50 protein-coding genes and 1 pseudogene (2 of these 51 cut by a window edge) are annotated in these 57,671 nt (G+C 47.6%); 18 read left to right on the forward strand and 33 right to left on the reverse strand.

The annotated features are described in order from the left end of the window. The 3 genes from Q1A40_RS14310 to Q1A40_RS14320 form a co-directional block, all read left to right on the forward strand. Positions 1-654 carry the 3' portion of a GntR family transcriptional regulator gene (locus Q1A40_RS14310; RefSeq protein ID WP_300001185.1) on the forward strand. It extends 81 nt beyond the left edge of the window, so only the last 654 of its 735 coding nucleotides appear in the window; its start codon lies off the left edge, out of view; it ends in the stop codon at positions 652-654. 130 nt (positions 655-784) lie between these two features. Beyond that, positions 785-2,395: a PTS transporter subunit EIIC gene (locus Q1A40_RS14315; RefSeq protein WP_300001186.1), complete on the forward strand. Its 1,611-nt coding sequence runs from the start codon at positions 785-787 to the stop codon at positions 2,393-2,395. A 9-nt stretch (positions 2,396-2,404) separates the two neighbouring features. Then, positions 2,405-3,733: a 6-phospho-alpha-glucosidase gene (locus Q1A40_RS14320; RefSeq protein ID WP_300001188.1), complete on the forward strand. Its 1,329-nt coding sequence runs from the start codon at positions 2,405-2,407 to the stop codon at positions 3,731-3,733. A 1,061-nt stretch (positions 3,734-4,794) separates the two neighbouring features. On the opposite strand, the gene kch is transcribed toward Q1A40_RS14320, so the two are convergent. The 17 genes from kch to Q1A40_RS14405 all read right to left on the reverse strand — a co-directional run bounded on the left by kch (position 4,795) and on the right by Q1A40_RS14405 (position 21,931). Next, a complete protein-coding gene (kch, locus tag Q1A40_RS14325) occupies positions 4,795-5,961 on the reverse strand; it encodes a voltage-gated potassium channel protein (RefSeq protein ID WP_300001288.1) in 1,167 nt (388 codons plus the stop codon). A 225-nt stretch (positions 5,962-6,186) separates the two neighbouring features. Further along, positions 6,187-7,440: an ammonium transporter gene (locus tag Q1A40_RS14330; RefSeq protein WP_300001190.1), complete on the reverse strand. Its 1,254-nt coding sequence runs from the start codon at positions 7,438-7,440 to the stop codon at positions 6,187-6,189. 38 nt (positions 7,441-7,478) lie between these two features. After that, the gene (gene yut, locus Q1A40_RS14335; protein ID WP_300001192.1) at positions 7,479-8,462 is read right to left on the reverse strand and encodes an urea transporter; all 984 of its coding nucleotides are present in this window, start codon (positions 8,460-8,462) and stop codon (positions 7,479-7,481) included. A gap of 97 nt (positions 8,463-8,559) precedes the next feature. After that, positions 8,560-9,528 (reverse strand): urease accessory protein UreD, encoded by a 969-nt coding sequence (locus Q1A40_RS14340; RefSeq protein ID WP_300001194.1) that lies wholly within the window; start codon positions 9,526-9,528, stop codon positions 8,560-8,562. Continuing rightward, positions 9,525-10,190, reverse strand: a complete 666-nt coding sequence (gene ureG, locus Q1A40_RS14345; RefSeq protein WP_300001195.1) for an urease accessory protein UreG — start codon at positions 10,188-10,190, stop codon at positions 9,525-9,527. The genes Q1A40_RS14340 and ureG overlap by 4 nt, the downstream gene beginning before the upstream one ends. 84 nt (positions 10,191-10,274) lie before the next feature. Continuing rightward, positions 10,275-10,961, reverse strand: a complete 687-nt coding sequence (locus tag Q1A40_RS14350) for an urease accessory protein UreF (RefSeq protein ID WP_300001196.1) — start codon at positions 10,959-10,961, stop codon at positions 10,275-10,277. Between the two features lie 21 nt (positions 10,962-10,982). Beyond that, entirely contained in the window at positions 10,983-11,684 is a 702-nt protein-coding gene (gene ureE / locus Q1A40_RS14355; RefSeq protein ID WP_300001198.1) for an urease accessory protein UreE, read from the reverse strand. 89 nt (positions 11,685-11,773) lie between these two features. After that, the gene (locus Q1A40_RS14360; RefSeq protein WP_300001200.1) at positions 11,774-13,492 is read right to left on the reverse strand and encodes an urease subunit alpha; all 1,719 of its coding nucleotides are present in this window, start codon (positions 13,490-13,492) and stop codon (positions 11,774-11,776) included. Between the two features lie 76 nt (positions 13,493-13,568). Continuing rightward, on the reverse strand, positions 13,569-14,009 hold the full coding sequence (gene ureB, locus Q1A40_RS14365; RefSeq protein ID WP_300001202.1) for an urease subunit beta: 441 nt from the start codon (positions 14,007-14,009) through the stop codon (positions 13,569-13,571). 53 nt (positions 14,010-14,062) lie between these two features. Next, positions 14,063-14,365, reverse strand: a complete 303-nt coding sequence (locus tag Q1A40_RS14370) for an urease subunit gamma (RefSeq protein ID WP_259050738.1) — start codon at positions 14,363-14,365, stop codon at positions 14,063-14,065. Positions 14,366-14,463: 98 nt separating this feature from the next. Next, the gene (locus Q1A40_RS14375; protein ID WP_300001205.1) at positions 14,464-15,117 is read right to left on the reverse strand and encodes an ATP-binding cassette domain-containing protein; all 654 of its coding nucleotides are present in this window, start codon (positions 15,115-15,117) and stop codon (positions 14,464-14,466) included. Then, positions 15,101-15,916: an ATP-binding cassette domain-containing protein gene (locus Q1A40_RS14380; protein ID WP_300001207.1), complete on the reverse strand. Its 816-nt coding sequence runs from the start codon at positions 15,914-15,916 to the stop codon at positions 15,101-15,103. Before Q1A40_RS14380 ends, Q1A40_RS14375 begins: the two co-directional genes overlap by 17 nt. After that, positions 15,916-16,722, reverse strand: a complete 807-nt coding sequence (locus Q1A40_RS14385; RefSeq protein WP_300001209.1) for an ABC transporter permease — start codon at positions 16,720-16,722, stop codon at positions 15,916-15,918. Before Q1A40_RS14385 ends, Q1A40_RS14380 begins: the two co-directional genes overlap by 1 nt. Further along, positions 16,719-17,687: an ABC transporter permease gene (locus Q1A40_RS14390; protein WP_300001211.1), complete on the reverse strand. Its 969-nt coding sequence runs from the start codon at positions 17,685-17,687 to the stop codon at positions 16,719-16,721. Before Q1A40_RS14390 ends, Q1A40_RS14385 begins: the two co-directional genes overlap by 4 nt. After that, positions 17,687-19,264: an ABC transporter substrate-binding protein gene (locus tag Q1A40_RS14395; RefSeq protein ID WP_300001213.1), complete on the reverse strand. Its 1,578-nt coding sequence runs from the start codon at positions 19,262-19,264 to the stop codon at positions 17,687-17,689. The genes Q1A40_RS14390 and Q1A40_RS14395 overlap by 1 nt, the downstream gene beginning before the upstream one ends. 605 nt (positions 19,265-19,869) lie before the next feature. After that, complete coding sequence (gene avtA, locus Q1A40_RS14400; RefSeq protein ID WP_300001215.1) at positions 19,870-21,123, reverse strand: valine--pyruvate transaminase; 1,254 nt, start codon at positions 21,121-21,123, stop codon at positions 19,870-19,872. A gap of 139 nt (positions 21,124-21,262) precedes the next feature. Beyond that, positions 21,263-21,931, reverse strand: a complete 669-nt coding sequence (locus Q1A40_RS14405) for a hypothetical protein (RefSeq protein ID WP_300001217.1) — start codon at positions 21,929-21,931, stop codon at positions 21,263-21,265. Positions 21,932-22,298: 367 nt separating this feature from the next. Between Q1A40_RS14405 and Q1A40_RS14410 the strand changes: the two genes are divergently transcribed. The 6 genes from Q1A40_RS14410 (at position 22,299) to Q1A40_RS14435 (ending at position 28,962) form a co-directional block, all read left to right on the forward strand. Beyond that, a complete protein-coding gene (locus tag Q1A40_RS14410) occupies positions 22,299-23,120 on the forward strand; it encodes a protein bax (RefSeq protein WP_300001219.1) in 822 nt (273 codons plus the stop codon). Positions 23,121-23,307: 187 nt separating this feature from the next. Continuing rightward, entirely contained in the window at positions 23,308-24,219 is a 912-nt protein-coding gene (gene glyQ, locus Q1A40_RS14415) for a glycine--tRNA ligase subunit alpha (protein ID WP_300001221.1), read from the forward strand. Between the two features lie 9 nt (positions 24,220-24,228). Beyond that, positions 24,229-26,298 (forward strand): glycine--tRNA ligase subunit beta, encoded by a 2,070-nt coding sequence (gene glyS / locus Q1A40_RS14420; RefSeq protein ID WP_300001222.1) that lies wholly within the window; start codon positions 24,229-24,231, stop codon positions 26,296-26,298. A gap of 256 nt (positions 26,299-26,554) precedes the next feature. Beyond that, entirely contained in the window at positions 26,555-27,301 is a 747-nt protein-coding gene (locus Q1A40_RS14425) for a hypothetical protein (RefSeq protein WP_300001223.1), read from the forward strand. A gap of 383 nt (positions 27,302-27,684) precedes the next feature. Then, positions 27,685-28,095 (forward strand): NUDIX domain-containing protein, encoded by a 411-nt coding sequence (locus Q1A40_RS14430; protein ID WP_300001225.1) that lies wholly within the window; start codon positions 27,685-27,687, stop codon positions 28,093-28,095. Between the two features lie 156 nt (positions 28,096-28,251). Then, the gene (locus Q1A40_RS14435) at positions 28,252-28,962 is read left to right on the forward strand and encodes a DUF3053 domain-containing protein (protein WP_300001227.1); all 711 of its coding nucleotides are present in this window, start codon (positions 28,252-28,254) and stop codon (positions 28,960-28,962) included. A 65-nt stretch (positions 28,963-29,027) separates the two neighbouring features. Here the strand turns inward: Q1A40_RS14435 and ghrB are convergent, their stop codons facing one another. The 7 genes from ghrB to eptB form a co-directional block, all read right to left on the reverse strand. Continuing rightward, positions 29,028-30,002, reverse strand: a complete 975-nt coding sequence (gene ghrB, locus Q1A40_RS14440; RefSeq protein ID WP_300001229.1) for a glyoxylate/hydroxypyruvate reductase GhrB — start codon at positions 30,000-30,002, stop codon at positions 29,028-29,030. 454 nt (positions 30,003-30,456) lie between these two features. After that, entirely contained in the window at positions 30,457-31,464 is a 1,008-nt protein-coding gene (gene dppF / locus Q1A40_RS14445; RefSeq protein WP_300001231.1) for a dipeptide ABC transporter ATP-binding subunit DppF, read from the reverse strand. Continuing rightward, positions 31,461-32,444, reverse strand: a complete 984-nt coding sequence (gene dppD, locus Q1A40_RS14450) for a dipeptide ABC transporter ATP-binding protein (RefSeq protein ID WP_300001233.1) — start codon at positions 32,442-32,444, stop codon at positions 31,461-31,463. The genes dppF and dppD overlap by 4 nt, the downstream gene beginning before the upstream one ends. An 11-nt stretch (positions 32,445-32,455) precedes the next feature. Beyond that, positions 32,456-33,358, reverse strand: coding sequence for a dipeptide ABC transporter permease DppC (gene dppC, locus Q1A40_RS14455; protein WP_300001235.1), 903 nt, complete (start codon positions 33,356-33,358; stop codon positions 32,456-32,458). Positions 33,359-33,366: 8 nt separating this feature from the next. Continuing rightward, positions 33,367-34,386, reverse strand: coding sequence for a dipeptide ABC transporter permease DppB (dppB, locus tag Q1A40_RS14460; protein ID WP_300001237.1), 1,020 nt, complete (start codon positions 34,384-34,386; stop codon positions 33,367-33,369). A 189-nt stretch (positions 34,387-34,575) separates the two neighbouring features. After that, entirely contained in the window at positions 34,576-36,186 is a 1,611-nt protein-coding gene (dppA, locus tag Q1A40_RS14465; protein WP_300001238.1) for a dipeptide ABC transporter periplasmic-binding protein DppA, read from the reverse strand. Between the two features lie 624 nt (positions 36,187-36,810). Beyond that, complete coding sequence (eptB, locus tag Q1A40_RS14470) at positions 36,811-38,490, reverse strand: kdo(2)-lipid A phosphoethanolamine 7''-transferase (RefSeq protein ID WP_300001239.1); 1,680 nt, start codon at positions 38,488-38,490, stop codon at positions 36,811-36,813. A 240-nt stretch (positions 38,491-38,730) separates the two neighbouring features. Between eptB and Q1A40_RS14475 the strand changes: the two genes are divergently transcribed. The 5 genes from Q1A40_RS14475 to Q1A40_RS14495 all read left to right on the forward strand — a co-directional run bounded on the left by Q1A40_RS14475 (position 38,731) and on the right by Q1A40_RS14495 (position 43,927). Then, on the forward strand, positions 38,731-39,294 hold the full coding sequence (locus tag Q1A40_RS14475) for a DNA-3-methyladenine glycosylase I (protein WP_300001241.1): 564 nt from the start codon (positions 38,731-38,733) through the stop codon (positions 39,292-39,294). Then, positions 39,291-39,728, forward strand: coding sequence for an N-acetyltransferase (locus Q1A40_RS14480; protein ID WP_300001243.1), 438 nt, complete (start codon positions 39,291-39,293; stop codon positions 39,726-39,728). The genes Q1A40_RS14475 and Q1A40_RS14480 overlap by 4 nt, the downstream gene beginning before the upstream one ends. A 113-nt stretch (positions 39,729-39,841) precedes the next feature. Continuing rightward, positions 39,842-40,504 (forward strand): OmpA family lipoprotein, encoded by a 663-nt coding sequence (locus Q1A40_RS14485; RefSeq protein WP_300001245.1) that lies wholly within the window; start codon positions 39,842-39,844, stop codon positions 40,502-40,504. A gap of 238 nt (positions 40,505-40,742) precedes the next feature. Continuing rightward, the gene (locus Q1A40_RS14490; RefSeq protein WP_300001247.1) at positions 40,743-42,230 is read left to right on the forward strand and encodes an EAL domain-containing protein; all 1,488 of its coding nucleotides are present in this window, start codon (positions 40,743-40,745) and stop codon (positions 42,228-42,230) included. Between the two features lie 224 nt (positions 42,231-42,454). Further along, entirely contained in the window at positions 42,455-43,927 is a 1,473-nt protein-coding gene (locus Q1A40_RS14495) for a pitrilysin family protein (RefSeq protein WP_300001249.1), read from the forward strand. A gap of 110 nt (positions 43,928-44,037) precedes the next feature. Here the strand turns inward: Q1A40_RS14495 and Q1A40_RS14500 are convergent, their stop codons facing one another. Further along, a complete protein-coding gene (locus Q1A40_RS14500; protein ID WP_300001251.1) occupies positions 44,038-44,970 on the reverse strand; it encodes a sugar kinase in 933 nt (310 codons plus the stop codon). Positions 44,971-45,211: 241 nt separating this feature from the next. Here Q1A40_RS14500 and pdeH point away from each other — a divergent pair, with 241 nt between their 5' ends. After that, complete coding sequence (gene pdeH, locus Q1A40_RS14505; RefSeq protein WP_300001252.1) at positions 45,212-45,985, forward strand: cyclic-guanylate-specific phosphodiesterase; 774 nt, start codon at positions 45,212-45,214, stop codon at positions 45,983-45,985. 67 nt (positions 45,986-46,052) lie between these two features. Here pdeH and yhjD read toward each other — a convergent pair. Next, positions 46,053-46,931: pseudogene (yhjD, locus tag Q1A40_RS14510) on the reverse strand (inner membrane protein YhjD); the annotation flags it as partial. 213 nt (positions 46,932-47,144) lie between these two features. Next, positions 47,145-48,044, reverse strand: coding sequence for a LysR family transcriptional regulator (locus Q1A40_RS14515; protein ID WP_300001254.1), 900 nt, complete (start codon positions 48,042-48,044; stop codon positions 47,145-47,147). Between the two features lie 119 nt (positions 48,045-48,163). Here Q1A40_RS14515 and Q1A40_RS14520 point away from each other — a divergent pair, with 119 nt between their 5' ends. Next, positions 48,164-48,922, forward strand: coding sequence for an SDR family oxidoreductase (locus Q1A40_RS14520; protein ID WP_300001256.1), 759 nt, complete (start codon positions 48,164-48,166; stop codon positions 48,920-48,922). A 209-nt stretch (positions 48,923-49,131) separates the two neighbouring features. On the opposite strand, the gene yieH is transcribed toward Q1A40_RS14520, so the two are convergent. Next, the gene (gene yieH, locus Q1A40_RS14525; RefSeq protein ID WP_300001258.1) at positions 49,132-49,800 is read right to left on the reverse strand and encodes a 6-phosphogluconate phosphatase; all 669 of its coding nucleotides are present in this window, start codon (positions 49,798-49,800) and stop codon (positions 49,132-49,134) included. Positions 49,801-49,908: 108 nt separating this feature from the next. Then, positions 49,909-50,898, reverse strand: coding sequence for a LacI family DNA-binding transcriptional regulator (locus Q1A40_RS14530; protein ID WP_300001260.1), 990 nt, complete (start codon positions 50,896-50,898; stop codon positions 49,909-49,911). Between the two features lie 215 nt (positions 50,899-51,113). Between Q1A40_RS14530 and Q1A40_RS14535 the strand changes: the two genes are divergently transcribed. Then, positions 51,114-52,025: an alpha/beta hydrolase gene (locus tag Q1A40_RS14535; protein WP_300001262.1), complete on the forward strand. Its 912-nt coding sequence runs from the start codon at positions 51,114-51,116 to the stop codon at positions 52,023-52,025. A 141-nt stretch (positions 52,026-52,166) separates the two neighbouring features. Here Q1A40_RS14535 and codA read toward each other — a convergent pair whose 3' ends face one another. Then, positions 52,167-53,405, reverse strand: coding sequence for a cytosine deaminase (gene codA, locus Q1A40_RS14540; protein WP_300001264.1), 1,239 nt, complete (start codon positions 53,403-53,405; stop codon positions 52,167-52,169). Between the two features lie 730 nt (positions 53,406-54,135). On the opposite strand from codA, the gene Q1A40_RS14545 reads away from it, so the two are divergent. Further along, positions 54,136-54,630: a DUF6708 domain-containing protein gene (locus tag Q1A40_RS14545; RefSeq protein ID WP_300001265.1), complete on the forward strand. Its 495-nt coding sequence runs from the start codon at positions 54,136-54,138 to the stop codon at positions 54,628-54,630. Positions 54,631-54,930: 300 nt separating this feature from the next. Here Q1A40_RS14545 and Q1A40_RS14550 read toward each other — a convergent pair whose 3' ends face one another. From Q1A40_RS14550 to Q1A40_RS14560, 3 genes are all read right to left on the reverse strand, one after another. Then, positions 54,931-55,398, reverse strand: coding sequence for a GNAT family N-acetyltransferase (locus tag Q1A40_RS14550; protein ID WP_300001267.1), 468 nt, complete (start codon positions 55,396-55,398; stop codon positions 54,931-54,933). Positions 55,399-55,520: 122 nt separating this feature from the next. Continuing rightward, on the reverse strand, positions 55,521-56,672 hold the full coding sequence (locus tag Q1A40_RS14555) for a Gfo/Idh/MocA family oxidoreductase (RefSeq protein WP_300001268.1): 1,152 nt from the start codon (positions 56,670-56,672) through the stop codon (positions 55,521-55,523). Further along, on the reverse strand, positions 56,665-57,671 hold the 3' portion of the coding sequence (locus Q1A40_RS14560) for a sugar phosphate isomerase/epimerase (RefSeq protein ID WP_300001270.1). It continues 67 nt past the right edge of the window; 1,007 of the gene's 1,074 nt are visible here — the last part of the coding sequence; the start codon falls outside the window, past its right edge; its stop codon occupies positions 56,665-56,667. The genes Q1A40_RS14555 and Q1A40_RS14560 overlap by 8 nt, the downstream gene beginning before the upstream one ends.

The raw sequence follows: 57,671 nt of genomic DNA on the forward strand, positions 1-57,671 counted from the left end.
CGCCCTGGCGATGCATTGCCTTCAGAATACGAACTTTGCCAGCAGTTCAGTATCTCCCGTATGACAGCACGGAAAGCGGTGGATTACTTGGTACGCCAGGGGAAGGTAGAACGTAGACGCGGGCAAGGAACCTTCGTGATCCAAGCAAAAAAAAACGTCCTGGTATCTTTACCTCTCGATCGTCATCTTTCTTCCAGTGAAGTCATCTGTGGGCTGGATGTTTCTGTCAGTAACCGTTTGATTTGCTTGCTTCGGCAACAGGCCGCTGCAGATATCGCAGAGAAACTCCGTATTGAACCTGGTAGTGACGTGTGGTTTATGAAACGTCTGCGGCTGGTGGGGGATGTGCCCTTTGTCTTTGAGCAGTCGTGGATGATTACCGAGTTTTTCGCCGATCTGCATGAAGATGACCTGAACAGTTCAAAATATGCCTATATCAGCCGCAAAGGCTTTAGCGTAGAGTGTTCAGAAAAAGAGATCCGGGCGGAAATCCCCTCACATGAAGTGCGGGATATGCTGGGGTTAAAGCGAGACGAACCGGTGTTGCACGCTACCTCTCTGGCCACTCTTGTTGGGGGTAAAATATTTGAATTTTCAGATATTTACTATAATCAACAGCATTACCGTTTCACTCTGACGGCCTCCCGTACTTAAAACAGCAAACTTGGTTGTTTTGTGATCACTCTCTTGCTTCCTTTTCACTGGGCTAGACAACTATACATCTACTGTGATTGTATTTACGCACAATTAAAACAGCCTCAGCCCTTTGCTGGAGGGAGATACAATGAGTCGTGCTGGTGAGTTTCTACAAGATTTAGGTAAGGCATTGATGATGCCTATTTCTGTTATTGCCGCAGCAGGGATATTCCTCGGGCTTGCTGCTGCCTTACAGAATCCGGCGATTGTCGGGGAAAGTGTCATACATGCTGAAATTATGCAGAGATGTATTGGGTTTATACGAAAAGTTGCCGGTTCCCTATTTGCCAACCTGCCACTATTGTTTGCCATTGCCGCAGCTATTGGCCTTGCCCGTGATGAGAAACCCACGGCAGCTATGGCGGCCGTGATTGGTTTTATCACTTTTCATGTCGGTGTGAATTTCAGTTTACTATCGCAAGGGGTGACGCCAGACACTATCTCGGTAGCAGCGTTGGTTGCGAAAGGTTATAGCCAGACGGAAGCGGTGATGTACTCAGCCGAGTTTACTCATACGTTGGGGATTTTTACCTATCAAATGAGCGTACTGGGCGGGGTCATTGCTGGTCTGATGACGGTCATGCTACATAATCGTTTTTATACCATTAAGCTCCCATCGGCCATCGCCTACTTTGGTGGCCGACGTTTTGTTCCTATTATTACCGTCATTGTTTTACCTGTTACAGGTGTGTTGGTGTCATTAATCTGGCCGGTGATCGCCAATGGTATCATTCACCTTGGTAAATACATCGGGGAATCAGGGCCATGGGGCACATTTGTCTATGCCTTTACTGAACGTGCGCTTATTCCCACCGGTCTGCACCATATTCTCAATGAAACAGTCCGTTTTACCCCGGTTGGCGGCATGGTTCACATCAATAATGAGAGTGTGATTGGAGCATTATCCATTTTCAATTTTGCCTTGGCCCATCCTGGTGAACTCGCTGACAACGTTGTACGTGAGGCGACACGCTTCCTGGCGCAGGGAAAAATTCCGGTTATGATGTTTGGTCTTCCTGCCGCAGCTTTGGCTATCTGGCATTGTGCCAAGCCTGAGCACAAGCAGCGCGTCAAGGCGTTAATGATAGCGGGCGCGTTAGCTTCCTTTACCACTGGCATCACGGAACCGCTAGAGTTCAGCTTTATCTTTGTCTCGCCGGTACTGTTTTTATTCCATGCCATCATGACTGGTCTGTCGTTTGCTGTTGCTCAAATCTTTCAGGTGATGATTGGCAATATTCAGGGCGGATTTATCGATTTTGTTGTCTTCGGCGTACTTGGTGGGGAGAAAACACATTGGTGGGTCAGCCTGATAATGGGCTGTATTTGGGCTCCTGTTTATTACTTTTCCTTCCGGTGGATTATTTTACGCCTGAACGTCAAAACGCCAGGACGGGAAGATGAAGAAACCGCCATTACGCTTTCCAGCTCAGAAGCAAACCAGGATGAAGGTCAATCGGCACAAATTATTGCCGGCCTGGGTGGCAAAGAGAATATCCAACATGTTGACTGCTGTTTCACCCGTCTACGGGTAAAAATCAAAGACATAAAAAAAATTAATGAAATTATCCTGAAACAAAGCGGCGCTAGCGGAATTATCCGCGCGACCGAAACTGACTTACAGGTGATTTATGGTCCGCAGGTGGAAAGCATCACCGTAGCGGTTAAGCAAAGTTTACTGGTTCAACAGGCGCAATAAGAGAGAATCATGATGAAAACATCTTTTAATATTGTATTAGTGGGTGGCGGCTCTACATGGACGCCGGGTTTATTAAAAGCATTATGTAAACTCAAAGTACGTCTACCGCTAAAAAAACTGGTGATGTTTGATGTTAATAGCGAGCGCCAGGCCGTTATCGGCGAATATGCCAAAGTCTTATTCAGTGAAGAGTATCCTGAACTGGAGTTTACTTATACCAATGATAAAGACGTCGCTTTTACGGATATGGATTTTATCTTCTGCCAGATGCGTACCGGCGGATATGCCATGCGTGAAAAGGATGAAAAAATCCCATTAGAACTGGGCGTGATTGGGCAGGAAACTTGCGGTGCTGGCGGGTTCGCTTATGGTATGCGTTCTATCCGTGACATGATTGAGTTGGTGGAAAATGTCCGGGCACGTTCCCCTCAAGCCTGGATATTGAACTACACCAATCCAGCGGCTATCGTGGCAGATGCCTTGAACAAAAAATTCCCGAATGATAAACAGATCCTGAATATCTGCGATCAGCCGGTTAATTTACTGCGTTCTTATGGGCGATTGTTAAACCGCGATCCGGCAACCTTTGATCCGGTATATTTCGGGCTTAACCACTTTGGCTGGTTTAAACATCTGTATGACGAAACGGGGCACGACCTGGCACCGGAACTGAAATCATTTATCATAGAAAATGGCTTTAAGCCGGTGGATGCAGAGCAACGCGATAAATCTTGGCTGGATACCTATGCTGCGGTTGCCGATATGCTGCGCGACTTCCCGGATTACTTGCCCAATACCTATTTGCAATATTATCTCTACCCAGAATACAAGCTGTCGAAACTGGATGCTAATTACACGCGAGCCAATGAGGTTATTGATGGGCGTGAAAAGCGTGTCTTTGATGAATGCCGTACCGCGGCGAAAGAGGGCACTACGAAGAATGTGCATGTGGTGCATAACGATGCGCACGGTGACATGATTGTTGAGTTGGCAGAGGCGATAGCGTTTAATCTGAAGAAAAAATTTATCGTTATGGTGCCTAATAACGGTTTGGTAGAAAACCTGGATGACGATGTGATGGTCGAAGTTACCGCCGAAATTGGCAGCAACGGACCAAGAGCCTTCGGTGTGGGCAAAATCCCAACCTTTTACAAAGGGCTTATTGAGCAGCAATTTGCCTATGAACGCTTAACGGTAGAAGCCTGGTTTGAAGGTTCCTATACTAAAGCTTTGCAAGCGCTGACGCTAAACCGCACTATTGTGGATGCCAAGAAAGCACGCCAGGTGCTCGATGCACTGATTGAAGCTAATAAAAACTACTGGCCTGAGTTGCGTTGATCGAACAGCAAGATTTGCCCTTGATGGGTATGGCTTGCTGTAACGAACCGACATAGAAAACCGCCCGGCTAGCAATCAACGGCGGTTTTCAATTCACGTTAGGTGATTCTCACCAAACCTTAAACCAGGATTAAATATTGTCTTCCTACCCACCCTAAAGAAAGGGTTTTACGGCACACCTGATAAAGAATAATAACTATGACTGAAGAAAAGGAAAATGCTCAGGTGTTGAACGGTTTCAATGATGACCTCTCGAACTGAAATTGCTATCCACTCTGCGTAAGTACGTAAGTACGTAATCAGTGATGGTGAGATCGAGTCTGAATAACCGAAGGTTTTGCCTGGCAAACAAAAATATCGATCGGGGTGATCCTGCGTCACGGCAAAATTCTCCAAGCCAATAAATGAGACTTCTTATTACTTGTATTAGTTGCGACTTGAGCTGACACTGAACCTTGAAAGGTTGAGAGTTACCGGTTTTGATATGGGTGTCGAATCCTTATACAAAACACAAGGTAACTCTCATGCATCATACGGCTTTCTTGAATAAATCGAACTTTTTCTGAGTTGAAGAATCAGGTCACGCACACCCTGACAACGCAGACGGTCCTGTGACAAAGCCAGAAATTCAGAATCACCAACTGATACATCATTAACAAAACACTTTATATGCAGAAAGCCTTGTCACATCTGCACGACGCAGGGAAAGAATCAAGGGTGAACATATCGCGTGGCTTTTACCTCTGATGCATGTTTATATCAACATCTGGGACATTATACGCTCACGCGACTGGTAGATATTTTGAAGGGCGAGTTAAAGGTATTAAATTTTTTAATATAAACAATTGATTATCTCTTTGGTGTAGCTTCTCATCATTGGCCTAGAACCCCATATTGCTCTCTCATCAGCTACGTTTATATCCCTCATACTTCAAGTTGCTTGGGTGTTGCCTGCATCCAGCCCGCTGATTCACAGAGTTTATCTATACTTATCGACGGGCTGAGCTGGGAGCCTACAAGCAACTCGAATTATTTTGGATATATACTTTATCAAAATAAACTTATGGCTGTTTATCCTCGTGCCCAAAGAATAACTGGGTCACCAATTCATTATTGATAGTTTCCCCATCCAGCGTTCTGACCAGCAGCTCGCTGCCTAATAATGGAAGTGAGAACACCATATCCGGGTTTACGCGTTTCATTTTTTTCAGGTTCTGCGTGTCGTTAACCAGTGCCAGGGTTTTGGTATCTTCGCCTGCCACTTCTTTCGCCGCCAGAATAACAAAAGCATTGTCAGCATCATTAGTGGCTAACGCGATAATGCTTTTAGCTTTATCGGCACCGGCAAGTTTTAAGGTGGCGGTTGCGGACGGATCGCCTTCAACGATATCGGTTTTAGGTGGGTAATTATGGACGGTGCCTGGGCTAAATACCACGGTAACATCGTCCCCACGTGCACGCAGGGAGTTATAAACAGTGACGGATAAAGGATTCGCACCCACGACAATATAGTGATTCTTTCTGTCCATGTTATAAACCCTGCCTTTAACTATGCGCTTAACATTATTACTGATCATTGGGCCAGCAATAGAAGAGATGGATGCGGCAAAAACGGTAATCCCGGAAACGATGACCGTCAATGTGAACATACGTGCTTCGGTACTGTGTGGAATGATATCGCCAAAACCGACTGTCGACATACAGACGATTGCAAAGTAAAAAGCAGTCTGTAAATCAGTAACATGAGGAGTGAACTGATCGCCCAAATAGAGCGTTCCCAGCATGCTATAGACAATAAGCCAGGAAATACTGATGATGGCGAAGTAGGTACCGCTGGCAAGGCTGTGATAATAAAATTGCCGCCAGTAATAGATCATCGCTATCAGTACGGCTGATGAGTAGGCAATCTTATGGTTGTTTTCATGAATAATGAAAATATCCAGGATAATAATAGTAAATAACAATATTACCGTGAAAAACCAGGCGACTCTATTTCTGGTTGGCAGTAACACTGCCATAAATATCATAAACAGACCAATAAAAAGGTGCGGGATTTCAAAGTAGTTAAGAAAACTAAGCGTATCTTTCCAGGAGGTGAAGTCATTTTTCAGGCTGGGCAGGTGATTCATTATATTTGTGATAACCGGCACCAGAAAAAAGCCACCGTTAATGGCCACTAAAACAGCCAGGCACAAAGGAATCGATATCTTTGATCTGATTATTTTCATTGCGATAACTGGCGTCATAACACCTTCTTTAAAAAGGTAACTGTTCTACATAACCCAGGCGACAGGAAGTGTGACTGGTATAGTAGTACAAAAAAAATTAAAAATCCTGGCTGTGCAATGCCTGTTCTGGCGAAAAAAGATGATTATTTTTGTTACCGGAGAGAGGGTTAGCCTCCTCCGGTACGGTTTCACACTGAATGATTAAAGAGCGTGATTAACAGCGAATCATTTCTCTTCCGTATAGGCACGTTCACCAAACATACCTGAATCCAGGTCTTCACCCATTTTACTTTGGTCAACTTTAACCGGGGTAAATTTATTGATAATCCACAGAATAAGCAGAGTAAAGACAAATGACCAGGCTGAGGTAAAGACCACGGCGACAATCTGTTTAAAGATTTGCGTGAAGCCACCACCGTACAGTAAACCTTCAGGTCCTGTCGGGTTCCAGATTGTTGAACAGAAGACACCCAGCAGAATTGAACCGGTTATCCCGCCCACACCGTGAACACCAAAAACGTCCAGAGCATCATCAAGATGTCTTCTTACTAACAGAACGGCACAGTAACAAATACAGGCGGCGATTATCCCTATCAAGGCTGCTGACTGTACAGAGACATAACCTGAAGCCGGGGTAATGGTTGCCAGACCCGCAACAGAACCGGTCAGAAAGCCGACCAGTTTTGGACGACCGGTATGGATTTTTTCAATAATAAGCCAAGCTACACCGGCAAATGCTGCCGCAGTATGAGTGGTCACAAAGGCAGAAACGGTGACGGTATTCACGCGAAGTTCGGAACCGGCGTTGAAGCCAAACCAGCCGAACCACAGTAAACCCGCACCCAGCGCAATATAAGGAATATTGTGTGAACCATCGGACTTAACCATACGTTTACCCACGTACAGGGCGGAAGCTAATGCGGCAAAACCAGCGGTGGCATGAACGACAATCCCTCCTGCGAAGTCTACGACACCCCATTTATAGAAGATGCCGTCCGGACTCCAGACCATATGAACAAACGGGCAGTAAACCAGCAGCGTCCAGAGCGTCAGGAAAACCAGGTAAGCGGAGAAATTTACGCGGTTCGCAAAGGCGCCGGTAATCAGCGCAGGCGTAATAATGGCAAACATCATTTGATAAATAAAATGTACCAGTAGCGGTATACCGCCGCTGTTGCCGGTATACATGGTGTTCGGCTGAATATTATCCAGGAAAGCATAATAGAAAGGGTCACCGACAATACCATTTATTGTCGGACCGAAGGATAGCGAGTAACCGACGGCAAACCACAGAATGGCCACCCAGCCCATGGAGCAAAAACTCTGAAACATCATATTCAGAATACTTTTGCGTGGTACCAGACCCCCGTAGAAAAAAGCGAGTCCTGGAGTCATCAGCATAACAAGACTTGCGCAAATCAGCATAAATGCTGTATTTGGGATGTCTAATGATTGAAGCAAAAGAAGTTTATTTTCCATATTTATTTAGCCTGATTTTATATGTTATCAAATGAGGATTATTTTCTGTGTTCTGGCATGACATCTTTATTCGGAACCAGGAACAGCCATGAAGCGATAACAAATGGCATGGTCAAGGTCGGAATGCCGACAGGTGAAAGTAAGATGCCAAGTGCAGACTGAACAATAACGGTAAAAATAACGCCAACAATGGTATACAGGACCACACGTTTGCTCGGTTTATTGAAGGTGGAACCCAGAGCAATAGCGGTTAATACGGCACTGAATGAGTACAGCCCGACATCGATATTCGAAGGATTTGCGCCCAAAGTCATTGCGGTAAGAAGCGCCAGAATGGAACCGCCGACGGCAAACACCGCGGCCCAGATGGACTCCACGGCAAGCCCGATAACAAACAGAACCCCGGCGATCAGGCTACTGAATAAAAATACTTCAGAGATACCGTTAAAGGTTCTCACTGCAAAGTCATTGCCCGCAATTTCATGTGCGACAAGAGGCTGAGGCAAGGCTGGTGCAGGTAAACCAATGCTGTGTAACGCGCTAAAGTCATAACTGGCGAGAAAAATAATCCATGAGACGAGCACAAAAGGTGCTGTCAGCGCGGCGACTTTCCAGACTTTTAAGATATCGGCAATACAGATAAGCACAATGACCGAGACGATACTACCCAGAATAATACAACCCCAAAGCGCGGCGTTTGGTTCAAGAAAGGTCGGCAATGCAACACCGACCAGACAACCGTTATAACCAAACAGGCCCACCTTCCAGGAGGCTTTATCAGGCATTAAGGCACCGGTCAGCGTCGCGACCACTGTTCCCAGGACACAACCCCAGGCCGCGGCAGGGTTACCTTCGGCATAGGCACCGACAAACACTGCCGCAAAGAAAAATAATCCGGTTAATGGGTTGTTCTGGAACATAACCTGAGCACAACCGCGCAGCGTTATATCAATAAATTCAATGAAAACATTAGAAGCACTGAGTTGTGACCATGCAGATTGCTTGCCTGTTTTTACAGTCATAATTTTGCCCTTCTGACATAAAGCAGCTGTATGAATTGGCTGTTACTGCAATATGTTGCAGCGATAACTCACTGCAACGCTGGGAAACACTAAAAGCCTAATATTGCCATAAGAATTTTTCTGGCAAGGTGATACCGAGGATCTCTTCCCGGGCAACTTTCCAGAAATGGCGGATCTCATTTCTTACCCCGCCACTGTCGACACCTAATGCTTTAAAAATCAGACCACAGTCATTGGGTAATCGGGTGACACCGCTGGCAATGTGGTTTTCCATATCAAACTTAGCGGTGATACGCGCTAAAATACGATCATGATGCTCTTTGGGTGTCAGTAAGATGACATTGCCGAAAGTATCAAAGGTCTGCATCACGCCAACGGCATCAAGGCTTTCCACTTTGGGTTCAAGAATATATTTTTCGACAAATAGCTCTTTACCTTGTGGATTTTTTGCCACAATACGTGAAGAGAAGACATCGAAACCAAAGCGTTCGTCCTGATGATGGTATTTTCTGCCGGACATCAAAACTTCGGAGTACAGCACCGTTGCGCTGGGATGAATATCGATCAGCGTATCAGTAATAAAACGTGAATCACGATGCGGGATCAGCGGGTCCGGCATAAACTCCAGGTAACCCTGTTCTGCCACAGTAAAATGCTGAATTTGCGAGGCATAGTTCGCGTTCATCATATGCACTTTGGTGGCCGATTGTGTGGTGACATGGGCGCAGGCCCCGGGCTCGACAATCACGTCGGTTGCCAGGCGATCACCTTGTAATATGCATCCGGATGTTGAAATCATCGTCACACAGGGCAGTTCAGGCATTTCCTCATCCCAGTACAGTGCTTTTTGCACCATAGAAGGCACCCGCCGTTCCATTTCAGCCAAAATACTACGACGCTCACGCTTGGCAAATCTGAGTTTCAGATAGCCACTTTTGCCCACAGTTCCACTGCGCATCTGTGCTGGTTCATCCTGATATTCTGCGAGTTCTGGTGCGTTAACACCCAAGGCATGAGCACGAACCCGGGAAGGTGTTTCCGCGATGTTCTGGCTCTGTCGAGTCATGCAGGCTCTCCTTGTTTTTCAACATGGGTAAATAAGAAGTCACGCATGATCATATCCACCAGTTCTTCAATACCCTGTCCCGTTTTGCAGTTAGTCAGAATATAAGGACGGTTGCCGCGCACCACTTTGGTGTCGCTTTCCATCACATCGAGACTGGCACCCACATAAGGGGCGAGGTCAATTTTATTGATGATCAGAATATCGGCCTGTACCAGACCCGGACCGTTTTTACGTGGGATTTTTTCCCCTTCGGCAACATCGATAACGTAGATATAGAAGTCAGCTAACGCCGGACTGAAGGTGAGGGTCAGGTTATCGCCGCCACTTTCAATCATGATAAGGTCGCTGTCCGGATACTGCTCTTCCATCTCTTCTACCGCAGCAATGTTCATGCTCGGATCTTCACGTACCGCGGTATGAGGACAAGCGCCCGTTTCAACACCGCGGATTTTATCTTCATCTAAAATCCCTTTTAGCGTGCGCTTAACCTGCTTGGCATCTTCGGTGGTGACAATATCATTAGTAATGATTAGCGGTTTGAGTCCACGGCGAATCAAAATCGGAGTGATGACTTCGATAACGGCAGTTTTACCTGAACCTACCGGGCCACCAATACCAATACGGGTAATTTTTTTGCGTTTATCGGTTGTATGGCTATTCACGGTGTATTCCTCTTTATTTTTATTTAATTTCAGCTGTGTCACGGCGTGAACGGTGCCGAAACACAAAATAGTTTTATGTTATCGCTAGTTACTAAACAGACGAACATGGGCCTGCACATGCATTGCCGCTAAAATATCGACAATGGGTACATAGGAAGACATCTGGTCAATATCTGCCCTTTCGGCAATTTCACAGAAGGTTTCGATATCTTTGCTGAGTTCGAACATAATATGCTGCGTTTCGAAATGGGTGACACGCATCAGGCGCATTGCAGCACTCAACATGGTCATCGCGACACCGTATTGATGCATTACCACTACTTCTCGCTCTGGAATACCTTGTACTGCCATGACCAGTGCCTGAGTGACGGGATAGGTACCGGCAGCATTACCCGCTTTTATCTCCTGTAACCACCACTCAATCAGCGGATGTTCCACCACCCGTATCGACATCTCGGCCAGTTTTTTCCCCATGCGGGTTGCCATCAAGCGGCTTTCTTCATTCAGCTTGCGATTATTGACCGCCCAGTCGGCTCGAAACAGCATCTCTTTATCGTCAGACATCACTGCCCGGTGAGCGACGACGACCCCCATACCATCACAGCTGGCAGCCTGTTTCAGGGCTGTGAGAACAAAACCTTTCAGGGTTGGCACATCGTGAATGATGCCAGCCTGAATTGCCGACTCCACACCATTGGAGAAGGTAAAGGCACCAACAGGCAGGACAGAATCACCAAATTGCATGATACGAATCAGGTCTGATGCGTTCATTGTTGTGCCTCCTGCAAGCTATCAGTGTTTATGGTCATCGTGATTATGATCATGCCCATGAGCGTGGTCATGTGAGTGACTATGGCTATGTGAATGGCTATGGCCGTGATGATGATGCCCATGTGAATGTACCGCGCTGCCTGTATGGGGAGCATCTAACGGGCTTGCGACATGAACGTGGGTATCGGTATCTTCGGCACCGCCAAATAGTAAGCGCGCTTCGGAATTACTGAGCAGTGGCAGGATCTCCTGACCTTTAACAAAATGGAAAGGCAAGTGCTGGAAGCCATGGGTTCTCATGACGGACTCCATCATGGTGGTGGCAACGGTCAGCGGTACATACACGTTGTTATTTTTGGTGACTGCTTTCCAGTGCTGATTACCCAGCGCATGCCCCAGCTCAAAGGCCGTTTTAATTAACTCATCTTGCGAGCGATTTTTTAATTCGCTGAGATCAATCACCATGACATCACGTAAGTTAATCTGCACGATGATGGCAACATTATTCTGCTCGTCCCAGGACAGGACATCACCGTCTGCCAGCATAACGTGTCTGTCGAGCGAAATACCCAAATCAACGCCTTGGGTGCTGAGTTTACGGCAGCGACTTTTTTGTGCCTCGCGCTGATCGAGTACTAACAGATCCAGCGTGGCATCTTTCAGTTTGTCCTGCCAGGCCGGGTCTTTTTTGACGTTGCCGAGAATATCTTCGATCAAAATCATGCTGCTATTCCTTATCTGTATTTTTTAGCCAGTCAGTGTCCTGCATTGATAGCAGGACACTGAAAGGTATTTACATCCTGACTTATCGGTTAACCAAAGAAATAGCGTTGGTTCATGGATGCGGTATCAATCGGCTCACAAGTGGCGTGTACGCCATCGACTTTTACTGCAAAGGTTTCCGGATCAACTTCGATATGTGGCGTCTTGTCGTTACGCACCAGGTCTTGTTTTGAGATGGTACGGCAGTTCTTCACGGCAACAACCTGGCGGTCAAGGCCCGCTTTCTCTTTAACGCCATCGTCGAGGGCGGCCTGAGAAACGAAGGTGACGCAGGTATCTTGTAATGTTTTGCCCATTCCACCGAACATTGGACGGTAGAACACTGGCTGTGGTGTTGGCAGGGAAGCGTTAGGGTCACCCATCGCTGCCCAGCTGATCATGCCACCTTTGATTACCATTTTAGGTTTCGCGCCGAAGAAGCGAGGATCCCACAGTACCAGGTCTGCCATTTTGCCGACTTCAACAGAACCGAGCACATGGCTGACACCCTGTGCAATGGCCGGGTTAATGGTGACTTTGGCGACATAACGCAATACGCGGAAGTTATCGTTATTTGGCGCATCTTCTGGCAACTTACCGCGAGAGGCTTTCATCGCATGCGCAGTCTGGATGATACGCAGCCAGTTCTCACCGACGCGACCCATTGCCTGGGAGTCACTGGAGAACATTGAGATAACGCCCATATCGTGCAGCACGTTTTCTGCAGCGATGGTTTCCGGACGCACACGGCTTTCAGCAAACGAGACGTCAGCCGGAACGTTCGGGTTCAGGTTATGACACACCATAATCATGTCGAACAGTTCAGCCTGACTGTTGATACCATAGGGCAGCGTCGGGTTAGTTGAGCTTGGCAGTACGTTAGACTGGCTGGCAACGCGAATAATATCCGGCGCATGACCGCCGCCAGCACCTTCGGTATGGAAGGTATGAATAGTACGGCCTTCGAAGGCATCAATGGTATCTTCAACGTAACCGAATTCGTTCAGACTGTCGGTATGCACCGAGACCTGAATATCCATTTCGTCTGCCATACGCAGAGAGTGTCTGATGGCATTCGCTGTTGCACCCCAGTCTTCATGTACTTTATAACCGACGACACCGGCAATAGCCTGCTCAATAAGTGGCTGGCGACCAAAGGCGTTTCCTTTACCCAGCAGGCCAATATTGACTGGCAGACCTTCAACAGAGCGTAACATCTGGCGGATATTCCAGGGGCCAGGGGTTACTGTGGTACCGTTAGTACCATCCGTTGGACCAATACCTCCGCCGAAGAAGGTGGTGACACCGTTAGAAAGAGCATGGTAGGCCTGCTGAGGAGAGATAAAGTGAATATGGCTATCAATACCTGCTGCAGTCAGAATTAAGTGTTCACCGGAAATAGCATCAGTGCTCACACCCACCACTAATCCCGGGGTGACACCATTCATCGTACCTGGGTTACCGCTTTTACCGATTCCGACAATTTTGCCATCACGGATACCGACGTCCGCTTTAATCACACCCAGGCGAGCATCAATGATCGTGACGTTGGTAATCACTAAATCCAGCACGCCATTGTCGCGGGTCAGCGTGTTATCTGCGCCCATGCCATCACGCAGGGATTTTCCCCCACCATAGACTGACTCTTCGCCATAAACACGCAAATCTTTTTCAATTTCAACGAACAGGTTGGTATCACCAAGACGAATTTTATCACCAGTAGTCGGGCCAAACAGACCCGCGTATTCTTGCCGAGAAATTTGAGGCATCTTTCGTTCCTTTCTTTTTCCGGGACGCGCAACGCAGCCAGGCTACACGTCATTGAATGTCGATAGTATTGACCGCTTACTTCTTAGACGATTTAAATCCACGCTCTTTCGCGCGACGCAGTGCTTCCAGTTTGTCCGGACGCTGACTTCCAGGGACAATACTTTCACCCGCCCAGCCATCAACCAGATTATTGAAGCCATAGAGTGTTTGTTTGCCGCCAAAAGGGATAAGCGAAACTTCGGTTTCGTCGCCCGGTTCAAAACGAATCGCGGTGGTCGATGAAATATTCAGCCGTTTGCCGTAAGCCGCTTCTCTGTCAAATTCGAGTGCGCGGTTGGCTTCAAAGAAATGGAAATGCGATCCGACTTGAATCGGACGGTCACCGGTATTACGGACTTTGACTTTAATGGCCGGTCTGTCCTCATTAAAGGTAATTGGCGTCTCGGCTAAAATTAGGCCCCCGAGAGGCGTATTTTCTTCAGGGTTAGCTGGGGTATTCTTTTTCTTCGCGCTCATGCTTTAATCCTCTGTCATATTCAATTCAGGTTTTACTCGCACGCGGCTTACCGTTATTTGATTGGGTCGTGTACCGTGACCAGACGGCTACCGTCAGTGAAAATGGCCTCAACCTGAACGTTAGGAATAAGGTCAGCAACACCTTCCATGACATCGTCCTTGGTCAGCACTTGGCTGGCTTCTTTCATTACGTCTTCTACCGTTTTGCCATCCCGGGCACCTTCCATCGCAGTGACGGTAATAATAGAGACCGCCTCCGGATAATTGAGCTTCAGACCACGAGCTTTGCGCTTGAATGCCACGTCAGATAGCGTGTAAATCATGAGCTTTTCAACTTCTCTGGGGGTGAGCTGCATGAGCCCTCCTGTATCTGGTTAATAAAGTGAAAAATAACGACAACCACAATGGTGAATGACCACCTTATAAAACGACCTGTCTCGTAAAGATTAACCTGTTAAAACGAAATCACCCTGTTTAGCGGCGGTAAACTTCCGTCGCCATGGGGAGATTTTTGTTTTCTGCCAGGTATCCAGATCCTGGAACAGACTCTTTCCAGTAATGCTTTGTTATGACTAAAAATAATCAGTCCTAATGGCCGCCGGTGAGTTTCTTCCAGCAGGACCTTCCAAATTTGTGCCTGAATATGGGCATCAAGCTGAGCCGTGACTTCGTCGGTAATTAAATAGCGTGTACGCGGATCCAGGGCTCGTAGCAGGGCAATACGAGCCAGCTCTCCTCCGGATAACTCATCAGGTCTGCGTTTTAACCAGTTCGGGTTAACCGCCATACGTTCAAGCCATCGGGCATCCGGTTGCCAGGCATCGCGCAGGCTATCACCAGTGGTACGCCAGGGATTAAAACTCAGTTCAGGATGCTGAGGGACGAGTTGAATCGGGCAATAGCCTGTTTTCGCCGGAGGAATGCCATCAATTAATACCTGGCCATGCGTGGGAGCCTGCCATTGAGCAATGACGCGACCAAGGGTGGTTTTGCCAAATCCGCTGGGGGCTGAGATCCCTAAACGCTCACCCGGGCTAAGGGTGAATGAAACATCTTCCCAGAGTTGCTGTCCTCCCTGGGTTATCGATAAGTTATCGATAGTGAGCATGTTCAGTTTCCTCTTTTTGCGAAAGGCCCTGACTGATAAATTGCTGTTCGGGTAAAGCTGTCCACAATGATTGTAGCCATTCGCTTCCACCTTGATTTTTTAGTTCATCAGCTCGCAATGTTTCGCATAATTCGCCCTGACGGAGTACGGCAATTTTATCGGCAAATCGTGCTGCCAGCGCTAAGTCATGTGTGACCCATAAGATGGCCCGGCCTTGCTGACAAAAAGCGCGTAAGTGAGTCAGTAACTGGCAGGCATGTTCTTCATCCAGCCACGAGGTGACTTCATCCGCAAGAATATATTGTGCGTGGGTCAGGGTTGCACAGCTCGCCAGTACGCGTTTTGCCATCCCACCGGATAACTGCCGGGGAAAGTCATAGATTAAGCCTGGCGCAAGATTATAGGTTTGCAACTGCATCGCGACATCTTTAAGGCGTAACTCAACGCCACTCAGTTGTGCCGCCCGGGTGATTTGTGAACCCACTTTTATCAGTGGATTTAAGGCACTTACGCCTTGGGGAACATAACAGACGGACTTGCCGCGGTTCTCTATTTTTTCTTGGGCGTCCAGAGTTTTACCAGCGAGAATAATATCGCCACGACAGCGCATATTATCCGGGATCAGTCCGAGTACGCTTTGTAATAACAGACTTTTACCTTCACCGCTGCCACCGACCAAGGCGACTAACTCTCCCGGATGAACCTCTAAAGAGATATTACTCAGCAGTGGATGCCAGGTTTTACGTCCCAGCCAGCGATAGTGGGCAACATCAAGAGAAAAGTTTGTGAATTTCAGCATTATGACACCCTTAGCCAGAGCTGTTGAAGCGCTCGGGCAAGTTGGTCAAAAATAAGCACTAACCCAACCAGTATCAGGCCTGGGAAAAATGCCAGCCACCAGGCTCCGCTGCTTAAGAAGCGCAGGGCATCGGCGAGTAAAATGCCCAAAGAGGCTTCATGGGGGGATAAACCAAACCCCAGAAAACTCAGGGCTGCGCTGTGTAAGACAGCATGAGGGAACATCAGTAATGTACCCACTATCCATTGCGGCAATATTAAGGGTAGCAGATGATGACGCCAGCGATAGAAATTGCTATTGCCCAGCCGATGGGACAGTTTCATATAATCTGTTTCACGAATACGCAGAATTTCTGCTCGCAGAATCAATGCCAGTTTGGGCCAGTGTGTGAAAGCCACGGCCAGAATCACCCCTTCTTTACCGCCTCCCAACGTAAAGCAAATCAGCACCAGCAACAGTAAATGAGGTAGCGCCAGCATACTGTCGATCAGCCCACGGATCAGATAATCCATGGTTTTATTCATCGAACATAACGCGGCAGCGAGCAGAGAAATTAAACCACTGGTAAAGGCGGCAGTTAAGCCTATTTGTAAGCTGGTGGTCAGACCCTGAAAGCAACGTAGCCATAAATCACGGCCCAGACTGTCAGTACCGAACCAGTAGAGGCTGGATGGTGGCTGACGCCTTGCCAGCAGCTCCATCGGTATATCAAGGTGATAAATAGAAAATCCATAAATCACTAAGCCCGATAACAATACGAATGAAACCGCAAGCCGCAATAATGCCTGATTAGGGTTGTATGTCATGATTGACTGCGCAGCCCCCTGTTCAGACGATGCAGCAGCCCGTTTGCGATACTGTTGGCGCAGAACACCAGAATAGCGCAAAACATGACTATTCCCATTAATAATGGAATATCACCGTGAAGCCCGGCATCAATAGTGGCTTGCCCGAGTCCGGGATAAGCGAAGACTTTCTCCGCCAGTAAAGAACCCCCGAGTAACTCTCCCAGAGAGGCGAATTGCAGACACAAAGCGGGAGTTATCGCATGACGCAAAATATGAAACCGCACCAGAGACCAGCCCTTATCCCCTTGTGCCTGAGCATAGCGAATAAATTCACTGTTCATCACCTCGGCAACTTTCGCTCGGGTATGTAGCGCAATATTACCGATACCCAATAATCCTAAGGCAATACAAGGCAATATAAGATGATGGAGCTTATTACCAAAGCTTGCAGTTTCAGCATTACTCCCCGGTGTCCAGGCGCAACAAACAGGAGCCCAGTTAAGTTTGACGGCAAATAATGACAGTAACAGGAGACCTATCCAGAAGGTGGGTAAGGAAGCCAGTAAGTAGGAAAAACTTGAAATAAGGCGATCCGGCCAGCGGTTGAGATAGCGACCAGCGGTTAACCCCATTAATAGTCCAAATACACCTGAAAATATCCAGGCGGAAAGCAGTAAGGCAAATGACGTGGCAAAGCGCTCACCTATGACCTGTGCGACCGGGGCATTATAGAGCATTGAATAACCCATATCCCCTTGTATCATCTGCATAAACCAATGCAGAAAACGTTGCCATAAGGGCAAGTCCAGTCCCCAACGGGCGGCGATCAGCGGATATTGTTCTGGGGGAACGTGGAGCAAGTCGCTGCCGATATAGGCGCGAATCGGATCAACGGGAGAAAAACTGAGTAAGACAAAGGTGCCTGCAGCTGTAACCAACAGCAGGCATATTAAGCGCAGGATAAATACCGGCACTGCTCTCATCAGTTACAGGTCCATTTCCAGCTATCAAGGTTATTCAACGCTGACCAAGAACCATGAATCTCCGGCGCGCCTTTACCTAAGTCGATGCAGGGATTAACCAGATACGTATGCTGAAGATTTAATAACCATGCCCATGCGGCATCGCCACGAATACCGGCCCCGGTCTTACCATCCCAATCGACCTGTTGCCAGTGGGGGATCGCTTGTTTCCAGTCTGGTGCATCCAGCGCTTGCTGGAGATGTTTATCAACGTCTGCATTCTGATAATAGCCCGGGTTGTAATAGCCGATACCCGCTGCTTCACCATTGTAGTGGTGATACAGTTCCATCGGATCCAGGCTTCCCCAGCCAAACAGGGTTGGGTTAGCGTGCATATTGCGTTCAACGATTTCCCAGCTGCCTGATTTTAAGTCGACGTCAATACCGATAGGTTTCAGCATAGAGCGGACGGCTTGTGCCAGGTCACGACGCGTAGCATCGCCGCTGGCGTACCACAGGGTAATGTGAGCCGGTACGCCATTCTTCTCCCGAATACCCTTGCTATTCAATTTCCAGCTGGCCTGCTCGAGAATGTCTTTGGCTTTTTCAATATCGCCGTCTTTTATTGCGGCATCTTTATTATCCCAGGGGAGGCCTTGTACACCGGTATAGGCTGGAATAGCGTGGCCTTCCAGTATCTGATCTGCCAGTAACTGACGGTTAATTGCGTAGTTTATCGCCTTGCGGATGGCGACATCGGACGTAATATCGTTTCCGACAGGATAACCCTGGGCATTTTTTTCACCTGCTGGGGTTGTCGGGAAGACGATTCCACGGTTTTCTACGCTTGGCTGCACCCATAATTTCATTTTACTGGAGGGTTCTACTGCCATAGAAGGCGGGATACGCACCACATCAAGCTGCTGGCTTTTGGCTGCAGCATAAGCACTGTCTTCATCAAGGAAGACAAAAACCAGCTTATCGAAGTCGTTTTTATTACCCGCATAATAGGGGTTGGCTTCCACAATCAGTTGTTGGCCTGGCTGGAAGCTGACTAAACGATACGGACCTGCACCAATCGGTTTTTGGGCATAGGTTTTGGCATCGTATTTATCTTTAGAGACAATCCCCAGTGACCCGAGGACGTTGATAAAAGTGCTTTGTGGTGCTTTGAGTTGGATACGTACTGTCTGGGGATCAATCTCTTCTGCTTTCAAGAAATTCCCCATATCGACTTTGCCGCCACTGGCTGCCGCATTGTTGTAGGTATAAACCACATCTTTGGCGGTAAGCGGTGAACCATCAGAAAACTTGAGGTCGGGTTTTAGCGTAAGTATCCAAGTTCTGCCGTCATGGCTGGAGGTGTAATCATCCAGTAAAAAACTGTCCCAGCCGAGACTGGCATTCTGTTTTAACAGCGGACTGTGCAGCAGGAGGTAACTTCCATGGCTCCAGCCGAGCATGGGATCAAAGCCCTCGCTGGGTTCATCACCAATGGCTAATTTAATCGTGTGATCGGTTGCATAAGAGCAAACAGAAGATATGCCAAAAAAAACAGATGCAAAAAGATTAATATATCGTTTTGATTTGAAAATCATATACAATCCTTTGATGTATTTATTTTTGTGAGATTATTGTTCTGAATTTGTGTTTAAAAGTGAGTATAGCGACATAATAAGTATTTTAAAAACACAAAATGCAATAAAAAACAGACGTCCTCTTTTTGGGAAACTATTTATCAATGTGATTAAATATTTTCTTTAAAAAAAATAATAAGTTATGAATGTGATTGTGACAATTACACAGGTGTAATGCAAATGCGTTAACGATAGATTAAAAATGTATGGCCAGACATTCGGAAAGAGAAAATAGCCATATTTTATTGGAGATAGATCAGAGCTGCGCGTGGGCAGAGGGCCTTTTTCCAGTAATATAGCCAGATAACTGCAACACTCTTTGTATCGTGATTCAGCCTTGGCTCGTTCGACTTCTTTAGCGAGATCCAAGTGTCGGTGGACGGGTAGGGAAAGAGGCAACAGCAACACTGTTCTGGATCGATTACAGCGCTGCAATCCCCTCAATTATTGCCGTACTGATTTTTATGGTGATAGAGAAAACGATTGGTTTGGGTTTGGTGAAGTTCAGTTAGCTTTACAGCGTGGCAACAGGCAAAGGGAAGCATCCCCTTTACCTGTTGCTATGATTAGTGCGACTCGGCCCAGGCCCGCTCGACTTCTTCAGCAAGAATTTTAACACCGGCTTCAATTTTATCGGGGTCTGGCACATAGTTCATACGCATGCATTGATGGGTATGGGGCCAGGGTTTTTCCAGACCTGGGAAGAAGTAGTGACCTGGTACCATCAGCACCCCGCGTTTTTTCAGACGCTGATACAGCAGCTCGGTGGAAACCGGCAATTCTTTGAACCATAGCCAGAGAAAAATAGCCCCTTCAGGTTTATGGATAAGGCAACGCTCTGGTGATAAATAACGGCGAATAATCGCGACGGTTTCCTGCACTCGCTGAAGATAGAAAGGTTTAATCACCGTTTCTGACAGCCTCAGCAGATCCTTACGTTGAATCATTTCGCAGGCCATCGCCGGGCCTACTCCGCCAGGAGACAGACTGATAATTCCGTTCATATTACTGATTGCTGAAATGACTTTGTCATTGGCAATAATAATACCGCAGCGGCTTCCCGGAAGCCCAAGCTTGGACAGGCTCATACACAGGATGATATTCGGGTTCCAGAGGGGACGTGCTTCAGTAAAGATAATGCCCGGAAAAGGAACACCGTAAGCATTATCAATCACCAACGGAATACCGTGTTCATTCGCCATGGCATCGAGCTTTATTAGCTCTTCGTCGGTAATCACGTTTCCGGTTGGGTTAGTCGGGCGTGAGACACAGATCATGCCGGTATCTTCGCCAATATGCAGATGTTCAAAGTCTACATGGTACTTAAACTGTCCGTCTGGCAGTAATTCGATATTTGGCCGCGTGGAGACAAAAAGGTCTTCTTCCAGCCCGGAATCGGCATAACCAATATATTCTGGAGCCAGCGGAAACAGCACTTTTTTGGTGGTGCCATTTTTGCGGCGCCCGGCAAACAGATTAAATAAGTAGAAAAATGCGCTCTGACTGCCATTTGTCAGCGCGATATTCTGCGGCTCAATATCCCAACCTAATTCGTCACGTAGCATACCGGCTAAGGCGGTAAGCAGCTCACTTTTCCCCTGTGGTCCGTCGTAATTACACAGGGTATCAAGGAGTTTGCCGTTATCCTGCATATCTGAAAGCAACCCTTGAAAGTAGTCGTTCATTGCAGGAATTTGCGCGGGGTTACCTCCGCCCAGCATAATTGCACCAGGGGTACGTAAACCATCATTGAGATCCTCCATCAGGCGTGTAATGCCTGAATGGCGGGTAAATTTGTCGCCGAAAAGAGAAAACGTCATAACGTATTGTCTACAGAATCTTTTGAAAGAGGCTAACCATAACGCTGGTAAAGGCGCGGTGCAAACAGACTTTACACAGCATTTGTGGTTTTTTATATCAATTTAATGGCTTTTATTCAGTCAAATATTCTGATTCTTATTATTTATCTTTCTGCCACTGTTCGATATGAGAACCCAGCATATTTCTGCTGATGGAGAGTTCATCAAGCGTCCTGTTAAGCTGGGCATGTAAACTGATATGCTGCTCAACATTAGCGAGATGCTCTGACTGGAGCTGTTGTAGTTTTTCAGACAATATCGCGACCTCTTTTTCAGCACACAGACGCGCTTCATGCTGTGTTTTGATCAGTCTGTCAGCAGCGTTCAGGCGCTGGCGAGACTCGGCTATCTCCAGGTGACAGGCATGGGCTTTGAGTTGGGCGGTCTGCTTATAACGATTAAAATGGCTTTGCAGTTTATCGATTTCCCGCTGCATCACGCTGCGCACCAGAGCTGACTCTTTCAGGTGCATCTCTTGGCTGATATTCAACGCTTTTTTTAGCTCAGTTATCTGGTTTTCACATTGACGTAGCCGATTAATTGTTTCCGGCGTATCGCAATAAAGGGAGGTTGATGAACGCGATTTTTGCTGTTCTTCACGTAACTGTGACAGCAGACTGATCACGCGCGCTTCTGACATTTGTAAGCGTTGTAACGTTTCTGGTGAGTCCTGATAGCGCGCTTGGGGGGCAATTTTGTCGTCAAGATTAATATTGCTCAGTGCGCTATTTATTTCCCATATAATTTGCTCTTTATTTTGCAGCTTCATACGGTTACAAGCACTGATCAAAAAGCTTGCGGCCTCATGCCTATTATTTGTCACGAAAGCTTTTTTTATCAGCTTCTGAACCAAGCTCATTTTGCCCGTTATCCTGTATCAAAGAAGGAGCTGAATACATGTGTCCGCTATAGCTTTCCGGACAACTTCAGGGTTATTTACTCTTTCTTTATCGGCAATTAACTTGCGAATTTTACAATACTTTTTTCTTTTTATTCCGTTTGTTCATGACGGCTTTTCGGAATAATACCCTTTCTTAACGTGCCATAAGTCGTTATTTTTGGTATCTTTCGCGCCTGTTTTCTATACTGATTATGAATAATGAGTCAGAAAGTCCTTTTTCTGTTCGGAGTCATGAATGATAACAACCCTAATAAAACAGTTAGGGGCCGCGATAATTTTGCTACTGTCGGTGGGATGGAATAATACGGTTTTAGCCAGTCCACAAGTTGCAGAGACGCACAGTAAAGCCCTGATAAAAAAAGTTAATACTAAAAATACGGCACACAGTACAAAAGAGTATTCTCGCAAAAGTGAAATGAGTTCGCTTCCTGATTTGCGAAAATACCCTTCCGGAACTCCAAGGAAAAAAGCGTTTCTCCGGGCGGTTATGCCATATATTGCACAGCAAAATGCAGCAATTACTGCTGAACGTAATTGGTTGATGATAAAGCGTTATTCAAGCCGTTTTTCGCCAACAGAAATTGCACGGCTAAAAGATATTAGCCGCCGTTATAAAGTGGCCTGGAAAGGTAATACCAAACGTATACCTTGGAATACCTTGCTGGAAAGAGTTGATATTATCCCGACTAAAATGGCAGCGACCATGGCTGCGGTAGAAAGTGGCTGGGGAACATCAAAACTGGCCCGTAGCAACAATAATCTGTTCGGAATGAAATGCGCTAAAAAGCACTGTAATAGCGAGCCGGGTAAAGTAAAAGGCTATCAGCATTATGATTCGCTGAAAGAGGGTGTTAATTCTTACGTGATTAATTTGAATACCCACCCGGCTTATGCATCATTCCGTAAATCTCGCGCCCAGTTACGTAAAGCGGATCAGGAAGTTACAGCCAGTACTATGATCCATAAGTTGGAAGGTTATTCGCAAAAAGGTCATCGCTATAACAACTACCTGTTTGCGATGTACCAGAGTAATCAGAACTTAATGTCGCCTTATTAAGACGACCTGATAGCTCCCAGATACATTTCTTGTGGTGACATGCTCTGTTTTATCCGGGCATGTCATTGATTTCTTTCTATCCTCCTTCCAGTTGGCGCTTTTTCAGGGGCATGATCATACAACTTGACGGCATTTGCGTATATACTGCCCGCTTCTCTTAAATCCACGGAACGCGTGCGAATTCAACATGCAAAAGTTTGATACCAAGACCTTTCAAGGCCTGATCCTGACTTTACAGGATTACTGGGCCCGCCAGGGCTGCACCATTGTTCAACCTTTGGACATGGAAGTTGGCGCCGGAACCTCTCACCCGATGACCTGTTTGCGGGCATTAGGGCCAGAACCTATGGCGGCTGCTTATGTGCAACCTTCTCGTCGTCCTACAGATGGCCGTTATGGCGAAAACCCGAACCGCTTACAGCATTACTATCAGTTCCAGGTGGTGATTAAGCCTTCGCCGGACAACATTCAGGAACTGTATCTTGGGTCGCTGAAAGAATTGGGTATGGACCCAACGATTCATGATATTCGTTTCGTGGAAGATAACTGGGAAAACCCCACTCTGGGGGCCTGGGGCCTGGGCTGGGAAGTCTGGCTTAACGGCATGGAAGTGACCCAGTTTACCTATTTCCAGCAGGTCGGTGGTTTGGAGTGCAAACCCGTGACTGGCGAAATCACTTATGGCTTAGAGCGTCTGGCGATGTATATCCAGGGCGTAGACAGTGTTTATGATTTGGTCTGGAGCGACGGCCCATTAGGTAAAACCACCTATGGCGATGTGTTCCACCAGAATGAAATCGAACAATCCACGTATAACTTTGAATACGCTGATGTCGATTTCCTGTTTACCTGTTTTGAGCAATATGAAAAAGAAGCTCAACAGTTACTGGCGTTAGAAAAACCTCTGCCGCTGCCTGCTTACGAACGTATTCTGAAAGCCGCACATAGCTTTAACCTGCTTGATGCCCGTAAAGCTATCTCGGTGACGGAACGCCAGCGCTATATTCTGCGTATTCGTACCCTGACGAAAGCAGTGGCAGAAGCCTACTATGCTTCTCGTGAAGCACTTGGCTTCCCGATGTGTAATAAGAATAAATAAGAGGCTGCCATGTCTGAAAAAACTTTTCTGGTGGAAATCGGCACTGAAGAGCTGCCACCAAAAGCCCTGCGCAGTCTGGCTGAATCCTTTGCTGCCAATGTGACTGCGGAGCTGGATGCGGCAAATCTGGCTTATGGCGATGTTAAATGGTTTGCCGCACCACGCCGTCTGGCGCTAAAAATTACGAAACTTTCTGCTACGCAGCCTGACCGTGAAGTTGAAAAACGTGGTCCGGCAATTGCTGCGGCGTTTGATGCTGAAGGTCGCCCAAGTAAAGCAGCAGAAGGCTGGGCACGGGGTTGCGGTATTACCGTTGACCAGGCTGAACGCTTGTCTACCGATAAAGGTGAATGGCTGCTGTACCGTGCGCGGGTAAAAGGTGAAAGTGTTCAGACACTGTTACCAAACATTATTAGCAGCTCACTGGCAAAATTGCCTGTTCCTAAATTAATGCGCTGGGGTGCGTTTGACACCCAGTTTGTGCGTCCGGTACATACAGTGACCTTGCTGTTAGACAGCGAACTGATTCCTGCCACTATTCTGGGTATTCAGTCAGATCGTGTTATTCGTGGTCACCGCTTTATGGGTGAGTCCGAATTTGCCCTTGAGCATGCTGACCAGTATCCTGACGTGTTAGCGCAGCGCGGTAAAGTCATCGCTGATTACGAGCAACGTAAAACATTAATTAAACGTGATGCGGAAGAAGCGGCGCGTAAAATTGGTGGGGTTGCTGATTTAAGCGAAAGTCTGTTAGAAGAAGTGGCTTCTCTGGTTGAATGGCCGGTGGTTCTGACCGCGACCTTTGAAGAGAAATTCCTCTCTGTTCCTGCTGAAGCGCTGGTTTACACCATGAAAGGTGACCAGAAGTACTTCCCGGTGTATAGCCCGGAAGGTAAATTGCTGCCGAACTTTATCTTTGTTTCCAATATTGAGTCTAAAGATCCGCAGCAAATTATTTCGGGTAACGAGAAAGTGGTACGCCCACGTCTGGCCGACGCCGAGTTTTTCTTTAATACTGACCGTAAAAAACGTCTGGAAGATAACCTGCCGCGTCTTGAAACCGTTCTGTTCCAGCAGCAGTTGGGCAGCCTGCGTGACAAGACCAATCGGATTGAAGCGCTTTCCGGCTGGATTGCTAATCAGATTGGCGCTGATGTTAATCATGCGACCCGCGCAGGCCTGCTTTCCAAGTGTGACCTGATGACCAATATGGTGTTTGAGTTTACCGACACCCAGGGTGTGATGGGAATGCACTATGCCCGTTTTGACGGTGAAGCAGAAGACGTCGCTGTGGCACTGAACGAACAGTATCAGCCGCGCTTTGCCGGAGATGAGCTGCCTTCTAATCTGGTTGCTTGTTCTGTCGCTATCGCTGACAAAATGGATACTTTAGCCGGTATTTTTGGTATCGGTCAGCACCCTAAAGGTGACAAAGATCCGTTTGCTCTGCGTCGTGCCGCCCTGGGTGTTCTGCGTATTATCGTTGAGAAAAACCTTAATCTTGATCTGCAAACCCTGACTGAAGAAGCGGTTCGTCTCTATGGCGATAAACTGACTAATAGCAAAGTAGTTGATGAGGTTATCGACTTTATGCTCGGTCGTTTCCGCGCCTGGTATCAGGAAGAAGGTCATGCTGTTGATACTATTCAGGCAGTGCTGGCACGTCGTCCGACCAAACCGGCTGATTTTGATGCCCGTATGAAGGCGGTTTCCCATTTCCGCACTCTGGAGGCGGCAGCTGCCCTGGCAGCAGCGAACAAACGCGTTTCTAATATTCTTGCGAAGTCGTCTGAAACGCTGAATGACAGTGTACGGGCTTCGGTTCTGAAAGAAGCGGAAGAGATTCGTCTGGCGACGCATCTGGTGGTTCTGCGCGACAAACTGCAACCCTATTTTGCTGAAGGTCGTTATCAGGAAGCGCTGGAAGAGTTGGCGGACTTGCGTGAGCCGGTCGATGCTTTCTTTGATAAAGTAATGGTTAATGCTGATGATGAAGCACTGCGTATTAACCGACTGACGTTGCTGACTAAACTACGTGAGCTGTTCCTGGAAGTTGCGGATATTTCTTTGCTGCAATAAAAAGTTAATCCAGCTGGGTTTTACGAATAAGGGGAGAAAATAATTATTTTCTCCCCTTATGTTATCAGTGACCCGTCCTGACGGGAGTAGGAGCTTTGTTTGCCGGTGGTTACTATTATATGGCAGGCAGGATGCGTTCTGATCCGGCAGAGAACACTCTTCTTTCTGGTCCTTCTGTACCTGTAATGGTTAACACCACATCAAGGGGAGTCGATATTTCATCATCGACCACGCCGGGCAGTATTCTAACGGATATATGAGTTTACCTCTTACAACAGAAACCTCATCCTCTCCTTACTCTTATTATAAGGATCGCCAAGATAGTAAGGTCACACTAAATAATGATTCGCTTTCGACATCTGTAACGACAACGCAAAAAATTGTAACAACGATAGAAAATCCCGTTATAACCACAATGAAACCCGTCATGGTACCTACATATAGCTTAAATTCTGTATATATGACAGCAAAACTAACGACAACTGCATTTAATTATTATAGAGCGGATACAGAAATAACAGATAGCAGTTATGATCGTGGTCGTAATATTTATTTCGAAAAGATTAAAAGCAAAAATGGCTATCCATTTGGTGAGAAGTTCTACAACCAGATAACCACTTTCTGCTTAAGCAAGATGAGATCTCTTATTGAAGACGCTTTCATAAAAGATAGCCTGGAAGCACAGCGTCAGGCACTTGGAACAGTGATAGATGAAATAAAAGATATTGAAAGGACATTAGCCTTACAGGCAGAATCATTTTCTAATAAAAAGCCTTCATCAGAATATAATCTGTATGAGAAAATGACATTGGAAGACTATTTTTATAGCAAACGCCTAATGAAAAGTAAATTATCAGCGTGTCATTTGGCCGCTGAATATATTATGAATAAAAAAGCATTCTGTTTTTTTGTTATTGAAGCGAATGCAGATGACAATGAATATAAAAATGAAATAATTGAACAGCGAGAAAACAATATCTTCGATTTTTTTTCCGAAGAATAATTGTTAATACTTCTGATATACCCAAAATAATTCGGGTTGCTTGTAGGCGCACCTCACGCACGCAACACCCAAGCAACTTGAAGTATGACGAGTATAGGAAGCTGTGACAATGGACAATTCCAACCACGTAATTGTTTAAATCTATCTGGTGAAATCATAGAGCTCTCCTCTCTCAGGGGGAGAGCTCACTCAAAATGATGCTCATTGATTACCTGCTGTTCATATACACAGTCAGATAGCTTCATGGGGTGATACAATAGCCTGATGTCAACAGCATCGTGCGTCTGGCGGAAGTGTAATCCTGAGCGAGCTGATGCATCGGTCATCATATCTCCTTCGACATGCCTGTAGGTATAAAGCGAAGGATCCTATTGGAGCTAATCGTGTCTGCAAATAAAAAAATCCATGTCTCTGCTGCCGTTATTACTGATTCAGACGGTCGAATGTTATTGGTAAGAAAACGTAATACCCCCTTTTTTATGCAGCCAGGCGGCAAGCCAGATGCGGGCGAAACGCCTGAACAGGCTCTTATTCGGGAACTCAACGAAGAGTTACAGTTAGAGATTACCCCCGAACAGCTACATCCATTAGGACAGTTCATCGATGTTGCTGCAAATGAAGCTAACCATACCGTGATTGCTGACATGTTCAGAATCAAAACCCTTAACAGCGATATAGTACCTGCCGCTGAAATTGAAGAGATTCTGTGGCTTTCCCTTGAGGATAGCGCGCTTCACGAACTGGCCCCTTTGACGCTTAACAAAGTGATCCCGCTACTGGGTGATATGGCCTGAGTACCTGGGTTATCATCCCAAAAATGGATTGCGCGATGAAATCATACCCCCTAAATGAAGAGATTCATGCTAAAGGGTATCTTGCCAGCGACGGTTGGACTATCCTTAGCACAGGATTCGGTAGTTGATTAGACATTAGTTAAAGGGGTAGATAAGATGGCGACAGGTAAGTCCTGGTCTCGCTGGTTTGCGCCGCTGGCGGCGTTATTGATGGTGGTAAGCCTGAGTGGTTGCTTTGATAAAGAAGGTGACCAACGTAAGGCATTTATCGATTTTCTGCAAAATACTGCGATGCGTAGTGGCGATCGTTTACCTACGCTGACCTCCGATCAGAAAAAACAGTTTGGTCCTCTGGTTTCCGACTACGCGATTCTGTATGGCTTTTCACAACAGATGAGCCAGGCAATGGATCAAGGTATTAAGCCGGTACTGGATACTGTCAATGGCATCCGCGTTCCTCAAGACTACCTGACCCAGCGTAATACGCTACGTCAGGAAAACGGTGCGCTCAATGTGTTAGGTCAGCAGGTACAAAATGCCAAGATGCAGGCTGATAGCGCGGTTTCTACTTTGAAACAACATGAAGAGCTGAAAGTTGTTTACGATAAAGTCTTTGAGAAGGTCGTTACTAACCCGGCGAATGCAATTGTGCCATTGATTCCGGCGGCACAAAATCTCACTCAGCAACTCATGCAGGTTGGCGATTACATTGCTGAACAGGAAGGTCAGGTGAGCTTTACTGCCGGTGGTATACAGTTCCCGACATCACGTCAAGCGAGCCAGTATAATACGTTGATTGCTCCGCTTGCCGGTCAGCATCAGGTATTTATGCAGGCATATGCCGCCACGCAGAATGCAATGCAGTAAGCTGACGAGTATATAAGTAAAAAAGGCTACCCAACATGGGTGGCCTTTTTTATTTTCTCAATCGGTTACTTTAAAATTTCAGGATTGACGCAGTTTACTTCGACTTTACCTGTGAGTGCCGCAATCAAGTTATCAACGGCACATTCGTCCATTCCGGAACGTGTTTCATGTGTGGCAGAACCCACATGCGGCAGTGCAACCACGTTTGGCATCTTAAGCAGTGGCGAGTCTACAGGCAGGGGCTCTTGCTCGAAAACATCCAGCCCGGCGGCATGAATTTTACCTTCTTGTAATGCCGCGATCAGCGCTTGCTCATCAACCACTGGGCCGCGGCCGACATTGATTAGTACGGCTGAAGATTTCATTTTTGAGAGTTGTTCAGCGCCAATAAGATGATGTGTTTCTGCGCTCATAGGCAGCAGAATACAGACAAAATCGGCGGTCGATAACAAGGTATCGAGATCGCAATACTGAGCGTCAAAACGTTCCTCTGCTTCTTTATGATGACGACGTGCGTTATAGAGAATCGGCATACTGAAACCAAAGTGAGCGCGCTGTGCCAACGCTAGCCCGATACGCCCCATACCGATGATACCGAGCGTCTTATGGTGTACATCGATACTGTACCAGTCAGACTTAATGCTGCTTTGCCATTCGCCTGCTTTAACGCGTTCAGCCAGTTCTACGACTCGGCGAGCACTGGAAAGAATCAGAGCCATTGCCGTATCAGCCACGGTTTCAGTGAGTACTGTCGGGGTGTGCATCAGTACAACATTACGGGCATTCAGGGCATCGACATTGTAATTATCATAGCCAACGGAAATGGTGGAGGCTGCACGTAGTTTGGGTGTGTTTGCCAGGAAAGCTTCATCAACTTTACCACCAGAGCCCACTATTCCTTCAGCACTGGCAAAAATCTGTGGGTTAGCCGCGACAGTTTCAGGGCTGATATCATCAAGCTGATTGACGGCGAAGTGACTTTCAAGACGTTTAACGAGGTTATCAGGTAATTTTTTGTAGAGGATAATCGACGGCTTCATTAGGGTCTCCGTGCATCATTGTTGTAAATCGGCCGCAGGCTGACCGAATGCGTCTTAACATCATAGTATGAATCTTTGGTTGAATGGAATCGGTGCCAGAATAGGGGCATAGTTTCCGGATATTAAACAAAATATTCGATTGCCCACTGTTCAGACAGGGCTATACCGGTAAGCGTGCGGTCTGGATAATCGTACTGCCTGAACGCGCAGCGGCGATACAGGCGTTGCTCTCGTTAACGCTTAGCTGGTAATGAGGCTGGATTTCCCTGATGCGGCCGTCATCCAAAAAGCGGAAGGGGAATATAAATGATGATGACGACAATTTACGCCGGCTCAGGTTATGGATAAATGCACTGCGGGTGGTTTCACTGTTTCTGAGAGGAACAGCAGATGCGGGCAGGAGGTGTTGCGGTAAACCATCCTCCCCCCGCTTAGCGAGGGAAGAATAGAGAGGCTAGCGCACTTCGCCGTTGATGTCCTGGTCGACAGCAAAACAGGCGACCAGTTGGCCGTTTCCGTAATCTTTGAGTTTTGGCTGTAACTGAGTACAGGTGCCAAAACGACGACGGCAGCGAGCATTAAACGCACAGCCCGGTGGCGGATTCAGCGGGCTGGGTAACTCGCCAGTCAGTTTAATACGTTCTCTGCGGTCATCCGGGTTAAGACGCGGTGTGGCAGAGAGCAGCGCCTGGGTATAAGGATGCTGGGGGTTAGAGAAAATCTGCTCTTTTGTCCCCTTTTCCACACAACGGCCGAGATACATCACCATTACTTCATCAGCAATGTGCTCTACCACCGACAAGTCGTGGGAGATAAAGACGTAAGAGAGCCCTAACTCCTGCTGTAAATCCATCATCAGGTTCAGAACCTGAGCGCGAACAGAAACATCGAGAGCAGAAACCGGTTCATCAGCAATCACCACATCCGGATCGAGCATCAGGCCGCGTGCGATCGCGATACGCTGGCGCTGACCACCGGAGAACATATGCGGATAACGATCGTAATGTTCGGTTTTCAGTCCCACTTTTGCCATCATTTCCAGCGCTTTTTCACGACGCTCAGATTTGCTCAGTGAGGTATTGATCGTTAAGGGTTCTTCAAGAATTTGCCCGACTTTCTTACGCGGATTTAAAGAACCGTACGGGTTCTGGAACACTATCTGAATTTTCTGGCGACGCAGTTTCTGGGCTGAAGCATCATGCTTCAGCAGATCCTGCCCCTGGTAATAGAGTTCACCGCCGGTGGGCACTTCAATCATGGTCAGCAGACGGCCGAGAGTGGACTTACCACAACCCGACTCACCCACTACAGCCAGGGTTTTGCCGCGTTCAAGCGTAAAGGTGACGCCATCAAGCGCTTTTACCAGTCGCTCAGGGGCGAACATCCCCTTTTTCACGGCATAGTGTTTTTTCAGATCGATAGCCTGCAACAAGGGTTGCGCGGCGGCCTGTTGAGTACTCATAGCGTTGGCCTCCCGGCATCATCGAGGGGGTAGTGGCATTTAGACTGACGACCGTTATCGACCAAAGTGAGTTCTGGTTCTTCAGTGCGGCATTTATCGGTGGCATAGGGACAGCGTGGGTTTAACAGACAGCCGTTCGGGCGGTCATATTTCCCCGGAACCACACCGGGCAGTGACGCCAGACGCGCTTTATCCTGAGCGAACTCAGGCAAGGCGCGTAACAGTGCCTGGGTATAAGGGTGGCGTGGTGAATGGAAAATGTCCTTTGAGGATCCCGTCTCCACTACCTGTCCGGCATACATCACGATAATTTTATGGGCCGCTTCAGCAACCAGTGCCAGATCGTGAGTGATCAGGATCAGCGCCATATTCTCTTTTTGTTGCAGCTCGATCAGCAATTCGATGATCTGCGCCTGAATGGTAACATCCAGAGCCGTTGTCGGTTCATCGGCTATCAGCAGTTTAGGGCGACAGGCAATCGCCATCGCTATCATCACACGCTGGCTCATACCGCCTGAAAGCTGGTGCGGATAAACATCCAGACGTGAGGCAGGATCGGGAATACCCACCAGTGTCAGAAGATCTATTGCACGTTGCACACGGGTTTTTTTATTGCCACCCTGGTGCACCTTGATGGCTTCCATAATCTGGAAACCCACGGTATAGCAGGGATTCAAGCTGGTCATCGGGTCCTGGAAGATCATTGCGACATCAGCGCCGACCAAGTTGCGACGCTCTTTTTCTGAGATGCGCTGCAAATCCTGCCCATTAAAATGCAAGTTTTCGGCACTGACTCTGCCTGGAAAATCAATCAGCCCCATAATTGCCAATGAGCTGACAGATTTACCGGAACCGGACTCACCGACAATCCCGACGACTTCGCCCTGTTCTACGCTATAGCTCACACGATCTACGGCACGAAAGGGAGCATTTTTATCACCAAAATGCACCGATAATTTATCTATATTTAATAACGCCATCTCGTGCCTCTTTACTGCTTGAGTTTAGGATCGAGCGCATCACGTAAGCCGTCACCCATCAGGTTAAATGCCAGCACCGTCAGTAAGATTGCCAGACCAGGGAAGGTCACAACCCACCAGGCGCTTTGCGCGAACTGCAACACATCGGCGAGCATCGTGCCCCATTCCGGTGTTGGTGGTTGCGCACCCATGCCAAGGAAGCCAAGAGCAGCCATATCGAGAATGGCGTTAGAAAAGCCCAGCGATGCCTGAACAATCAGCGGCGCCAGGGTATTAGGGAAAATATTGATAAACATCTGGCGCAGCGGGCCTGCACCGGCAACACGCGAAGCGGTCACGTAGTCACGGCTGACTTCTACCAGTACCGCAGCACGGGTCAGACGAACATAGTGGGGCAGTGCAACAAAGGTTAAGGCCAGCGCGGCATTGGTAATCGAAGGGCCAAAGATAGCCACCAGAACCAGTGCCAGCAGCAGGCTTGGCAGGGCCAGCATGATATCGACAACACGCATAATGAGGTTGTCAACGATACCGCCGAAGTAACCCGCCACCAGGCCGAGAACAATACCCATTGCCAGCGACAGTACCACCACCAGACAGCCGACCAGCAGTGACAGGCGGGCACCGTACATCAGGCGTGAAAGAATATCGCGACCGACATCATCGGTTCCGAGAATAAACTCCCAGCTCCCGCCTTCCATCCAGACAGGCGGACGTAACAGTGAATCACGGAACTGTTCTGCCGGAAGATGCGGAGCCAGAAAGTTAGCGAAGACTGCGATAAAGACCATCAGACTGATATATACCAGACCGATGACAGCCCCTTTATTACGGGAAAAGTAGTGCCAGAATTCCTGTAAAGGTGTCATTGGCTTAGGAGCCACAAGAACCTTATTTTCAGTTGATTGTGTCATGATTACCCTTATTTCTTATGGCGTATACGCGGGTTCACCACGCCGTATAACAAATCAACCAGTAAGTTGACCAAAATAATCATGGTCGCTACCAGTAAGACTCCGCCCTGTACTACCGGATAATCACGGCGCTGTAGAGCTTCTATCAGCCAGCGTCCAAGACCCGGCCAGGAGAAGATGGTTTCCGTCAGAATCGCACCACCCAGCATGGTACCGACCTGCAGACCGATAACGGTAACGACAGGTAACATGGCATTACGCAAGGCATGAACGACAATCACGCGTAAACGGGTTAAACCTTTGGCACGTGCGGTACGAATATAATCTTCGCTCAGAACCTCAAGCATTGAAGAACGGGTCATACGGACGATAACCGCCAGTGGGATCGTCCCCAGCACGATGGCAGGTAAAATAATATGCTCAAGGGCATCGATAAAGTCACCGGACTCACCCCAAATAGCTGTGTCCAGTAACATAAAACCGGTTAGCGGGTTAGAGTCATCAAGGAAAATTATGTCACTGACTCGGCCAGATACCGGCGTCAGGTTTAACTGCACGGAAACCAGCATAATCAGCATCATACCCCACCAGAAGATAGGCATGGAGTAGCCGGTGAGTGCGATACTGACCGCAGTATGATCGAAAATGGACCCGCGCTTAACCGCAGCCAGTACGCCCACTGGGACACCGACAGCGACAGCAAAAATCATGGCACAGACGCCAAGTTCCATGGTGGCCTGTAATCGCGGCACAAACTCATCCCAGACCGGGATGCGGCTTTTTAACGAAATGCCTAAGTCACCATGCATTACACCCCAAATATAATGGATGTATTGCTTCCACATGGGCTGATCAAGGCCAAGCTCCGCCAGTAACTGGGCGTGACGCTCAGGAGAAAGACCGCGCTCTCCGGCCATTATCATCACCGGGTCACCGGGGATCATATGAACGAAAGCGAAAGTCAGTAAGGTAATACCTATAAACGTGGGAATAACTAATCCCAGTTTTCGGAGGATGAACTGCAGCATATCCCGGATTCTCTTTAGTGACAGGCCATTGAAAATATTGCCTGTCTGCATTACTCAAAAATTGATTACCCCCTTCCCACAGAGAAGGGGGTATATATACCCGGTATCCTTCAAGTTGCTTGAGTGTTGTTGCAGTGAGGACTGCGGGCTACAAGCAACTCGATTTATTCAGGGCATAGCAGGTTATTTTTATTTTTCGATTGAGACGTTATCAAAGTGGTGTTTGCCCAATGGATCAACCACATACCCTTTTACTTCTTTACGAACTGGCTCATAGACAGTTGAGTGAGCGATGATCAAGGCTGGTGCTTGTTCATTCATCACGACCTGAGCCTGTTTGTACAGCTCAACACGTTTCTCGTGGTTATCCGTGGAACGTGCAGGAAGAATGATTTCTTCAAATGGCTGGTAGCACCAGCGAGAGTAGTTAGAACCTTGTTGTGCCGCAGCGCAGCTAAACAGCGTACCGAAGAAGTTATCCGGATCCCCATTATCGCCGGTCCAGCCCATCATAACCGCATCGTGCTCACCTGCTTTAGCGCGTTTGAGGTACTCACCCCACTCATAGGTGACGATATTGGCTTTAACACCCACTTTCGCCCAGTCAGCCTGAATCATCTCAGCCATACGACGGGCATTTGGGTTGTACGGACGCTGAACAGGCATTGCCCACAGATCAACGGTGAAACCATCAGCCAGACCTGCTTCTTTCAGCAGTGCTTTCGCTTTTTCTGGATCGTAGTTGTAGTCTTTCACATCATCGTTATAGCCCCACATGGTTGGTGGGATCAGGTTTTTAGCCGATGTACCGGCACCCTGATATACCGCATTGATGATGGCGTCTTTATTCACCGCATAAGACAGTGCCTGACGTACTTTTACGTTATCAAACGGTTTTTTCTCGGTATTAAACGAGACATAACCCACGTTCAGGCCCGCCTGCTCTTTCAGGTCGACATTCTTATCTTCTTTCAGACGCGCGATATCGGCTGGGTTTGGATAAGGCATAACCTGGCATTCGTTTTTCTGCAGTTTTGCATAACGCACAGAGGCATCTGGGGTAATCGAGAAGACCAGACGGTCAATCTGTGGTTTGGTGCCCCAGTAACCCGGGAAAGCTTTGTACAGAATACGGGAGTCTTTCTGGTATTGCTGTAACTGGAATGGACCGGTACCGATTGGGTTCAGGTCAATTTTCTCAGGGGTACCCGCTTTCATCATGTTATCGGCATATTCTTTAGAAAGAATAGAGGCAAAGTCCATGGCGAGGTCAGCAAGGAAAGGTGCTTCTGGACGAGCGAGAACGAATTGAACGGTATTATCGTCAACCTTTTTCACTTCAGTGATAAGGTTCGGTAAGTCCATACCGATGAAGTATTCGTAGCTGCCACCAGAAACTTTATGGTACGGGTTTTCCGGGTTCTTCTGGCGATCAAATGAGAACACGACATCGTCTGCGTTCATATCGCGGGTGGGTTTAAAGTCTTTATTATCCTGCCATTTTACGCCCGGGCGCAGATGGAAAGTATAGGTTTTGCCATCTTCACTGATTTCCCATTTCTCAGCAAGGCCAGGAACGATTTCAGTGGTGCCGGTTTTAAACTCTACCAGACGGTTATAAATCGGTACTGAGCTGGCGTCATAAGTGGTGCCAGAGGTAAAGAGCTGAGGGTTAAAGCCTTCAGGAGAACCTTCTGAACAATAAACCAGAGTATTAGCTTGTACGCTTGCTGCAACGGTCAGAGCAACAAGGCTCAGGCCAAATTTCAGCATCCCTGACTTCTTCAAGGAGATAGGCATTATTTTGCTCCAATTGTGTGTGGTGTTGTATTGCTATTCACCGCTAACCATTGTTATTTATTTGTGGTCGATACGGTATACCCGAAGGCGATAAAGAGGCAGCTATTCCTATTGCGTGTAATACAGGAAAGCAGCGCAGACAGTTTGTGCATGGCCTCTATTGCCCTACAATCTGTCAATAGATGATACAAACGTCAATAAGGTGAGTGGGGATTTACCTTCTGGATGAGATTGTGCTGGCAAAGATTAAAAAAACTTTTCGCTGTGATTTACAGTGATGAACATTGTGCTATACGCTATTGGTGGTTTTTTATTTCAGTTTATTGCAATAGGTTAGTTAAAATAACTGTTTTCATCAGTAGTAAATTTTGTGTTAAATGACGAATTGTTGAACGATTAGATTTGTGATCTGCGTCGCTTCCAGTAATAAATGCTGTGGCGAGTCATAAACAGTGAAGTAAACGACCAAAGATAGCGATAACAAAATCCGATGATATATAGCGGCTGTGATGTGATAAACATGGTCAGCCATCGTATTTCAGGTTGCGCAAATGTTACCGGTAGAAATTTACCGAATCACATCTTCGGGCTATGTGATTCGGCTGTCTGAACCGGTGTCAGAATTTACTGGGTGGGGCTATTATCAGGAATATGGCACCAGTTATTATTCTGATTAATTCCCCCATCAGGTGAGGTATAGCCTAAACAACCGAGAATGGAGTCGTAAAGTTCAACATGACGGTGTGAGGCTTGTTTACTGGCCTGTTCCTGTAAATGTTCAAAGGCGAGTTTATTTTTCGGATTCTCAAGAAATTTGTCTGATGCCCAAACCATAAGCGGTACCCGGAACTGTTCAGGTGGCGCCATATGACGAGGCGTGCCGTGCAGATGCGTTGACTCGCTGATTGATTCGCCATGGTCGGAAGCATAGAAAACAATGGCCCGTTTATCACGCAGTTCGTCAAGTACGCTGCTGATCATGGTATCGATATAGAGTACGGAGTTATCGAAGGCGTTGATCAGCGACTCCTTTGAACAACCGTTATCAATACTGACGCATTCTGGCGTCCACTTCGCGAAGCTGCGCGGATAGCGCTGAACGTAGGAGAAGTGAGAGCCTTTGGTATGCAGAATAATCAGATGTTTACCCTCAGGATGTTGCTTCAGGGATTGACTGACCTCATCGATTAACAGCATGTCATCAACGGTTTTGCCGTGATTACGTGGATTCGCGGCAATTTCCTCGCGGAAGGCGAAACTATCTGGCATGGCATTTTTGTAAAACCAGACTTCACTTTGCATGGCGTAAATATTGGAGCTAAAGCCCAGCTGTTTCAGTACAGAAAAGACATTCTGTTCTTTTAGCGTACGCTGTGGGTTATCAGAAGTACCTCCTTCGCGTACAAACATACAACGCAGTGATAGCTTGGTCGCAGTATCACAAGACTCACCGCGGAAGGCGACCAGATTCTTTTCCTGGGATAGTTTAGGTGTGGTATCACGCTCGTAACCTAACATTCCCATATGATCCCAGCGCGTCGTTTCGCCGATAATAAAGACCACATAGGTGTCGTCAATATTCTCTGGCGCAACGTAACTGAATTTCTTCGCCGGATTTAACAGGGATTGGTTATCGCCAGACTCATCGGCTTTAGCCCAGGCATAAAGCCCCAAGGCTGATACCCAGTTCGACGGAAGATAAGAGTTAGCGACAACACCGCCGTAGCTGGCTGTATCAATGGTTGTACCATGTTCACTTTTGTCCTGTAATTCACTTAACAGGCGTAAAGGGCCCCAGACCAGCAGAACTGTACATAAAATAATGGCAATATTTTTGATGCGCTGGCCGGGCACAATAAGCTGCCTGATAAGCGTATTGTAGGAATTATTACGCCAGATCATATAAACCGGCAGCGCGCTAACCAGCACAATCCAGAGAATAAACTTATAGCCAACGACTTCTTTTGACAGGTCAATATCGGTCGTCATCACTGAAACTACGATGCCGTAACCAATCACGACATTCAGAAAAGTCATATAGTAGCTGGCAGCAACGGAAATAACGACGACGAGAGTGGCGAGAATTCGCCAGACAGTACGTCCAAAAAGAGACAGGATGCGTAACAGAAAGAAGGTCACGAGTACACAAGCCATGACCTCTGTCACTGCTGATAATTCTTTCCAGACAATCAATGTTTCAGCGCTGAATCGTTGATAAAAAACTGTGATATTTAGAAGTAATCCAACATACAGGGCGAGCAGGAAACACAATTTCTGATGACTAATTGATTTAATCTTATTCATTTAGGGCATTTGCAGACCAGAACGGGAAGTGTGGTTTCGACCATAGCGAATAGATAAAGTTCTTACTAGCTCCAGTAAATGCCGAAAACCCGGCAATACGTGAAAAAAAACATGTTTAGTCGCCAGTAAAAAGAGTCTGGTATTCGATATCAGTTTATTATTTATACCTATTTTATTCAGAGATAGCCTGGCCGGTCCTCAGTATAAAACCTGAGTAAATTTATTGTAAGGAATTGAAAGATGGAACGTTGTGGATGGGTAACAGCAGATCCCTTGTACCTTGCATATCATGATCTTGAATGGGGTATCGTCATTCGTGACAGGCAAAAATTATTTGAAATGATCTGCCTGGAAGGGCAGCAAGCGGGGCTTTCCTGGATAACTATCCTTAAAAAGCGCGAGAACTACCGCCAATGTTTTCACCAATTCTCCCCTGAGTTGGTCGCTCAAATGACTTCTGATGATATCGATAATCTGTTGCAGAATGCCGGCATTATTCGGCATCGCGGTAAAATTGAAGCCATTATTAATAATGCCAAAGCGTTACTGGTTATGGAGGAAAACGGCGAAGATTTCCCGACACTCGTCTGGTCATTTGTGAATAATGTGCCTGTGGTGACGCATCCCGTACATTCCTCTGAGATACCTGCGAAAACGGAAGCTTCTGAGGCCTTGTCCCGTGCGCTAAAGTTAAGGGGGTTTAAGTTCGTAGGTGCGACCATCTGCTATGCTTTTATGCAGGCTTGTGGACTGGTTAACGATCATGTTATTGGATGTTTTTGCCATCAGGATAAACCAGAATGATCCTTCCCTTTAAGCCACATCAGCTGGATGCTCTGATGAGCCTGTGGCTGGACAGTACTATCAGCGGGCATCCGTTTATTGACCCAGGTTATTGGCATGACAGTTGTTCAGTCGTCCGTGATGTCTATATTCCCCATTCAGAAACGTGGGTATATATGCAAGAGGATAAGCTGATTGGGTTTATCAGCATCATTGAGCAGCAATTTATTGGCGCGCTTTTTGTTGACTCCTCTTATACAGGAAACGGCATCGGAGGCCAGTTGTTGAAACATGCTCAGTCTCGCTATTCCGCTTTAAGTCTTGAGGTTTATCAGAAAAATCAACAGGCTGTTCATTTCTATCATCATCTGGGGTTTCGTATAGAAGAGGCGGCCTGGCAGAGTGAAACTCAGCATCCGACTTGGATTATGTGCTGGAAGAAAAACGAAAAATAACCCTTATCTTTTTCTGATGGCGATTTATCAGAATACTTCCCTGAATTATTTTTTGATTTTTTTTCATAATGAAACCCTGGTACAGTTCAAGCAGGACCATAGGGAAAAATAAAATGAAAAAACGCGTTATAACAATTGCTGCTATCGTTTGCGCCACATTAGCGATTTCGGGTTGTACCACCAATCCTTATAGTGGTGAAAAGGAAGTAGGTAATTCAGCCATTGGAGCAGGGATCGGAACACTGGTTGGCGCTGGTGTAGGTGTGCTTTCCTCATCGAAAAAAGACCGTGGTAAAGGTGCGCTGATTGGTGCGGCGAGCGGTGCTGCACTGGGTGGCGGCATTGGCTATTACATGGATGTACAAGAAGCAAAATTACGTGAAAAAATGCGTGGTACCGGGGTGAGTGTTACCCGTAATGGTGACAATATTGTCCTTAACATGCCGAACAACGTGACCTTTGACAGTAGCAGTGCCACGCTGAAACCTGCGGGCGCTAACACGCTGACCGGGGTAGCGATGGTTCTGAAAGAGTATCCAAAAACGGCGGTCAATGTTGCAGGTTATACAGACAGCACCGGCGGCGCTGAACTAAACCAGAAATTATCACAACAGCGTGCTGATAGTGTAGCAAGCTCGCTGATTGTCCAGGGCGTAGCCGCTAACCGCCTCCGTACCATTGGTATGGGGCCAGCCAATCCTGTTGCGAGTAACAGTACAACAGAAGGAAAGGCACAAAATCGCCGGGTAGAAATTACGTTAAGTCCGCTTAGTTAAGTGTCTTACTTGCCTCGGTGACATGCCGGGGCAATCACTCTCTTTTGTATTAGCCTGTCAGGCTGCTTTTCTTTTTGTTGTTACCCGCCGGGAATTCTCTTGGCTGACGGTGCTCATCGAAACAATATCTCCTTATTGTTAGCCAAGGATAAAATGTTAACGCATTGCTGTATACTCCAGTGAGATAAGATGGTCCGGCGTCAAAATCATTACAGAAGGCGTCATTGGGAGAGTTAGTTTGCGTGTTCGTCGTTCTCTTACGATAAAACAAATGGCGATGGTTGCGGCCGTTGCGGTGGTGTTTATCTTTGTTTTTATCGTCATTCAGCTCTTTTATTTCGTTCAACAGAACCGTAATGACACCATTTCCCGCATGGAAAATATGGCTGATTCGGTACGAATCCCGCTTGCCCAGGCGGTACTAAAAGCCGATATTCCACAGGCAGAAGAGGTTCTGGCCACACTTAAACCTGCCGGGATCCTTAGCCGAATTGACGTTGTTCTTCCTGACCAACTTCAAACGTTAGGGATAAGCTTTGTCCCGGAAGGGAAGATCCCTCGACTGGCTACCCGTTTATTTTCTCTCCCGGTTCAAGTGTCTCTGCCGCTTTATGCCCTTGGCCAGCCGGGGAACTCGCAGCCTTTAGCATTCCTGGTGTTACAGGCTGACTCACGATATCTCTATCGTTTTATTATCTCGACCTTATCGATACTGTTGACGACCTACCTGCTACTGGCCTTGATTCTGACAGTGAGTATTAGCTGGTTTATTAATAGACTGGTTATCCATCCGATTCGTAGAGTAGCGCACGAACTGGATAACATGAGCCTGCAAGGTATTGGCCCACATCAGTTAGAGATACCTGAATCTCACCAGGATGATGAAATAGGTATGCTGGTGCGCAGTTATAATCGTAATCAGCAGGCATGTTGCCAGGGGAAAACGGGTTATAGCGAACAGCCTTCTTTATTGGTAACAAAAAATAATCGTTTAGCAGGGTTCAGTGGCAGTGAATTTGCTATCTGGTTGCAGCCTCAGGTAAATATGTCGTCTGGTCAGGTTGTAGGTGCTGAAGTTTTGCTGCGTCAGCAACAGTCTGATGAGGTTTGGGCTTTACCAGAAGGGCTTATTGAACGCATTGAAGATTGCGGGTTGATGGTGACTGTCGGGAGTTGGGTGCTGGAAGAGTCATGTCGTGTGCTGTCTGTCTGGCAGCGGCGTGGCATTATGATGCCGTTATCGGTCAATCTTTCTGTGCTGCAGTTAATGCATAAGGATATGGTGCCTGCCTTACTTAACTTGCTGGAACGATATCAGGTCGATCCTGCCACGCTGACGATTGAGATAACCGAAAGTCGTCGCATTGATGATCCACAAGTTGCCGCGAATATTTTGCGACCATTACACGACGCCGGGGTGCGTATTGCTCTGGATGATTTTGGGATGGGCTATGCCTGCCTGCGCGACTTACATCATTTAAAATCAGTCCCGGTTGATATTTTAAAAATTGATAAGAGCTTTATTCAAGGACTACCCGGGGATGCGGCTATGGTTGAGGCTATCGTCACTCTGGCCAGGAGCTTGGGGTTGAAGATTGTTGCTGAAGGTATCGAGAATGCGCAGCAAAAAGATTGGCTGATTGCGCATGATGTGACCCATGCCCAGGGATATTTGTTCAGCCAGGCTCTGCCAGTGGCACAGTTTGAGTCTCGCTACCTGGATTAACCGCCATATATGATAAATAATTCAAGTTGTTTACCGTACAGCCGAAGAAAACAGTGGGCGAAAATAAACGATATGATTCAGTAATCTGATACATAGGTTTATTTTTCATTTTCCTGGGGGACGTTTTCATAAATATGTGGTCGAACAAGTTAGTTTATGGCGACAGAGCACACATATCGCTCGCGGCATCTATTTTTTAACCCGGATTGTTTTTAGGGGTTTACATGCAGAACAGCAAAATTAGACTTTTAGCCGGTGGGTTGCTGCTACTCATCACTGGCGGTTATGTGCAGGCTGAAACATTGCTTCCTGACCAAGCCTGGCAGCAAGGAAAACTGGCAAATGGTTTTCAGTGGCAGATTTTAGCTACGCCTCAGCGACCGAGCGATCGCGTGGAAATGCGTTTACTGATTAATACCGGATCGCTGGTAGAAAGTGCACAGCAGAGCGGTTTCAGTCATTTTCTGTCACGCCTGATGCTGAGTCAGGTGGGGCAACAGGAAGGTTCTCTATGGCAGCAGAGTGTTGATCCACAGCGTCCCGCTCCCCCTGCGATAGTTTCTTATGACAGCACATTATTTCATTTAAGCCTGCCTAATAATCGCAGTGACTTGCTCAAAACGGCGTTACATACTCTGGCGAAGAATACGGGTGACTTACAGGTCACTTCAGAAACAGTTAATGCGACTTTAGGTATGGATGACCCGGTAAAGACGTGGCCTGATACTCAAGATAACTGGTGGCGCTATCGTTTGAAGGGTTCTACCTTGTTAGGGCACGACCCCGCGAGCAACATCATTCACCCGATTGATGCCGAAAAACTAAAGAGTTTCTACGATAAATGGTATACGCCGGATGCGATGACGTTAATTGTCGTTGGCAATGTTGATAGTCGTAGTCTGGTTGAACAATTGAACAAAACCTTTGGCGAACTGCAAGGGAAGCGTGAAGTGCCCGCTCCAGTACCAACATTAGCGGCACTCAAACCTGTTCCAGTGAGTTTGATGAGTAACCATGTTCGTCAGAATAAATTATCACTGACCTGGGATACTCCCTGGCAGCCTATTCGTGAGTCTGGCGCATTGCTGAACTATTGGCGCGCAGATTTGGCCCGGGAAGCGTTGTTCTGGAATGTGCAGCAGCGTCTGGAAAAAAAGAACATTAAAGACATCAACTTGAGCTTTGATTGTGGCGTACTTTATCAGCTTGCTCAATGTGCCATTAATATTGAATCGCCCACTGATAAATTAAACACCAATCTGGAGCTGGTGGGACGAGAATTACTGGCAGTGAAAAATAATGGCCTGTCACAAAATGAGTTTAATACACTGGTCACGCAGAAGAAAAAGGAGTTAAGTCAGTTATTTATCACTTATGCCCGAATGGATACCGACATGCTGATGGAGCAGCGTATACGTTCTCAGAGAAATCAGGTGGTAGATATCGCGCCAGAAAATTATCAGAAACTGCGGCAGGACTTTCTTGATAACCTGACGGTCACTGTTTTAAATCAAGACCTGCGTCAGCAGCTTTCTCATGATATGTCATTGATACTTCTGCAACCTCAGGGTGAGCCAGAATATAATATGAAAGAGCTGCAAGCTGTCTGGGATAAAGTGATGATGCCAAAGGCGACACCACCCGCTACAGATGATCCCAAGCAGGAAGTGACCAGCGTCGAAGCCGTATCGCCCTAGCCTGTACTGCTATCTGAATCAGATATAAGGGAGCCATTCATCTGGCTCCCTTCAGATTGCTGACAATGAAGAAAAAACGTGATTTTTCCTTCATTGTGCGGATAACACATTTATTCTGGCATTGCGTCTTTAGGAATGATCGCGCCGCGGTATTGAATAACGGTACTTGCCGTCAAATGCCCGCGTTTTGCTGCTTCCTCTGGTGTTCCACCGTTGAGGCGCACAGCCAGGTAACCTGCACTGAAGGAATCACCCGCCGCAGTGGTATCAATCACCTTCTCTTTCGGTAATTTAATCGCCGGTACTTCTTTGACAGGCTCACCTTTAATCGCAACCAGGCAGGTGTCTGCGCCACGCTTAATGACGACTTCATTCACGCCTGCTGCATGAGTACGCTGAATAACCTCTTCGACAGGTTTTTCTCCCCATAAAGCATCTTCATCATCAAGCGTCAGGAAGGCGATGTCAGTATGGGTAAGAACTTGCTGATAAACTTGCTGTGTTTCCTCTTTGCTTGCCCATAACCGTGGACGATAGTTATTATCAAAAATAACTTTTCCGCCGTTAGCACGGGTTTTCTCCAGCAGATCAAATAGTTTACTGCGACTTGTGGAGTCAAGAATTGCGAGGCTGATACCACTCAGATAGAGGTAGTCGAATTGTGCCAGTTCAGCACAGATCTCCTCTGACTGTTCGCTTTCAAGCCAGAAGCGAGCTGCTGCTTCGTTGCGCCAGTAGTAGAAAGTACGTTCGCCGCTGGCATCCGTTTCAATGTAATAGAGTCCTGGAAGACGATGCTCCAGACGCTGTATCAGCGTCGTCTGGACGTTTTCTTGTTGCCAGGCTTCTAACATTTGTTGACTAAAACTATCGTTACCGAGAGCAGTAATATAATGTACTGCGAGCTTATCGGCATCGACCTGACGGGCGATGTACACGGAAGTGTTCAGAGTATCACCACCAAAGCCGCGGCTAACATCCGCACCTTTTTGGGATAGCTCTATCATGCATTCACCAATAACGGCTATTTTCTTGTTTGGCATAGGGAAACCCGTAGATAAAATGAACTCAGAAGGAAATATTTTCATTGTCGGTTGCGTTGTCAGGCGAGTCAAATTATTTAAAACAATGTTTCTAAAAAAATCGAATCCGTCAGTGTTTTTATAATAGGGTAATATTTGTCGGGTTAGACCTTGTATTGAAGATGAGCATAAAGTTCTTAACCTCAACGCCGATAATCTCTCGATGAGCTATGCGGGTAATCACATCAAACAGGACATGCAGATGAAGTTGAAGCAGATCACTCACAGGCTGAATACGTTTGAAGCGAGTGTGGAAAGTTTACAGCAACGACGATTTTGGTTGCAGTGTCTGCGTGAGTACACCATCCAGCCAATCTATAAAACCGATGGTAAACTGATGGCTGTTGAAATGCTCACTGTAGTAACACATCCTGATGATGGCAGTATTCGTATACCACCCGATCGTTATTTCTCTTCTATTCCCATTCGTTATCGCCTGTTAGTTATTGAAGAGCAACTACAATGCCTGCTGGCACAAGAAAATCTCTTTCTTAAATATGATATCCTGGCATCGATTAACGTTGATGGTCCAACCCTCCTGGCGATGAAGACTCATCAGTCTATTAGAGACCTGATAGACAGACTTCCGTGGGTACGATTTGAACTGGTTGAGCATATTACGTTACCGACAACAGAGACATTGGTCAGAATCAAAGAGTTCGGACCACTATGGCTGGATGATTTTGGAACCGGAATGGCAAACTTCTCCGCACTGAGTGAGGTCTGTTATGACTACATTAAGGTTGCGCGCGAGTTGTTTATCATGCTGAGAAAAAGCGATGAAGGACGTAATCTGTTTACCACGTTAATTCATCTGATGAACAGTCACTGCAAAGGTGTGATTGTTGAAGGGGTTGAAACGCGTGACGAGTGGTTAGATGTGCAAGCCTCGCCGGCGTTTGCAGCCCAGGGATATTATTTTTCACGCCCGGTGCCCTTTGCCCAGCTGAAAAACGTCCTGATACATCTTGCGTGATGCCTTATGAGTAAAATATCTACGCACCCTCTCCTCAGCCAGAGAGGGTGAACTCCCGCATAAAACATTACTGTTCCGTCTTTTTATCGGATGGCTTTTTGTCCTCCGGATATTCCGCAGTACCAATCCAGGCAGCGCAGAGCAGGGTCAGGCGAGCGAAGAAATAAAAAAAGGCCATTAACCCCAGCACTGAACCAAATGCAGCCCCGGAGGGGGAACTGACAAGTTTAGGCAGACTGTAGGTCATTATCATTTTAATGATCTCAAAGCCTATAGCAGCTATCAGCGTACCGCGAATGAGCGCCTTCCTGGGTGGATGCTGATAAGGAAGTCGCCAGAAAATCCAGAAAAACAGTAAATAGTTGGCGCAAATAGACACAGCCAGACCGACTAAATGCCAGGTGGGGCGTAGCCACTCAATTGACTCCAGATGCAGAAAACGAATAATCAGCGACTGCGCAGAGCCAGAGACAGAGGTGATGATGAGCGTCAGAATTATGGCTACCAGCATGCCGGTTAAATAGACAAAATCGCGTAAATACTTAGTCCAGATTTTCTCTTTATCTTGCTCCGTGCGTTCCCAGGTTTCTCTCGTTTGAGCCCTCACTGCTTCTCGCAGATTACCCATCCAGTTAATACCGGAATACAGGGCAATCAGTAAGCCGACCAGACCAACAGTAGTACGTTGTTGGATAGCAATATTTAGGGTGTTTTTTAGCGTCGCTGCCAGGGTGGGATCGCTGACATTACTGAGTATTTTGGCGAAGATATCTTCTAATAGCGTAGGGTGCTCGGCAAGGATATAACCACCGGCGGCGAAAGATACCATCAGCATGGGGATCAGTGAGAGAAATGAAAAATAAGTAATAGCAGCACCAAACTGATTACCCATGCGGTCATTGAAGCGCTCTACGGTGCGTAACAGGTGAGCCACAATTGGATTTCTTGCGGTCTTATTCACGGTCTTAATGGTGCTGTTTAATGCACTGTTAGCGGTTTTAAATGTGACCAGATCTTTTTGTTGTTCACTCACGGGAACATCCTGTTCATAAGAGCGAGTATCCTGTTTTTCAGGCGGTGTGATGGGCTTTTTTTCGCTATTCATCAGGCAAATTTTCCTTTTGGTATAGCAGGTTGCTAAGAAAGTATAATGGGTAGCTTAATCAACATAGTTTTTTAGTACTCCAGTCAGCCACTCCATAAATAAATGTACCCGGCGTGACAGGTTACGGCGATGAGGATAAAGCAATGAAACAGGCATCGGTTCGGCACGGTATTGCGGTAAAATTTCAGTCAGGCTACCAAGCTTTAACAAAGACTTAACGCCAATACGTGGTACCTGAATAATGCCCAGCCCCGCCAGACAGGAAGCCTGGTATGTTTCTGTGCTATTGACAGTCAGGGTGCCCCCGGTTTTTACCCAGCGGACAGTATTGTCTGCCCAGACTTCAAACCCCTGGGGCCGTGTTCCTAAGTTTACCGCATAGTGAACCACGGCATGTGATGACAGGTCATCCAGTGTTTCCGGGTAACCGAAACGTAGCAGATAATCCGGACTGGCACAGTTAATCATCGTTAGTTTACCGACAGAACGCGCTATCAGACCAGAATCTTTCAGATGTCCGACACGGACCACACAATCAAAACCTTCCCGTATGACATCAACCAGACGGTCACAGCTACTGAGTTCCAGCTCAATTCCCGGATAGAGCTGTAGAAATTCGCGCAGTTTCGGGATAACCAAACCTCGCGCCAGGCCTACCGGCATATCAACCCGTAACCGGCCACTCACACTAGCCGGGTCATGCTGGAACAGACCATCAAGCTCATCGATATTTGCCAGTAAATCCCGGGCGCGTTCGTAATACACCATGCCATCTTGTGTCAGCTGAACACGACGCGTGGTTCGATGTAATAAACGCGTACCGAGCATATTTTCCAGTGCCTGAATTTGTCGGGAAAGGCTTCCTTTCGGGATACCGAGACTTTCAGCTGCACGGGTAAAACTCTCTCGCTCTGCAACACACAAGAACAACTGCATTGCGTATATTTTATCCATCGTTTACTCGTATTGTTGTTCCAAATGAAACAGTTAAACGTATTCTGGCGTATTTATTGTCTCTTTAATAGCTAATAAGCTTTGTTTTCCGCATATCCAGGTTAATAAAGAGGATTCTCATGCATCAGCGTATCGTTTTAATCACTGGCGGTAGTCGTGGCTTAGGTAAAAACGCGGCTTTAGCTCTGGCAGCAAAGGGAGTCGATGTACTCATTACCTACCACAGTCAACAACAAGAAGCGCAGAATGTTGTTGAAGAAATTCAACGAATGGGCAGGAAATCGGCAGCAATTCTGCTTAATGTCGGCGATTCATCGACCTTTAATACGTTTGTCTCAAAGGTTAGTGAACAACTGGGTCTTCTGTGGGGGCGTAACACCTTTGATTATTTATTGAACAATGCTGGAGTGGGTATTGATGCGAGCTTTTCTGACACTACCGAAGCTCAATTTGACCTGCTGATGAATATTCATCTTAAAGGCCCGTTTTTCCTGACACAACAACTACTGCCACTGCTGGCAAATGGCGGACGGATCCTGAATGTCTCAACCGGTTTGACCCGCTTTACGTTACCAGGAAAAGCGGCTTATGCCGCGATGAAAGGGGCAATGGAGGTGCTGACAGTCTATCAGGCGAAAGAGCTGGGACCGCGTGGTATTGCGGTGAATATTATTGCACCAGGCGCTATTGCGACTGATTTTGGTGAAGGGGCAGTAAGAGACAATCCACATGTTGCGCAGGCTATTGCCTCACAAACAGCGTTAGGCCGGGTTGGCCAGCCTGATGATATCGGCCAGGCGATTGCGGTGATCCTGAATGAAGAGATGGGCTGGGTAAACGCACAGCGTATTGAAGCATCCGGCGGAATGTTTTTATAAATCCAGATGAACGGGAATATCCCCCGATGGGGGATATTGAGACTGATGACAAAGCTAAAGTGATATCTAATTCTCAGCGCTTATTTACGAAAATAAACAGGAAAATCAATTTGTTGATTTTCGGCTGATAACACAAAGAAGGAAAAACCACGTTTTTTCCTTCTTTGTCAGCAATCAGAATATCCCCCGATGGGGGATATTCTGGCCACTTAACGCGTGATATCCCATCCTCGTGCCCGCCATAGATCAGGTAACTGGCTGAGATGGGTAAAAGTGGTGACTTTCGGATGAGAGAGCGGCTTGTTATGCGCGTCGGCACAAAAATAGAACACTTCCATTCCGGCAGCAATGCCAGATTGTGCACCTGCGACGGAGTCATCTATCAGAATACAGCGCTGCGCATTGACGCCCATATTGTCCGCTGCATGAAACATTAATGCCGGATCAGGCTTCCAGCACTGAATATCGTAGCCGCTATACAGCACTGAGTCTGGGAAGTAATGCCGCAGACCGGTATTGCCGAGGGAGTGATGCATTTTGCTTGCCGGGCCATTTGACACGATACACATAGGGATATGAATTTTTTCCAGCAGGGCATTTGCCCCTTCAATTTCCTGTAATTCACTGTCAAATAAGCGAGCCACTTCCTGGCGGAAAACAGTTTCCAGCTCTAATTTAGATAATGTCATACCATGCTGAGCACAGACGGTATCGATGATTTCGTAGAGTTTTACCCCCTTGAAAGTCTTAAACATTTCCTCCAGTGACATCTGGATGCCGTACTGGGCAAACATATGCACATAAGCTTTGGAACAGATCACTTCACTATCGACTAAAGTGCCATCACAGTCGAAAAAAACAGCCTCAACGGGGGACATGTGTTTTCCTTAAATGTCTGGTAGACCCATTACTGTAAACGTTTTAGCGCAGGCAATCATCCTAACAGGCTATTTCCCGTACCAAACGAAACGGAAAGAACTGTCCCACTAGTTACTCTGGGTACTGGCGCGTTCCATCAAGCGCCAGTCCATCATCACGCGCTCAGTTTGTGATTGCGGATCATCAATTTTCTGTAACAGTAAGCTGAAGGCTTTACGACCAATATCACGGGAAGGCTGTACGATAGTGGTCAGAGGCGGTGAGACCATTTCTGCCAGCTCTGTACCATCAAAACCTGCTACAGCGATATCTTGCGGAATGCGTAATCCAGCGGCTTCGATGGCGGACATCGCACCTGCCGCCAGGGTATCGGATATGGCAAAGACCGCATCTGGCCGCGTATCTGATGCTAATAGCTGTTGCATTACCTGTTTACCCGAATGAAAGCTCAGTTCACTGGCATAGCTGATTGCCTGCCATGTTAAACCGCAATTGGCGAGTTCTTGCTGATAACCCTGTTGGCGAAGTTTCGCATATTTGTATTTTACATCATGGTTAATCAGGGCAATACGTTTGCGCCCACTGCTCACCAGGTGAGCAACCATCTGGCGAGAGGCATCGATATCGTTGATGCCGACACCCGAGATATCCCCGGAATCTGCATATTCAGCACACTGTACCCACGGCATGCCATTTATCATCTGGGTCAATTCTGACAGGATTGTGAAAGCATCCATGGTAATGACGCCATCGACCATTTTCCCAGCCAGCAGCTGCAGGCTGGAGCGCGATCGATTAATGTCCGAACCAGAGTTACACAGCAGAATGCGATAGCCACTCATTTCAGCCTGCTCTTCAATACCTTTCACTATTTCGGCGCAAAACGGGTTTGAAATATCAGAAACCAGAACCAACACCATTGAGCTACGCGCGGTACGTAGCTGGCGCGCAAGTAGATTAGGTTGATAGTTGCTGGCTTTTATCGCCTGAAGGACCTTTTCCCGGTTTTTTTCTTTTACGCTGTCGCTGTTGTTCAACACTCGCGACACCGTAGCGACGGAAACATTGGCCAGTTTTGCGATTTTTTGAATGGACATGACGGACGAGCTTCCTGCATCAGATTCTGACTTGCAGGCTACCATATTTTACTCAGCGCCTACAGGCTACTCGTATGATTCAGGTGTTAACGACGGGCTTTTGCAATGGTTTTTGCGTGGCTGACCAGTTAATCAGAGTGCACTAATGATATACTGCTTTTTTACCAATGCGCTCCTGTCAATCGCACACCGCTCAGCTTAAACAGGGAGAGCTGATGAACACCGCAAATATCCGTGCAATGATCGGAGGCACTCTTTTATTTATGTCAGGCCTGGTTTCAGTATCCGTAGCTCAGCCTCTGCCCATACCTTCAGAATCCTCTGGCTCTCAGCGTTTCTCTGTACAGGTGCAAGGCTCAGGAACGGATATCATATTGATTCCGGGTCTGGCGTCGTCTCGCGAAGTTTGGACCGACTTAGCAGCGAGTTTACGCATGAAGCACCGCCTTCATCTTGTCGAACTTGCGGGCTTTGCGAGTACGCCTGCTATTCCAAATTCAGAAGGGAAGGTCATCGCTCAAGCCGCTGACGCTATCGCTGAATACATCAAGACTCAACATATCAACGCCCCCGTGATAATCGGTCATTCCCTTGGAGGAGAGATTGCGTTGATGCTGGGATCCCGCCATCCCGAGCAGGTTGGGCGCTTGATGATAGTCGATGCTTTGCCGTTCTATACCTTGATTATTGATCCTGCGGCGACCAGCGAAACCGCTACCCGGCATGCGACGGCTATGCGGGACTGGTTACTGGAGCAGTCACCGGAGCAAAGGGTAGAGTTTCAGAAGACATCCATAGACCGTTTAGCGAAGACCGAGGCAGTGAGGCCTGCACTGGTGGCTGCCGGGGTCAACTCTGATCCTAAAACCATGGCGGATGCAGTGTATGAACTGATGGTGACCGATTTGCGTCCTGAACTTGGCCGTATCAGAGCACCGATCGAGGTCGTTTACGCGTATGACCCCTTATTCGGGATACCTGCTACCCGCGTGGATGCAATGTACCGCCAGGCTTATTCCTCTGCATCAGATATCCACTTCACACGGATTGATGACAGTTTTCATTTTGTCATGCTTGATCAGCCAGAACGGTTTTCCGGCGTGGTTGCGTCATTCTTAAACGAATAAAAGGTATTCTTACTCAGCAGCCTACAGACGACTCGCACGATTCAGGTGTGAATATCACGCTGTAGCTGCAAGCCAGGATAATGGCGTGAGGTAACGTGAATATTTAGCCCGGCAGGTAACTGGCCGGGCGTATTTAAGACATCAGCCCGGATAGTCAATCTGTTCCGGCTGGCGCTGCATAATGATTTTACCGTGACGGACAGATGTTAGTACTCTGGCCTGGCGGCACACCGCATCATAGTCATTTTCCGCGTCCAGGATCAGCAGGTTAGCCGGGCGTCCTTCGACGATGCCATAGTTATCGCCCAGGCACAGTGCCCGGGCGCTGTTATCGGTAATCAGATCAAGACAGCGCTGTAAGTCTTCATATCCCAGCATGTGGCAGATATGCAGGCCAGCATCGAGGATGCGCATGATGTTGCCGTTACCCAGCGGATACCATGGATCCTGGATGGAATCCTGAGCGAAACAGACATTGATCCCGGCACGATCCAGCTCAGCTACCCGCGTCACGCCGCGCCGTTTCGGCCAGCTATCGAAGCGTCCCTGCAAATGAATACTTTCGGTCGGGCAGGAAATAAAGTTGATGCCCGACGCTTTCAGCAGCCGGAACAGTTTTGAACAGTAAGCATTATCATAGGAACCCATAGCGCAGGTATGGCTGGCGGTAACTCGTGCCCCCATACCCCGAACTCGGGCCTCCTCCGCCAACACTTCCAGGAAGCGAGACTGAGGATCGTCTGTTTCATCGCAGTGCACATCGACCAGGCAGCCGTGGCGCTGGGCCAGGCCCATAAGAAAGGTAAGTGAACTGACACCTTTATCCCGGGTATTTTCGTAGTGTGGTATTCCACCGACCACGTCGGCTCCCATTTCAATCGCGCGGGTCATCAGCTCCCGCCCGCCGGGGAAGGATTCTATTCCCTCCTGGGGGAAGGCGACGATTTGCAGATCGATAAGATGAGCGGCCTCTTTTTTCACTTTCAGCATCGCTTTCAGAGCAGTCAGAGAGGGATCGGTAACATCAATGTGGGTACGAACGTGCTGTACACCATTATCGCGCAGCATACCGATGGTTTTCAGCGCGCGCTGACGCGTATCTTCGGGGGTCACGCTCTCCTTGCGTTGGCTCCAGCGGGTAATGCCTTCAAACAGCGTGCCGCTCATATTCCACTCTGGTTCACCTGCTGTCAGGGTGGCATCGAGATGGATATGCGGTTCGACGAACGGCGGGATAACCAGCTTTTGTTGCGCATCGATATCGCCGCTTCCGGCGACCTGTACCGAGTGCTGAGAAGTGAGGCTTTTAATTACACCGTCATGTAATTCAAGCGTATAAAGTGCGTCTTTGTGTCTCAGGCGTGCGTTGATAATTTTCATAGATGTTCCCGTAAATGGTTATGTATCCCTTCAAGGCGTAATATTACCCCAGCTGGGGGCGGGTAACATCCAGTTGCTGCTTGAGATAGTGGAACCTCTGAGTGGCTGTCTGAATAGTCATACCAAAAGAGCAAGAGACATGCCAAAAATACCCGGACAGAGGTAACTCTATGAAGTATGCATGTTGCACATAAACCGTCATTAATATGCGAATAATTGTCAGAGTATGGTGCAGGGTGCAAAATTTCGCATCATGATGGGACGGCGCGCGAGGGAGTCATCAAGAGGGCGAAGTCTATGGAAAAACGGGGAGTCGCCCAGCTAGCAGTTGAACCGTCGGGTTGTAAATCCTGCGCGAGAAAAGGGAGCCTAATTCCAGCAATGACGATATAAATAATCAGTCCGGACTGACAACAAAAACGAACTGAGAAGAAGGGACGATGAAAAAAACATACAGAGCAAGAACTCACAGGGCAGAGGAAAAGGCGGCCAGGCCACCCAACACTCTTCAGCAACCGGGATTTTCCCGGCTGACCCCGCAGGTTAAAGACTGGGATGAGGACCTGCCGGAGATTAACGAATCGCAGAGTGCCCCCCCTGTCTTATCCGGGTAAATGAGATAAATGATGTATGGATGGAGCTCCCCCGCTATGAGGATAAAATTTCATGGTGGGGATTCTGGACTCTAATCCCTCCATCTCTGGTTGCGATGTTGTTTTTTGTGGAAGAAATGATTGACTCCAAAAGCTCTGAGCTCGCGTTAGTTGTATTTATCTTTTTTAGTATTGTGTTGTATATATTCAGGATGGTTGCTTTTGTGCCCCGGGGGGCACCTGTCCGGCTAAACCGTAAGCGGCAAAAAGTCTATGTCTATGAGCATAAGCGCGGCCTGCCGTGGTTCCCGTGGCCGACGACGATAAAGGTTTTCGACTGGGCGGATGTACATGGTGAAATAGTCCGCAAGAGCGGGCATTACAGCTCGGGCTACCTGTTATCCTGTGCCGTCTGCGAGCCAGGGACGTATCAGGTAGTGGATCGTTTTTTGCTGAATTTCCAGGCCGGAGGTCTCCACCAGAAAAATTTGTGGAGTCATTGTTGCCAGTATATGCAGGGGAAAAACGTGCCAAAAACGCCGATTATTACAGCCGTGCCCCGGAGCTGGACGCCGGTAAAAACCATCCGCTGGCCGGACGATTTGGACCGGGAATCGACCACGGCCCCGTAAGGATCTGCTTGAGGTAGTTTATTTTTGTACGTACTGGCTTAGCCCGTCAACTGAGTATCATAAGACCACAGAAACTAAAGCGGTCCATCAGTGACCCATGGTTACCGCCACTGGCATGTTGCTGAGTTTTTCAGCGCTAATCGTCCTGGCGCCGGAAAAATCAGGCATTCCGGCGTAGAACCCCAAATTATCGGATAGTGGGTCAGTTTTTCAATTCGTTGCCTGCATTTAGGTGGCATGTTTCGGTGAAAGGGTGACGCAGCGGCTGTTACTGCGGTCATTCAAGCTTAAAGTAACCTGTTACTTATCGAGATTTAAAACCATCAGGCTAACAGATTCCCCGTCCACTATTCGGGTCTCTTTCTCTTCCCATCCCAGCTTGCGGTATAAAGGCTGCATATCCGGTGTGTAAAGCCATAGCTCAGTCATCTTTTGCTCAGAGGCATGTTTAATTAGTGCGTTAATCAGCAGAGTTCCTGTTCCCTGACCACGGTGTGAAGGCTTGGTGATTATCTCTCCCAGCCAGTGCATGCGCTGAGGATTATCATTCAGTTCGTAGTGAACGAGACTGGCTGTGGCTATCACCCTGTTTTCTGTGTCAATCGCAACCAGGGTAATCTGGCTGCTATCTGAGGCGTTACGCGCAATGAGCCGTGCCTGAATCTTTTCCTCGTCTGCCCATAAGGCCAGGGAAGACCATTCCCTGAATAGTAAGTCTGAGGTCTGGGCAAGATAATCAGGATTATCCATCAGCGGTCTGATTTGCATTTTGGCTCTTCCGTTATGACGTTATGGGAATTTATAACGTCATGAACTTGAGTTTTTAGCAAGTTTTTCGAATGGCAAAAAGAGGGAAAGAACAACACTCCCTCTCTGTCGGCGGTATTTTATCAGTAATCTACCTCTATCCAGCGCTGCTGTTGGTGGCTTTGCATAATGGCATCAACGATGGCCATTACCTGGGCTCCGTCTTTGAAGGTGGCGAAGGTTGCTGACCCTTTCTCTGGCATTTGACCTTGCTCTACAGCCTGATAAAACTGCTGCATCATTGCCCGGAAAGCGTCAGGCCAGCCTTCAATATGCCCGCCCGGGAAACGGGCGCGGGATGCGATATCGCCATTTAATAGCGAAGGATCATCCATCAGAATTTGATTTGCCTGATGACGGTGCCCGATCCACAGTTGCTGAGGAACCTCCTGATCCCAGGCCAGAGAAGCTTTGCTGCCGCTAATCTCCAGATTCAGGCGGTTTTTACGCCCGGCAGCCACTTGCGATACGCTCAGGCAGCCTTTGCTGCCATCATCAAAACGCAACAGTATAAAGCCCAAGTCTTCAGTATTAACCGGCTTGTCCTCATACACCGCTTGCTGTGTTTTTTCGCTAAAGGTGGAAGAGCCAGTAATATTTGCTTTACGCGTTGGCCAGACGATAGCGAGATCTGCCATCACTGCAACAATTTTACGTCCGGTGACAAACTGTAAAGTGTCACACCAGTGTGAACCGATATCTGCGACCGCACGAGATGCTCCGCCCTGGCCTGCTTCCACCCGCCAGTTATAGTCGGTTTCTTCCAGCATCCAGTCTTGCAAATAGCCACCCTGGACGGCAAAAATACGCCCAATCTGGTCATGTTTCACCATATTTGCCGCCTGCTGCACCATAGCAAACTGACGGTAGACAAAGCTGACCCCATTCACCACACCGGCTTGCTCTGCCAGGGATACCAGTTCATGGGCCTCTTCCATCGTCATACAGAGTGGTTTTTCAGAGAACAGGTGCTTACCTGCCAGCAGTACTTGTTTATTGATGGCCGCGTGCAGATGGTTCGGGGTGCAGTTATGTACTGCATGTAAATCAGGATGTTGCAAAAATGCGGTAACGTCGCTGTAAGCGTGGGGAACCTGTAGCGTTTTCGCCTGAGCGTCGGCGCTTTCCTGACTATGATCACACAGGGCCACGACATTGATATTGCCGAGGCGTCGCAGAGCTTCAATATGCGCCGGGCCGATAAAACCACTGCCGATAATGCCGACATTAATCATTTTTACTCTCCCCGGTTAAACCCAACTGCGCACGTACGCTGTTATCACTGCCATCCTGCGCGGCGAAGTCATCGAAGGCGCGTTTGGCCACAGGAATAATGTTATTACGAATAAACTGTGCGCCTTCCCGGGCACCGGTTTCAGCATCTTTAAGGCAGCATTCCCATTCCAGAACCGCCCAGCCTTCATAGTCATACTGTGCTAGTTTGCTGAAGATCCCTTTAAAATCTACCTGCCCGTCGCCCGGTGAACGGAAGCGTCCTGCGCGGTCAATCCATTTCAGATAGCCACCGTAGACTCCGGTACGGCCATTGGCCAGATATTCGGCATCTTTAACGTGAAAGGCTTTGATTCTATTGTGGTAAATATCAATAAATTGCAGGTAGTCTATGTGCTGTAACAGCAGATGACTGGGGTCGAACAAAATATTACAGCGCGGATGATGATTGACCCGCGCCAGGAATCGCTCAAAGGTTGCCCCATCATGCAAGTCTTCGCCCGGATGCAATTCGTAGCAAACATCAACCCCATGCTCATCAAAGACATCCAGTATCGGCAGCCAGCGACGAGCCAGTTCAGCAAATGCTTCTTCCAGTAACTGCGGGTTATGTGGAGGCCAGGGATAAACATAGGGCCAGGCTAGCGAACCGGAGAAAGTTGCATGGGCTTTCAGTCCAAGGTTCTTTGACGCAACCGCTGCAAGTTTCACCTGCTCTGTTGCCCAGGCGGTACGTGCCTCCCGGTCACCACGCAGGTGAACGGGAGCAAAGTTATCAAAAGCCACGTCGTGAGCAGGATGAACCGCAATCAGCTGACCTTCAAGGTGGGTCGATAATTCGCTAATGCTCAACCCGTAGTGCTTCAGTAACCCCAGTAGCTCATCACAGTAAGTCTGACTGGTCGCCGCCCGTTGTAAATCGAAAATGGCCGGGTGATTACAGGGAATTTGTAGCGCCTGGAAGCCCAGTGCTGACGCCCATTTAGCCAGGCCTTCCAACG

The sequence above is a fragment of the uncultured Cedecea sp. genome, from assembly GCF_947498825.1.
In the GTDB taxonomy this organism is placed as follows: Bacteria; Pseudomonadota; Gammaproteobacteria; order Enterobacterales; family Enterobacteriaceae; genus JGM124.

Coding starts and splice junctions, on each gene's coding strand:
- Q1A40_RS14315 (WP_300001186.1), top strand. CDS start 785: ATGAGTCGTGCTGGTGAGTTTCTACAAGATTTAGGTAAGGCATTGATG.
- Q1A40_RS14320 (WP_300001188.1), top strand. CDS start 2,405: ATGATGAAAACATCTTTTAATATTGTATTAGTGGGTGGCGGCTCTACA.
- kch (WP_300001288.1), bottom strand. CDS start 5,961: ATGAAAATAATCAGATCAAAGATATCGATTCCTTTGTGCCTGGCTGTT.
- Q1A40_RS14330 (WP_300001190.1), bottom strand. CDS start 7,440: ATGGAAAATAAACTTCTTTTGCTTCAATCATTAGACATCCCAAATACA.
- yut (WP_300001192.1), bottom strand. CDS start 8,462: ATGACTGTAAAAACAGGCAAGCAATCTGCATGGTCACAACTCAGTGCT.
- Q1A40_RS14340 (WP_300001194.1), bottom strand. CDS start 9,528: ATGACTCGACAGAGCCAGAACATCGCGGAAACACCTTCCCGGGTTCGT.
- Q1A40_RS14350 (WP_300001196.1), bottom strand. CDS start 10,961: ATGAACGCATCAGACCTGATTCGTATCATGCAATTTGGTGATTCTGTC.
- ureE (WP_300001198.1), bottom strand. CDS start 11,684: ATGATTTTGATCGAAGATATTCTCGGCAACGTCAAAAAAGACCCGGCC.
- Q1A40_RS14360 (WP_300001200.1), bottom strand. CDS start 13,492: ATGCCTCAAATTTCTCGGCAAGAATACGCGGGTCTGTTTGGCCCGACT.
- ureB (WP_300001202.1), bottom strand. CDS start 14,009: ATGAGCGCGAAGAAAAAGAATACCCCAGCTAACCCTGAAGAAAATACG.
- Q1A40_RS14370 (WP_259050738.1), bottom strand. CDS start 14,365: ATGCAGCTCACCCCCAGAGAAGTTGAAAAGCTCATGATTTACACGCTA.
- Q1A40_RS14375 (WP_300001205.1), bottom strand. CDS start 15,117: ATGCTCACTATCGATAACTTATCGATAACCCAGGGAGGACAGCAACTC.
- Q1A40_RS14380 (WP_300001207.1), bottom strand. CDS start 15,916: ATGCTGAAATTCACAAACTTTTCTCTTGATGTTGCCCACTATCGCTGG.
- Q1A40_RS14385 (WP_300001209.1), bottom strand. CDS start 16,722: ATGACATACAACCCTAATCAGGCATTATTGCGGCTTGCGGTTTCATTC.
- Q1A40_RS14390 (WP_300001211.1), bottom strand. CDS start 17,687: ATGAGAGCAGTGCCGGTATTTATCCTGCGCTTAATATGCCTGCTGTTG.
- Q1A40_RS14395 (WP_300001213.1), bottom strand. CDS start 19,264: ATGATTTTCAAATCAAAACGATATATTAATCTTTTTGCATCTGTTTTT.
- avtA (WP_300001215.1), bottom strand. CDS start 21,123: ATGACGTTTTCTCTTTTCGGCGACAAATTTACCCGCCATTCAGGCATT.
- Q1A40_RS14405 (WP_300001217.1), bottom strand. CDS start 21,931: ATGAAGCTGCAAAATAAAGAGCAAATTATATGGGAAATAAATAGCGCA.
- Q1A40_RS14410 (WP_300001219.1), top strand. CDS start 22,299: ATGATAACAACCCTAATAAAACAGTTAGGGGCCGCGATAATTTTGCTA.
- glyQ (WP_300001221.1), top strand. CDS start 23,308: ATGCAAAAGTTTGATACCAAGACCTTTCAAGGCCTGATCCTGACTTTA.
- glyS (WP_300001222.1), top strand. CDS start 24,229: ATGTCTGAAAAAACTTTTCTGGTGGAAATCGGCACTGAAGAGCTGCCA.
- Q1A40_RS14425 (WP_300001223.1), top strand. CDS start 26,555: ATGAGTTTACCTCTTACAACAGAAACCTCATCCTCTCCTTACTCTTAT.
- Q1A40_RS14435 (WP_300001227.1), top strand. CDS start 28,252: ATGGCGACAGGTAAGTCCTGGTCTCGCTGGTTTGCGCCGCTGGCGGCG.
- ghrB (WP_300001229.1), bottom strand. CDS start 30,002: ATGAAGCCGTCGATTATCCTCTACAAAAAATTACCTGATAACCTCGTT.
- dppF (WP_300001231.1), bottom strand. CDS start 31,464: ATGAGTACTCAACAGGCCGCCGCGCAACCCTTGTTGCAGGCTATCGAT.
- dppD (WP_300001233.1), bottom strand. CDS start 32,444: ATGGCGTTATTAAATATAGATAAATTATCGGTGCATTTTGGTGATAAA.
- dppC (WP_300001235.1), bottom strand. CDS start 33,358: ATGACACAATCAACTGAAAATAAGGTTCTTGTGGCTCCTAAGCCAATG.
- dppB (WP_300001237.1), bottom strand. CDS start 34,386: ATGCTGCAGTTCATCCTCCGAAAACTGGGATTAGTTATTCCCACGTTT.
- dppA (WP_300001238.1), bottom strand. CDS start 36,186: ATGCCTATCTCCTTGAAGAAGTCAGGGATGCTGAAATTTGGCCTGAGC.
- eptB (WP_300001239.1), bottom strand. CDS start 38,490: ATGAATAAGATTAAATCAATTAGTCATCAGAAATTGTGTTTCCTGCTC.
- Q1A40_RS14475 (WP_300001241.1), top strand. CDS start 38,731: ATGGAACGTTGTGGATGGGTAACAGCAGATCCCTTGTACCTTGCATAT.
- Q1A40_RS14480 (WP_300001243.1), top strand. CDS start 39,291: ATGATCCTTCCCTTTAAGCCACATCAGCTGGATGCTCTGATGAGCCTG.
- Q1A40_RS14485 (WP_300001245.1), top strand. CDS start 39,842: ATGAAAAAACGCGTTATAACAATTGCTGCTATCGTTTGCGCCACATTA.
- Q1A40_RS14495 (WP_300001249.1), top strand. CDS start 42,455: ATGCAGAACAGCAAAATTAGACTTTTAGCCGGTGGGTTGCTGCTACTC.
- Q1A40_RS14500 (WP_300001251.1), bottom strand. CDS start 44,970: ATGCCAAACAAGAAAATAGCCGTTATTGGTGAATGCATGATAGAGCTA.
- pdeH (WP_300001252.1), top strand. CDS start 45,212: ATGAAGTTGAAGCAGATCACTCACAGGCTGAATACGTTTGAAGCGAGT.
- Q1A40_RS14515 (WP_300001254.1), bottom strand. CDS start 48,044: ATGGATAAAATATACGCAATGCAGTTGTTCTTGTGTGTTGCAGAGCGA.
- Q1A40_RS14520 (WP_300001256.1), top strand. CDS start 48,164: ATGCATCAGCGTATCGTTTTAATCACTGGCGGTAGTCGTGGCTTAGGT.
- yieH (WP_300001258.1), bottom strand. CDS start 49,800: ATGTCCCCCGTTGAGGCTGTTTTTTTCGACTGTGATGGCACTTTAGTC.
- Q1A40_RS14530 (WP_300001260.1), bottom strand. CDS start 50,898: ATGTCCATTCAAAAAATCGCAAAACTGGCCAATGTTTCCGTCGCTACG.
- Q1A40_RS14535 (WP_300001262.1), top strand. CDS start 51,114: ATGAACACCGCAAATATCCGTGCAATGATCGGAGGCACTCTTTTATTT.
- codA (WP_300001264.1), bottom strand. CDS start 53,405: ATGAAAATTATCAACGCACGCCTGAGACACAAAGACGCACTTTATACG.
- Q1A40_RS14545 (WP_300001265.1), top strand. CDS start 54,136: ATGATTGACTCCAAAAGCTCTGAGCTCGCGTTAGTTGTATTTATCTTT.
- Q1A40_RS14550 (WP_300001267.1), bottom strand. CDS start 55,398: ATGCAAATCAGACCGCTGATGGATAATCCTGATTATCTTGCCCAGACC.
- Q1A40_RS14555 (WP_300001268.1), bottom strand. CDS start 56,672: ATGATTAATGTCGGCATTATCGGCAGTGGTTTTATCGGCCCGGCGCAT.